Here is a 57671-nt window from a genome sequence, read left to right as displayed (position 1 = left end):
CGGTCACCGCCGCCGAGTGGATATCGGCAAAGGCCTTCTCCGACTCGTCGAGCAGGATCAGCAGCAGCGGAATACCCAGGCCGGCGCCGGCCAGCGCCAGCAGCAGGCTGTTGGCTTCATCCGGGCTGGCGAACGCCAGGGTGTAGGCCACGCCCAGCCCCATCAGCCACACACAGCCGAGCAGGAAGCCCAGCGCCGAACCGACGAAGACACTGCCGGCACGCTGGCCGAAGCGCGAGTAGTCGGCGATCAGCGGCAGCCAGGACAACGGCATGGCGATGGCCAGGTCGAAGCCCAGGGCGAACGACATCGAGCCATCGCCGCGGGTCGCCAGCAGTGCAGTCAGGTCGGCGCGACTGAACAGGTTCCAGCTTAGCCAGGCGCAGGCGCCGAGCAGCAGCCAGATACCCCAGCGGCGCAGCACGCGCCGCACGAAGGCCAGCGGCCCGGCCACCGCCAGCAGGGTGGCCAGGGCGCCGAACACCAGGGTCCACAGGCCCGGGTTGCTCCAGCCGCTGGCCGCGCCGAAGGCCTTGCCGGCCAGCAGGCTGGCGGCATCGCGCATGACCATGATTTCGAAGGCGCCCCAGCCGACCAGCTGCAGCAGGTTGAGCAGCGCCGGCAAGGCGGCGCCGTGATGCCCCAGGCTGAGCCGGAGTGCGGCCATCGAGGCCAGGCCGGTGTCGCTGCCGATCACCCCGACCGCGCCGAGCAACAGCGCGCCCACCGCCACGCCAAGCAGGATCGCCAGCAACGCGCTGGCAAAGCCCAGGCCCGGCGCCAGCAGCGCACCAGCCTGCAATACCATCAGCCCCATGCCCAGCGAGAACCACAGGGCGAGCAGGTCACGGGCACCGAATACGCGCTGGGTCAGCGGCACGGCAAGGCTGGGAGAGTAATCGGGTTTGTTCACGGGCATGGCCTCAGAGAAATAGAAAAGCCCTTCCGCGCAATGAAGGGCTGGAGTCAGCGCAGGTTTTATACCTGCTTGTAGATCACCGCGCCCTCCTCCCTGAAGCGCTCGGCTTGCTCCTTGAAGCCGGCCTCGACGGCCTTGCTCTCATCGCTCAAGCCTTTGTCCCTGGCATAGTCGCGCACTTCCTGGGTGATCTTCATCGAGCAGAACTTCGGCCCGCACATGGAGCAGAAGTGCGCGACCTTGCCCGAGTCCTTGGGCAGGGTCTCGTCGTGATAGCTGCGCGCGGTATCCGGGTCCAGGCCGAGGTTGAACTGGTCATTCCAGCGAAACTCGAAGCGCGCCTTGCTCAGGGCATTGTCGCGGATCTGCGCGCCCGGATGGCCTTTGGCCAGGTCGGCGGCATGCGCGGCGATCTTGTAGGTGATGATGCCGGTCTTCACGTCATCCTTGTTCGGCAAGCCCAGGTGCTCCTTGGGCGTGACGTAGCAGAGCATGGCGCAGCCGAACCAGCCGATCATCGCCGCGCCGATGCCACTGGTGATGTGGTCGTAGCCCGGCGCGATGTCGGTGGTCAGCGGGCCGAGGGTGTAGAACGGTGCCTCGTCGCAGCACGCCAGCTGCTTGTCCATGTTCTCCTTGATCAGCTGCATCGGCACGTGCCCGGGGCCTTCGATCATGGTCTGCACATCGTGCTGCCAGGCGATTTTGGTCAGCTCACCGAGGGTTTCCAGTTCGCCGAACTGGGCGGCGTCGTTGGCGTCGGCAATCGAGCCCGGACGCAGGCCGTCGCCCAGCGAGAAGCTGACGTCGTAGGCCTTCATGATCTGGCAGATTTCCTCGAAGTTCGTATAGAGGAAGTTCTCCTTGTGGTGCGCCAGGCACCACTTGGCCATGATCGAGCCGCCACGGGAAACGATGCCGGTGACGCGCTTGGCGGTCAGCGGCACATAGCGCAGCAGTACACCGGCATGGATGGTGAAGTAGTCCACACCCTGCTCGGCCTGCTCGATCAGGGTGTCGCGGAACAGCTCCCAGGTCAGGTCTTCAGCCACGCCGTTGACCTTCTCCAGCGCCTGATAGATCGGCACGGTGCCGATTGGTACCGGAGAGTTGCGGATGATCCACTCGCGGGTCTCGTGGATGTGCTTGCCGGTGGACAGGTCCATCACCGTGTCCGAACCCCAGCGGATACCCCAGGTCAGCTTGGCCACTTCCTCCTCGATGGAGGAACCCAGCGCCGAGTTGCCGATATTGCCGTTGATCTTCACCAGGAAGTTGCGGCCGATGATCATCGGCTCCAGCTCGGTGTGGTTGATGTTGGCCGGAATGATGGCGCGGCCGCGGGCGATTTCCTCGCGAACGAATTCGGCAGTGATCTCTTTCGGGATGCTGGCGCCGAAACTTTGCCCCGCATGCTGGGCCTCCAGTAAGCCGGTGGCGCGGGCTTCCTGCAGCTTCATGTTTTCACGGATGGCCACGTATTCCATCTCTGCGGTAATGATGCCTTTGCGCGCGTAATGCATCTGGCTGACATTGGCTCCGGCCTTGGCCCGGCGCGGGTTGCGCACATGGGCGAAACGCATGGCGGTCAGCTCGGCGTCGTGCAGGCGGCGCTGACCGAACTCGGAGCTCAGCCCCGGCAGCTTCTCGGTGTCGCCACGATCGTCGATCCAAGCACTGCGCACATCGGCCAGACCCTGGCGCACGTCGATCTGCACGGCCGGATCGGTGTAGGGGCCGGAAGTGTCGTACACGGTGACCGGCGCGTTGATCTCGCCAAGCCCATTTCCAGAAAAGCCGGTCGGCGTCACGTCCAGGCTGATCTCGCGCATCGGCACGCGGATATCCGGGCGCGAACCCTGCACATAGATTTTCTGCGAGCGCGGAAACGGTTGTACGGATTGCTGGTCAACCCGCGCGCTCTCGCTGAGGTGCTTGGGGCTGAGATTGTTTTCGTGTGCACTCATCGGATGACTCTCCATCATTGCGGCCAGGGCAAGAATTGTCGGAGTCAACCTGAGGGCGGGGGGGGGGGGCGCCGGAGCCGGCGCGAGAGGTCTCGGTACTGCTGCGTCGCAAAAACCGAGAAATCTTGTTCCCTACGCAGGCGTTAACCTGATCAGGTTCAACGGGATCCGAAACATTTCGATCTCAGCCTCGACACAAGGCACCCCGACAAGAACCTGCACAGTCTAATCAAGCACAGCGGCTTAAGCCATGCCGGTGGACACCGGCAGGCCATTATCTGTAAAAACAGACAAATCCAGGCCGGCAGCCGATGATTGTTGCGCTCAGGCAACATAGCTTGTTGCAAACCAGTCACCCATCCTTGGCCGCCCGGCTTGACCCCCGCAGCCGGCGCCCGTAGCCTTGCGCATAACCTCGAATATCAGGAATTCCGCATGTTGCGCAGACTTTCACTGGCCATGGCCATTGCCTCCATTGTTTCCACGCCAAGCTGGGCAGAACCAACACCGGCCGCCCAAACCAGCCTGATGGGTGTTTACAAGGCCGCGGTGAAAAACAACTCCGACCTCGCTGCAGCCGGCGCCGAACTGGCCGCCCGCCAGGAGTCGGTACCGCAAGCCATGTCGGCCTTGCTGCCGCAACTCAATGGCGCGCTGATCAACCAGAACAACCGCACCAGCCTCGACCAGCCGGCACTCACCCTCGAGCGCAGCGGCAACAGCTACCAGGCCAACCTCAGCCAGCCACTGTTCAACGCGGCCGCGTGGTTCCAGCTCAAGGCTGCCAACGCCACCAGCGAACAGGCTGCCGTGGAGTTTTCCGCCGTCCAGCAGAACCTGATCCTGCAAACTGCCGAAGCCTATTACAACGTGCTGGAGCGGCAGGACAACCTGGCCGCCAGCAAGGCCGAGGAGGCTGCGTTCAAGCGCCAGCTCGACCAGGCCACCGAGCGCTTTGACGTGGGGCTGTCCGACAAGACCGACGTGCTCGAGGCGCAAGCCAGCCATGACACGGCGAAGGCCAACCGGTTGCTCTCCGAACGCTTCGTCGAAGATGCCTTCCAGGCACTCACCACCCTGACCAACCAGACCTATCCGGGTATCTCCGGCCTGATGCACACGCTGCCAATCCTGCCGCCAGCCCCCCTCGATGCGCAGGCCTGGGTCGACACCTCGACCCGCCAGAACCTGCAACTGCAAGCCAGCAATTTCGCCCTCGAAGCCGCCCAGCAGAGCCTCAACAAGAGCAAGTCCGGCCACGCACCAACGGTCAACGCCGTGGCCAGCTATGCCAAGGGCGACAATGACAGCCTGGGCTTTGTGAATTCCGGCATGTCGCCCCTCACCACCATTGCCCCCTATGGCAGCGATGCCGAGCAAAGCTCGATCGGCGTGCAACTGAACGTGCCGCTCTACAGCGGCGGGCTGACCAGTTCGCAGGTTCGTCAGTCCTATGACGTCCTGCAACAGACCGAATTCCAGCAGGAAAGCCTGCGCCGCCAGGTGGTGCAGAATGCCCGCGACCTGTTCCGCGCGGTCAACAGCAACGTCGAACAGGTCGGCGCACGCAAGCAGACCATCGTTTCCAACAAGAGCGCCCTGGAAGCCACCCAGATCGGCTATGAAGTCGGTACCCGCGACATCGTCGACGTGCTCGATGCCCAGCGCCAGCTGTTCGCCTCGGTGCGCAACTACAACACCGCGCGCTACGCCTACATCCTCTCCAACCTGCGCCTGAAGCTGACCGCCGGCACGCTCAGCCCGTCCGACCTGCAGGAACTGGACAAGTACCTCAGCGCGACCTACGACCCGGACAAGGACTTCCTGCCGCCAGACGTGGACAAGGACGCCAAACTGCAGCTGCAGGCCGATCCAGGGATCTGAGCCTTGCCCATAAAAAACGCCGGCGCTGCCGGCGTTTTTTATTGCTATGTCGCGGTTACCTGTTGGGCACAGAACGCAGGCTGGGCGTAGGGTGGGCGTAGGGTGGGTTAGGCCAGAGGCCGTAACCCACCAACCGGCCGCAAGGCCGGCCACGGTGATGCCGTTGGCAGCGATGGTGGGTTACGCCGCTGCGCGGCTAACCCACCCTACAAACGCACGTTCAACGGCTAACGCGGACAGAGCCTGGCCAGCCCATCCAGCAGGCGCTGCAAGGCGCCCTGGTTGCGCTGCAGCACCTCCCGGCCGGCATCGCGCATCTGCTGCGCCACTGCCGGCTGCTGCCAGACCCGCGCCACCGCGCCCGCCAGCTCCCCGGCGTCGCGCACTTCCAGCAGCGCGCCAGCCGCACGCAACTGCGCGGCAATCTCGAGAAAGTTGAACAGGTGCGGCCCCGCCAGCACCGGCAGTCCCAGCGCCGCCGGTTCCAGCAGGTTGTGCCCGCCATTCGGCACCAGGCTGCCGCCGACAAAGGCGCTATCGGCCAGCGCATAGAGGAACAGCAGCTCGCCCATGGTGTCGCCGAGCAGCACCTGGGTATCGGCGTCTGGCGCCTCGCCGCGGGAGCGCCGGCGCGTGGCAAAACCTTCGCGCTGGCACAGCTCGAGGACGCCGTTGAAGCGCTCCGGGTGGCGCGGCACCAGGATCAGCAGGGCATCCGCCTGCTGCGCCAGCAACTGCCGGTGGGCGGCCAGGACGATTTCATCCTCGCCGGCGTGGGTGCTGGCGGCGATCCACAGCGGCCGTTGCGCGGCACCCCACTGCTGGCGCAGCGCCGCCGCCCGCTGCGGCAGTTCCGCCGCAATACTCAGGTCGTACTTGATCGAGCCGGTCACCTGCACGCAGTCGGCGCGCGCGCCGAGGCTGCGAAAGCGCTGTGCTTCGGCCTCGGTCTGCACCGCAATCAGGCTCAGCTCAGCCAGCATCGGCGCGGTCAGTTTGGCAAAGCGCGCATAGCCTCGCGCCGACCGCTCAGACAGCCGCGCATTCGCCAGCGCCAGCGGAATGCTCCGCAGCGCGCACTGGTGCACGTGATTGGGCCACAGCTCGGTTTCCATGATGATCGCCAGGCGCGGCTGCAGCCGGCGCAGAAAACGCCGGGCCGCCCACGGCAGGTCGTAGGGCAGATAGCAGTGCTGCACGCTGTCGCCGAACAGCGCGCGGATGCGCTCGGAGCCGGTCGCGGTCATGCAGGTGACGGTGACCGGCAGGTCCGGGTAGCGCGCCTGCAGCTGGCGTACCAGCGGCGCGGCGGCAATGCTTTCGCCCACCGACACCGCATGCACCCAGATGCCGCCGGGGCGCAGTGGTGGCAAGCCGCAGGCGAAACGCTCGGCGATCCGCCGCGCATACGCCGGCGCGCGCCAGGCACGCCAGAGCAGGCGCAGGACGATCAGCGGCAGGGCCAGGTGCAACAGCAGGCTGTAGAGAAATCTGTTCATGGGCCGCAAGCTTAACAGGCGCCGCAACAACGGCCTACGCCGCCACCAGCCTCGCGGCAGCCGTCAACTGCCTGCTACCATGCCCGCCCTGTGCAACCCGCAACGGAGCAGTCAATGCCCGGCTACCTCTACCTGACCATCGCCATCGTCCTCGAAGTCATCGCCACCAGTTCGATGAAGGCCCTCGACGGCTTCAACAAGCCGCTGCCCCTGTTGCTGGTGGTGGTCGGCTATCCGGTGTCGCTGTTCCTGCTCAGCCTGGTGGTGAAAACCGTGCCGGTGGGAGTCGCCTATGCCATCTGGTCGGGCATGGGCATTGTCCTGGTGAGCATTGCCGCGGTCGTGCTGTACCAGCAGAAGCTCGACCTGCCAGCGCTGATCGGCATGGGCATGATCGTTGGCGGCGTCACCGTCATGCAGCTGTTCTCCAGCACCACCGTGCACTGAGCACGCCATCGGCGCAGCGATCAAGCCGCGCAGTGCGGTTATACTGCCGGCCTGTCAGTTCCAAGTAAGGCGGCGCACGGCATCATGCCCCAGACCCATTCCACCGATATCCTCATCGTCGGCGGCGGCATCGCCGGCCTCTGGCTGAATGCGCGCCTGCGCCGGCTGGGCTACAGCACCCTGCTGGTCGAGCGCGACAGCCTCGGTGGCGGGCAGAGCGTGAAGTCGCAGGGGATCATCCATGGCGGCGCCAAGTACGCCCTGCACGGCGCCCTCACCGGCGCCTCCGAGGCGATCGCCGACATGCCCCGGCGCTGGCGCGAAGCGCTGGCTGGCAGCGGTGAACTGGACCTCTGCGGCGTGCGCATCCTCTCCGAATCGCACTATCTATGGTCGCCGGGCACCCTCGCCGGCAACCTCACCAGCTTCTTCGCCAGCAAGGCCGTGCGCGGCCGCGTCGACCAGGTCAAGGGCAGCGACCTGCCGCCCGCGCTGCAGCACCCGAAGTTCAAGGGCAAGGTCTACCGGCTCGCCGAGCTGGTGCTGGATGTGCCCAGCCTGATCGCCCGGCTGGCCGAGCTGGCCGGCGACAGCCTGGTCGCGGCCAGCCTCATCGAGCCGCTGCGGGACAACGGCGAACTGTGCGGACTGCTGATCGACGGCATGCCGGTACGTGCCCAACGCATCGTGCTCAGCGCCGGCGCCGGCACTGCCGAGCTACTGGCTTCGCTCGGCGTCAATCAGCCAGCCCAGCAACTGCGCCCGCTGCACATGGTGCTGGCCAAGGGGCCGGCACTGAAGCCGCTGTACGCGCACTGCCTGGGCGGTGGCCCGAAGCCGCGCGTCACCGTGACTACCCATCCGGCCGCCGACGGCCAGTGGGTCTGGTACCTCGGCGGCGACCTGGCCGAAGCCGACGGTGTCGCCCGCGACGCAGCCAGTCAGATCAAGGCCGCACAACAGGAAATGGCCGAACTGCTGCCCTGGGTAGACCAAGCGCAAACCCGCTGGGCCACCCTGCGCGTCGACCGCGCCGAGCCGGCGCAATCCGGGCTGGTGCGGCCGGACAATGCCTTCCTCGCCGACCAGGGCCGCTTGCTGGTCGGCTGGCCGACCAAGCTGGCACTCGCCCCGGATCTCAGCGAGCGCGTCTGCGCGGCGCTGCAGCGCGACGGCATCCGCCCCGGCCAGCACCCGGCCGCTCCGCCGCTGCCCAGGCCACCACTGGCGCGGCCGGCTTGGGAAGAGCTGCTGCCATGAGCCTGCACGACCTGCACCGCCCGCTCGGCGCCAGCGGCCTGCGGGTTTCTCCGCTGGGCCTGGGCACCGTCAAGCTGGGCCGCGACCAGGGGGTCAAATACCCCGGCAGTTTCCGCATTCCCGATGACCGCGAGGCGCGTGCCCTGCTGCAACAGGCCCGCGAGCTGGGCATCAACCTGATCGACACCGCCCCCGCCTACGGCAACAGCGAGGAACGCCTCGGTCCGCTGCTGCGCGGCCAGCGCCAGGACTGGGTGATCGTCAGCAAGGTCGGCGAAGAGTTCGACAACGGCCAGTCGCGCTTCGACTTCTCGCCGGCGCATGCGCGCTTCTCGCTGGAGCGCAGCCTGCGCCGCCTGCACACCGAGCACATTGACCTGCTGCTGGTGCACTCCGACGGGCATGACGTGGAGATCCTGCGCAACAGCGGCATCTACGAGACCCTCGCGGCGCTCAAGCAGGAAGGCAAGATCGGCGGCTACGGGCTGTCCGGCAAAACCGTCGCCGGCGGGCTGCTGGCGCTGGAACAGGGCGACTGCGCGATGGTCACCTACAACCTCGTCGAGCAGACGGAAAAACCCGTGCTGGATTACGCCGCCGCCCACGGCAAGGCGATCCTGATCAAGAAGGCCCTGGCCAGCGGCCATGCCTGCCTGGCCGAGGGTGGCGACCCGTTGCGCGCCAGCTTCGAACTGATCTTCGGCCACCCCGGCACCAGCAGCGCGATCATCGGCACCATCAACCCGCAGCATCTGGCGCACAATGTGGCGACCGCCGCCGCCGTGATCCGCGCGCGCGGCTGAGCACCCACTACCGAGGAACTGCGCGCATGCCCAGAACCCTGGCCCGCAAGGACCCCGCCGCCTTCAAGACCCTGCCGCTGCGGGTCGAGGCGCGTGCCGGCAGGCTGAGCTACCAGGGCCACGGACTACCCCTGAACTTCGCGCAGATGCTCGAGCGCCGCTGCCCGCTGGAAGTGGCCGATGCCCGCCAGTTCAGCGTGCAGCTGGCCAACCTTGGCGTCTCGGTGCGCCTGACCCTGCACTGGCGCGGCCGCGACCACTGGGTGCTGGTACGCCAGCGTCGGCCGGATCGCGGCGACACCGTGCTCAAGCTGATTTCCGGCTACGTGCCGGCCCACGAACTCAACCTGCCCCTGCTCACCGCCCTGCAGGAAGTCGCCGAGGAATGCCTGGTCGAGACGTCGCAGGGCTGGCTGGACGGCCGCTTCGCCGAGACCTGGCTGCCGACCCCCTACCGTGGCCACCTGCATCACCGCGACGACTGTCACTACCGGGTGGTACCGCTGTCTGGCGCCGCGCATGCGGTGCATGCCGGCAGCCTGCCGCTGCTCGAGCGCCCGCGGGCCTATGTGCACCTGCCCACCGCGTCCCTGCAGCTGGTCTACGACATGCGCCTGGAGCTGCCGGGCAAGGCCCACCTGCCGAGCCTGTATCACGTCGACGAGCAGCTGGAGAATGGCCAGTTGCTGGCCCGCCTGGATCGCCGCCGCGGCGACCTGTTCCTGCTGCCGCTGCAGCAGGATCACCCCGGGGGCGAGCTGTTCCGCCTGGCCAAGGGTCAGCTGCAAGCGGTCTCCTGCCGCGGCCTGTGGCTGTCGGAAAGCTTTGCCGAGCAGGACGGCTGGTTGGTCCGCGCGCAACGCATCGCCTGGAAGGACTGGCTCGCCCGCCAGCGCGGCTGACCGGGCAGCCGCTTCAGTAACGGTACAGCGCCAGCGCCGCCGGCAAGCCCCACAGGCTGTAGACCGCCAGCAACAGCGCGACCGGCAGCAACCCGTACCAGACCCGCGCCGGCAACGCCGGCAACGGCGAATGGCGCTGCACCAGCCACAGGCTGCCGGCACACAGGCCGCCAGCGAGCAGCGCGCCGGCCAGGATATCGGTCGGCCAGTGCACCCCCAGATAGACCCGCGACAGCGCCACCAGCAGCGCCGGCATGCCCGCCAGCAGCAGCCAGGTCACCCGCCAGCGCCCGGGCTGTCCGCGCCCGGCCAGCACCCCGAGCACCAGGAACAAGGCAAAGGCCGCCGCACTGTGCCCGCTGGGCAGGCTGAAACTGCCCAGCGACTCGAGCAGCACTGCCGGCCGTGGCCGTTCCAGCAGGCGCTTGAGCAGGCTCACCGCCAGTGCGCTCGACAGCAGGCTGGTGGCGGCGAACAGCGCCGCGCGACGCTGCCTGCCGAGCAGCAGCAACAGCACCAGCAGCAATCCCGCCAGCGTCTGCACCTGGCGATCGCCAATGGCGGTCAGCAGTACCATCCACTGATCGAGGCGCGCACTGCGCGCCGTCTGCAACAGGTCGAACAGCCCCTGATCGAGGGCGCCCAGCTGCCGCCAGCCAAGCAACAGGCCCAGCACCAGCAGCAGGCTCAGCCCCGCCGCCAGCCGGGTAACCTGGCGCTGCTCGCGCAGGCTGCCGTGCACCGCCAGCGCGATGAGCAGCCCGAGCCCGGCCGCCACGCCGGCCAGCTGCGGCCAGAAACCCTCCGGCAAGGGCAGGCGCAAGGCGGCACCGGTCGCCCAGCCAGGCAGCAGGTAGGCCACCGACCAGCCCGCCGCAGCCAGCAGGCTGACCAGCAGAAAGCGCAGGAACGGCATGTCGAACATCCCCGCCACCATCGGCAGCAGTGGCCGCAGCGGGCCGATGAAGCGGCCGATCAGCAAGCTCAGCACGCCATAGCGCTGGAAGTATTGCTCGGCCGCGCGCAACCATTGCGGATGCTCGCGCAGGTACGGCAGGTTGCGGATCTGCTGGTGCTGCCGGCGGCCAAGCAGGTACGACAGCAGATCACCGCACAGACCGCCCAGCCAGGCCAGCAGCAGGGTCTGCCAGAGTTCCAGCACGCCGCTGCCAGCGAGCACGGCAAGGGCAAACAGCAGCACGGTACCGGGCACCAGCAAGCCGGCAATCGCCAGGCACTCGGTCAGCGCCGCGAGGAAAATTGCCAGGCCCAGCCAGTGTGGCTGCCCTTGCAGCGACAGCATCCAGCCGCTCAGCCACTCACTCATCGGCCGGCTCCTGCCACCACCAGTAGTCGCGCCCGGCTTGCTGGCCGCGGCGCAGCGGATTGCGCGTACAGCAGTGCGCATAGCCGGCATCGACGAAGCGGTAGGCCAGGTGTTCGTCGCGGCCCTGCGGAATGCCCAGCCGGCGCGCCTGGATGATCGCCTGCGGGCGCTCGCCGACATCCTCCACAATCAGCCGCGCCGGATCGAGTGCGCGGGCGTTCCATTCCGGCACTTTCAGCCCGAGCGCACGACACAGCAGGGTCTGCCCGGCGCACAGCTTTGCCAGTGGGCGCGGCCGGCCGCCGGCATCCGGATTGTTGCGCAGCATCTGCTGCAGCGCGGCCGGGCCGGACAGCGCATCCTGCCAGGGATGCGCCGACTTGATCAGCACCGCGTTGCCCGCCCCCAGCGCGCTGAAGTTCAGCGAATCGCCGCCACGCGCGTAATACATGTAGATGGTGCCCCCCTCGAGAAACAGCGCCCGCCGCTTCTCGGTATAGCCGAGCGAAGCGTGGCTGCCCTTCTCCGCCGCATAGTAGGCCTCGGTCTCGATGATCCGCGCAGCCAGCCAGAGATCACCCAGGCGATGGCGAATCACCTTGCCCAGCAACTGTCGCGCCAGCAGTTGCGCATCGCGGGCAAAGAAACGGCTATCAAGCAGTGCGCCAGACGGGCGCAGGGGCGACAGGGAAGCGGACATGCACTCATCCAGCAGCTGCAAAAGAGCAAGCTTAACAGCCCACGCGCGCCGGCCGAATCCCCGCCAGCCACCAGGCAAGCGTGCCGCCCGCCGGACAATGCTGGGCGCATAGCCCCGCTACGGCTATAATCGGCGCCTTTTTCCCATTAGCCAGACAGCCAAGACCATGACCGAGTCCGTACTCGACTACATGACCCGCCTGGGCCGCGCCGCCCGCGAGGCTTCGCGGGTGCTCGCGCGCGCCAGCACGGCGCAGAAGAATCGCGCCCTGCAGGCCGCCGCCACGGCGCTGGATGCTGCTCGCTCCGAGCTGGCGCAAGCCAATCAACTCGATCTTGCCGCCGGCCGCGCCAACGGCCTGGACGAAGCCATGCTTGACCGTCTGGCACTCACCCCAAAAGTCATCGACGGCATGATCGAAGGCCTGCGTCAGGTCGCCGCCCTGCCCGACCCGATCGGCGAAATCCGCGACATGCGCTACATGCCTTCCGGAATTCAGGTCGGCAAGATGCGCGTACCGCTGGGTGTGATCGGCATCATCTACGAGTCGCGCCCCAATGTGACCATCGATGCGGCCAGCCTGTGCCTGAAATCCGGCAACGCCACCATCCTGCGCGGCGGCTCCGAAGCCATTCACTCGAACCAGGCGATTGCCCGCTGCGTGGCCCTCGGTCTGGCCGAGGCCGGCCTGCCAGAGGCGGCGGTACAGGTGGTGCAGACCACCGACCGCGCCGCCGTGGGCGCGCTGATCAGCATGCCGGAGTTTGTCGACGTGATCGTGCCGCGCGGCGGCAAGGGCCTGATCGAGCGCATCAGCCGCGAGGCCAAGGTGCCGGTGATCAAGCATCTGGACGGCGTCTGCCATGTGTATATCGACGTGGCCGCCAACCTCGACAAGGCCATTCGCGTGGCGGACAACTCCAAGACCCAGCGCTTCTCGCCCTGCAATACCATGGAGACCCTGCTGGTGCATGCCGCGGTCGCCGCCCAGGTATTGCCGCCACTGGCGGCGATTTATCGCGCCAAGCAGGTAGAGCTGCGTGGCTGTGAACGCACCCGCAGCCTGCTCGGCAGTGACGTGCTGGAAGCCACCGAAGATGACTGGCATGCCGAGTACAACGACGCCATTCTGGCCATCCGCATCGTCGACTCACTGGATGCGGCCATCGCGCACATCAACCACTACGGCTCGCAGCACACCGACGCGATCATCACCGAGAACTTCAGCGACGCCCGGCGCTTCCTCACCGAAGTGGATTCCAGCTCGGTAATGGTCAACGCCTCGACGCGCTTTGCCGACGGCTTCGAGTACGGTCTGGGCGCGGAGATCGGCATTTCCACCGACAAGCTGCACGCCCGCGGCCCGGTCGGCCTGGATGGCCTGACCAGCGAGAAATACGTGGTGTTCGGCGACGGACATATCCGTACCTGATGGGCAGGAAAATCGGCATTCTCGGTGGCACCTTCGATCCGATTCATATCGGGCATCTGCGTGCCGCGCTGGAAGTCGCCGAAAGCCTGCAGCTGGACGAGCTGAAGCTGGTACCCAGCGCCCGTCCGCCGCATCGCGACGCGCCGCAGGCAAGCGCGGCGGACCGCCTGGCGATGGTCAGGCTGGCGATCGCCGGGGTCGCCCCGCTGACGCTGGATGACCGCGAACTGCAGCGCGCCAGCCCGTCCTGGACCATCGACACGCTGGAGGCACTGCGCGCTGAACTGCAGGCCGATGACCAGCTGTTGCTGCTGCTCGGCTGGGATGCCTTCTGCGGCCTGCCCGGCTGGCACCGCTGGGAAGAACTGCTCACCCATTGCCACCTCCTGGTCCTGCAACGGCCGGACGCCGATGCCGAAGCCCCCGAAGCGCTGCGCGACCTGATCGCCGCCCGCAGCATCAGCGACCCGCTGGCGCTTACCGGCCCCGGCGGCAAGATCGCCTTTGTCTGGCAGACGCCCCTGGCGATCTCGGCGACCCAGATCCGTCAACTGCTGGCCACCGGCCGCTCGGCGCGCTTCCTGCTGCCGGACGCGGTACTCACTTATATCCATGCGCACCGGCTGTACCGGGCGTCACACTGATTCACGAGGGCTCCTCATGCAAAGCAAGCAACCCATGCAAAATGAACAACTGGTGCAGATCGCCATCGCCGCCCTGGAAGACCTCAAGGCCCAGGACATCACCACCATCGATGTGCGCGGCAAGACCAGCATCACCGACTTCATGGTGATCGCCAGCGGCACCTCCAGCCGGCATGTGAAGTCGCTGGCCGACAATGTGCTGGAAAAGGTCAAGCAACAGGGCGTGCGCCCGCTCGGCAGTGAAGGTCTGGACGGTGGCGAATGGGCCCTGCTCGACCTCGGCGACGTGGTGGTGCACGTGATGCAGGTCGCCACCCGCCAGTTCTACGACCTCGAGCGGCTGTGGCAGGGCGCCGAGCAGAGCCGCGCGCAGCACAGCCCCGAGCAGGAATAAGTTCCTCAAGTGCGTATCCGGCTGATCGCCGTCGGCTCGAAGATGCCGCGCTGGGTGGAGGATGGCTGGCAGGAATATGCCAGGCGCCTGCCGCCCGAGCTGCCGCTCGAACTGGTGGAAATCCCGCTGCATACCCGCGGCAAGAATGCCGACGTGGCACGGCTGATCCGCCAGGAAGGCGAAGCCATGCTGGCCAGGGTGCAGCCGGGGGAACGCATCGTCACCCTGGAGGTCGAAGGCCGTGCCTGGAGCACCGAGCAGCTGGCCGGCGAACTGCAGCGCTGGCGCCTCGAGGCGCGCAACGTCAACCTGCTGGTCGGCGGCCCCGAAGGGCTGGCCGCGGAAGTCTGCGCGCGCAGCGAGCAACGCTGGTCGCTGTCGGCCCTGACCCTGCCACACCCGCTGGTGCGCATCCTGGTGGGCGAGCAGCTGTACCGCGCCTGGACCCTGCTGTCCGGGCACCCCTATCACAAGTGAAGCCAACCGGTTCCGTTGACCCATGCCGCAGATACAGCTGAAGGACCACGAGAAGGACGACCGCCTGGTACGGCGGCGCGTGCTCGCCGGTGCTGTATTCGTCCTGCTGCTGAGCGTTGCGCTGGTCGCGCGCATGTATTTCCTGCAGGTGGTGCAATACCAGCAGCATGTCACTCTGTCGGAAAACAACCGGGTGCATGTGCAGCCGATCCCGCCGACCCGCGGCCTGATCTATGACCGCAACGGCGTGATCATCGCCGACAACCGGCCCAGCTTCAGCCTCACGGTGACCCGCGAGCGGGCCAAGGACTGGCCGGCGATTCTCGACACCCTGAGCGAAGTGCTGGAGCTGACCGCCGAGGAACGCGCGCTCTACGACAAGCGCATGAAGCAGGGCCGCCGCCCCTTCGAGCCGGTGCCCATCCAGTTCGAGCTGAGCGAGGAGCAGATCGCGCGGATCTCGGTCAACCAGTTCCGCCTGCCCGGCGTGGAAATCAGCGCGCGGCTGGTGCGGCATTACCCGCGGGGCGCCAGCTACGCGCACTCGGTGGGCTATGTCGGCCGGATCAACGAGCAGGAACTGCAGAAACTCGACCCGGTCAACTACAGTGGCACCCACCACATCGGCAAGACCGGCATCGAGCGCTTCTATGAAGCCGACCTGCACGGCTCGGTGGGTTACGAGGAAGTCGAAACCAATGCCCGCGGCCGGGTGCTGCGCGTGCTCAAGCGGACCGACCCGATCAACGGCAAGGACCTGCACCTGACCATCGACTCGCGCCTGCAGGCCGCGGGGGAAGCGGCACTCAGCGGCCGGCGCGGGGCACTGGTGGCGATCCAGCCGGCGACCGGCGACATCCTCGCCATGGTCAGCGTGCCCGCCTTCGACCCCAACCCGTTCGTCACCGGCATCGGTTTCAATGCCTACAAGGAACTGCGCGACTCGATCGATCGCCCGCTGTTCAACCGCGTGCTGCGCGGCCTGTATCCGCCCGGCTCGACGATCAAGCCGATGGTCGCCGTCGCCGGCCTGGATGCCGGCGTGATCACCCCGTCGAGCCGGGTCTACGACCCCGGCTTCTACCAGCTACCCGGCCACAGTCACAAATACCGCAACTGGAACCGCGACGGTGACGGCTCGGTCAACCTGGAGTGGGCCATCATGCGCTCCAACGACACCTACTTTTACGATGTGGCGCACAAGCTCGGCGTCGACCGCCTGCACGACTACCTGAGCCGCTTCGGCATCGGCCAGAAGGTCTCGCTGGACCTGTTCGAGGAATCCGCCGGGCTGATGCCCTCGCGCGAGTGGAAACGCGCGCGCTACCGGCAACCCTGGTACCCGGGGGAGACCCTGATCCTCGGCATCGGCCAGGGCTACATGCAAACCACCCCGCTGCAATTGGCGCAGGCCGCCAGCCTGATGGCCACCCGCGGCAAGTGGGTGCGCCCGCACCTGGCGAAAATGGTGGGCGAGCAGGCCCCGGTTGACCCCAACCCCATGCCGGACATCGAATTGCGCGATCCGAAACTCTGGGATTACTCGCGTTTCGGCATGGAGCAGGTGATGCACGGCCCGCGCGGCACGGCGGCCAAGGTCGGCGCCACGGCGGCCTACCGGATCGCCGGCAAGAGCGGCACCGCCCAGGTGGTGGCGATCAAGCAGGGCGAGAAATATGACCGCTCCAAGCTCAACGAACGGCATCGCGACCACGCCCTGTTCGTTGCCTTTGCCCCAGCGGAAAGCCCACAAATCGCCGTGGCGGTGATGGTCGAGAACGGCGAGTCCGGTTCCGGCGTGGCCGCCCCGATCGTCAAACAGGTGCTGGATACCTGGCTGCTCGACGAGCAGGGCCAGCTGAAAGCCGAGTACCGCAGCATGCCAGACCTGGCAGCCGGGAGCAGCGCGCCATGAATGGCAATTTTGACCGCACCCTGTCCACTGAAGACGTGCTGCGCCGGCGCGCCAGCCTGCTGCAGAAGCTGCATATCGACGGCTGGCTGCTGCTGATCCTGCTGGCACTCGCCAGCAGCAGCCTGTTCATCCTCTACTCGGCCAGCGGCAAGAACCTCGATCTGCTGCTGAAACAGGCCGGCTCCTTCGGCATCGGCCTGCTCGGCATGTGCATCATTGCGCAGATCGAGCCACGCTTCATGGCACGCTGGGTGCCGCTGGCCTATCTGGCCGGCGTCGGCCTGCTGCTGGCGGTGGAACTGGCCGGCCACACCGCCATGGGCGCCACGCGCTGGATCAACATCGGCGGGGTGATGCGCTTCCAGCCCTCGGAATTCATGAAGATCATCATGCCGGCCAGCATCGCCTGGTACCTGGCCTCGCGCAGCCTGCCGCCCAACCTGAAACACATCGTGGTGACGCTGCTGCTGATCGGCATCCCCTTCGTGCTGATCCTGCTGCAACCGGACCTGGGCACGGCCCTGCTGATCCTCGCCTCGGGCGGTTTCGTGCTGTTCATGGCCGGCCTGCAATGGCGCTGGATCATCGGTGCCATCGCCGCGGTGGTGCCCGTCGCGATCGGCATGTGGTTCTTCGTCCTGCGCGAATACCAGAAGCAGCGCATCACCACCTTCCTCGACCCGGAGAGCGACCCGCTGGGCACCGGCTGGAACATCATCCAGTCGAAAGCCGCGATCGGCTCCGGCGGCGTCTGGGGCAAGGGCTGGCTGCTCGGCACCCAGTCCCACCTGGACTTTTTGCCGGAAAGCCATACCGACTTTATCATTGCCGTACTCGGCGAAGAGTTCGGCATGGTCGGCGTCTGCCTGCTGCTGCTGGTCTACCTGCTGCTGATCGCGCGCGGCCTGTACATCACCGCGCAGGCACAGACGCTGTTTGGTAAGCTGCTGGCCGGTGGCCTGACCATGACCTTCTTTGTCTACGTGTTTGTTAACATCGGCATGGTCAGCGGACTGCTTCCGGTGGTCGGCGTGCCGCTGCCCTTCATCAGCTATGGCGGCACCTCGCTGGTGACCCTGCTGAGCAGTTTCGGGATACTGATGTCGATTCACACCCACCGCAAATGGATTGCCCAGGTCTAACGAGAATGCCTTCAATGCCAGAACCCGCGCGCCAAATCCTCTGCAAGCTCCTGCTCGGCACGCTGACCCTGCTGCCGGGCAGCGCGGTGCTGGCCGGGAACTACCAGGACTCGCCGCAAGCCGCGGCACTGGTCAGCGAGATGACCCGCGAGCATGGCTTTGCCGAAGAACAGCTGGTTGCCGTGTTCAGCGCCGCCGAGCGCAAGCAGGCGATTCTCGACGCCATCTCGCGTCCGGCCGAGAAGGTCAAGCCGTGGAAGGAGTATCGGCCGATCTTCATCACCGATGCGCGGATCAGCAAGGGCGTGACCTTCTGGCAGCAGCACGCCACCGCCCTAGCGCGGGCCGAAGCGGAATATGGCGTACCGGCCCAGGCGATTGTCGCGATCATCGGCGTGGAAACCTTTTACGGCGGCAACACCGGCAGCTGGCGGGTGGTGGATGCGCTGGCCACCCTGTGCTTCGACTACCCGCCGCGTTCGGCGTTCTTCTGCCAGCAGCTCAAGGAGTTCCTCCTGCTGGCCCGCCAGGAACAGGTCGATCCGCTCTCGGTCAAGGGCTCCTACGCCGGCGCCATGGGCCTGCCGCAATTCATGCCGAGCAGCTTCCGCGCCTATGCCGTGGACTTTGACGGCGATGGCCATATCGACATCTGGAACAATCCGGTCGATGCCATCGGCAGCGTCGCCAACTACTTCAAGCAGCACGGCTGGACCCAGGGCGACGCCGTGGTCAGCCGTGCCAGCGTCAGCGGCGCGCAGGCCGCCGAAGGCCTGACGGTCGGTATCGAGCCGCAGCTGACCATGCGCCAGTTGCGCGAACTGGGCTGGACCAGCAGCACGCCGGTTGCCGACGACCTGAAAGTCACCGCCTTCCGCTTCGAGGGTGCCGAGGGCGAGGAATACTGGCTCGGCCTGCCAAACTTCTACACAATCACCCGCTACAACCGCAGCCCGATGTATGCCATGGCGGTTTACCAACTGTCCCAGGCCCTGCTGCAAGCCAAAGGAACGCCTTGATGAGCGGAGCCGCCCGCCTTGCCGCACTGGGCCTGCTCGGCCTGCTGCTGGCCAGCTGTACCAGCAGCCGCGCACCGGAGCCGGTTCAACCGGGATCTGGCGGCCTGTCGGGGCCTGCCGATTATTCGCAGCCGCACCGCGATGGCGCGCCCTGGTGGGACGTCGACGTGTCGCGCATCCCCGACGCCGTGCCGATGCCGCATTACGGCAAGTACAAGGCCAGCCCGTACAGTGTCATGGGCAAGACCTACTACCCGATGAATGATGCGCGGCGCTACCGGGCCACCGGTACCGCGTCCTGGTATGGCACCAAGTTCCATGGCCAGGCCACCGCCAACGGCGAGGCCTATGACCTGTACGGCATGACCGCGGCGCACAAGACCCTGCCCCTGCCCAGCTATGTGCGGGTCACCAACCTGGACAACGGCAAGAGCGTGGTGCTGCGGGTGAATGACCGCGGCCCGTTCTATTCCGACCGCATCATCGACCTGTCCTTCGCCGCGGCGAAGAAGCTCGGCTATGCCGAAGTCGGCACGGCGCGCGTGCAGGTCGAGGGCATCGACCCCGAGCAGTGGTGGGCGCAGCAGGGCCGCCCGGTGCCGCTGATGATGGCCCCGCCGAAGCTGGCGGCGGCCCCGGCCGCGCAACCCGCCGCGCCCGCGCAGCCCATGCAGATCGAGCAGTACACGCCGCCGCCGGAGCAGCATGCCGCCGCCGTGCTGCCGGCGCAGATCGACTCAAAAAAAAACGCTTCAGCCGCAGTGTCTGGCCTGTTTCTCCAGGTTGGAGCCTTCGCCAACCCCGACGCTGCGGAACTCCTCAAGGACAAGCTGAGTCAGATGGCCGCTGCCCCGGTTTTTATCAGCTCGGTGACGCTCAACCAGCAAATCCTGCACCGGGTACGCCTGGGGCCGATCAGCACGCCGGATGAAGCACAGCAACTGCAGAACAGCATTCGCCTGGCCAACCTCGGCCAGCCGACCCTGGTGCGCCCCTGAGCACCAGCCACTTCACACCATCAGCCACCTCAGAGAACCGGATGAACATCACCAGCTTTGCGCAACGCCTGACCCTGCTTGCTTCGCTCTTCCTCGCCACCAGCCAGGTGCAAGCCGCCATCGCCATCCCGGCGCCGCCACAACTGGCGGCCAAGTCCTACGTGCTGATGGACGCCGCCAGCGGCCAGGTGCTGGTGGAAAACAACGGTGACCAGCGCCTGCCGCCGGCCAGCCTGACCAAGCTGATGACCGCCTACATCGGCACCCTGAAGATCCGCTCCGGCGAGATCGGCGAACAGGATCCGGTACCGATCAGCGAGCACGCCTGGCGCAACGGCGGTGCCGCCTCCGGCGGCTCGACCATGTTCCTGCCGCTGAACAGCCAGGTGCCGGTGGACGCCCTGCTGCACGGCATCATCATCCAGTCCGGCAATGACGCCAGCATCGCCCTCGGCGAATACATCGCCGGCAGCGAGGAAGCCTTCGCCGACCTGATGAACAAGACCGCGCAACAGCTCGACCTGCAGAATTCGCACTTCATGAATGCCACCGGCCTGCCGGACCCCGAGCATTACTCCAGCGCCCATGACATGGCCAAGCTGGCGCGCGCGATCATCACCGTGGACCCGGCGCACTACGCCATCTACGCGCAGAAAGACTACACCTGGAACAACATCAAGCAGGGCAACCGCAACCTGCTGCTGTACCGCGACAAGACCGTCGACGGCCTGAAGACCGGGCACACCGCCGAGGCCGGCTACTGCCTGGTAGCTTCGGCGGTACGCGATGGCACCCGCCTGATCGCCGCCGTGTTCGGTACCGCCAGCGAGTCCGCCCGCGCCGCCGAGACGCAGAAGCTGCTGACCTACGGCTTCCGCTTCTTCGAGAGCAAGACCTTCTACCAGAAGAACCAGGAACTGGCCCAGGCCAAGGTCTGGAAAGGCGCCAGCGAGCAGGTCAAGATCGGGCTGGCGCAGGACCTGACCCTGACCCTGCCCAAAGGCCAGCTGGAAAAACTCCAGGCCGGCCTGGTCATCGACCCGCTGCTGGTGGCCCCGCTGGCCCAGGGCGCAACCGTCGGCAAGGTTGAACTCAAGCTCGACGGGCAGGTCGTACACACGGCCAACCTGGTTGCGCTGGAAGCCGTGGCGGAAGGCAGCCTGTTCCACCGCCTGTGGGATGCCATCCGCCTGTTCTTCTTCGAACTGTTCAACTGAAACCGGCGCGGATCGCCCGCCCGGGCGATCCCGCGGCCATCGTCAAACTGGAAAGCGCATGACTGACTCCGACGTGCAGGCACCGAAAATCGAGTTCCCCTGCGAACGCTACCCGATCAAGATCATCGGCGAGGCGGGTGACGGCTTCACCGACATCGTGGTGGAAGTGATCCAGCGCCATGCGGCGGATTTCGACTCGACCACGCTGAGCATCCGCGACAGCAAGAACGGCCGCTACCTCTCGGTGCAGGTGCTGATCACCGCCACCGGCATCGACCAGCTGCAGGCCATCCACAGCGACCTGCGTGCCACCGGGCGCGTGCACATGGTGCTGTAATGAGCGAGCTGCCGGCACCCGCCCTCGGCTTGCGCACCCTCGGTTTCCGCGAGCTTGGCCGGGTCGATTACGAGCCGGTGTGGCGAGCCATGCAGCGCTTCACCGATACCCGCGACGCGCACACGACCGACGAAATCTGGCTGCTCGAGCATCCGCCGGTGTTCACCCAGGGCCAGGCCGGCAAGGCCGAACACGTGCTGTTCCCCGGCGCCATCCCGGTGGTGCAGGTCGACCGCGGCGGCCAGGTCACCTACCACGGCCCCGGCCAGCTGGTCGGCTACCTGCTGCTCGATGTGCGCCGTGCCGGGATGGGTGTGCGCGAGCTGGTCACGCGCATCGAACAAAGCCTGATCGACCTGCTCGCCAGCTACGGGGTCAGCGCCTGCGCGCGCAGCGATGCGCCAGGCGTGTATGTCGACGGCGCGAAGATCGCCTCGCTCGGCCTGCGCATCCGCCGTGGCTGCTCGTTTCATGGCCTGGCGCTGAATGTCGACATGGACCTGCAACCGTTCCAGCGCATCAATCCCTGCGGCATGGCCAATCTGCCAATGACCCAGTTGTGTGATCTGCTCGGTCCGGTGAGCATCGCAGAGGTGCAGGCGCGGCTGCGCCAACAACTGGTTAACTCGCTCGGCTACGCCGACCACATGACCCTCACGGGAGGGCTGGAACTGACATGAGCACTGCAGAACCCACGGGCAAAGGCCCGGCCAAGGTGGAAACCGGCGTGAAACTGCGCGGCGCGGAGAAAGTCGCGCGGATTCCGGTGAAGATCATTCCGACCGAAGAACTGCCGCGCAAGCCGGACTGGATCCGCGTGCGCATGCCGATCTCGCCGGAAGTCGACCGGATCAAGCAGTTGCTGCGCAAGCACAAGCTGCACAGCGTGTGCGAGGAAGCGGCCTGCCCGAACCTGGGTGAATGCTTCTCCGGTGGTACCGCCACCTTCATGATCATGGGCGACATCTGCACCCGCCGCTGTCCGTTCTGCGACGTCGGCCATGGCCGGCCCAAGCCGCTGGATGCCGACGAACCGCACAACCTGGCCACCGCCATCGCCGACCTGCGCCTGAAGTACGTGGTGATCACCTCGGTGGACCGCGACGACCTGCGCGACGGCGGCGCCCAGCACTTCGCCGATTGCCTGCGCGAGATCCGCCGGATGGCCCCCGGTACTCAGCTGGAAACCCTGGTACCGGACTACCGTGGACGCATGGACATCGCCCTCGACATCACCGCCACGGAACCACCGGATGTGTTCAACCACAACCTGGAGACCGTGCCACGCCTGTACAAGGCCGCGCGTCCCGGTTCAGATTTCGAGTGGTCGCTGGATCTGCTGGAGAAGTTCAAGCAGCGCGTCCCCGGCGTGCCGACCAAGTCCGGGCTGATGCTCGGGCTGGGCGAAACCGACGCGGAAGTCATCGAGGTGATGCAGCGCATGCGCGAGCACCAGATCGACATGCTCACCCTCGGCCAATACCTGCAGCCTTCGCGCAGCCACCTCGCCGTAGAGCGTTTTGTACACCCGGACACCTTCGCCTGGTTTGCCGAGGAAGGCGCGAAGATGGGCTTCAAGAATGTCGCCTCGGGGCCGCTGGTGCGCTCGTCCTACCATGCCGACCAGCAGGCCAAGGCGAAGAGCTGACGGGCATCAACGCTTGAGTAGATGGCTTCATCCATAATTATTTTTTTGTCCGGGCACCGAGGAATCACCATGAAAAAACGTGACTACAAGATCGAAGTTACTGCTCCCGAAGACAAGCCCGCCGGCAAGCTCAGCGGCAAGGAATACGACAAGCAACTGCGCGCGCTGCATGTCGAACTGGTCAAGTTGCAGCAATGGGTAGTGGCAACCGGCGCCAAGGTCATCGTGGTATTCGAAGGGCGCGACGGCGCCGGCAAGGGCGGCACCATCAAGGCGTTGACTGAAAGAGTCAGCCCACGGGTGTTCCGCGTGGTCGCACTGCCAACTCCGACCGAGCGGGAAAAGAGCCAGATGTATGTGCAACGCTACATCAAGCACTTTCCCGCTGCTGGCGAGATCGTCATCTTCGACCGCAGCTGGTACAACCGCGCCGGCGTTGAGCGGGTCATGGGCTTCTGCAGCGAAGAGGAGGCCAAGGGCTTCCTTGATCAGGTCTCGGGCTTTGAGAAAAACATGATCAAGTCGGGCATCATCCTGCTCAAGTACTGGCTGGAAGTCAGCCCTGAAGAGCAGGCCAGACGCCTGGAAGACCGCATCGATGACGGTCGCAAGACTTGGAAACTGTCGCCCATGGACGTCAAATCGTTCACCCGCTGGGACGACTACACCCGAGTCCGCGACGAGATGTTTGCCGCCAGCGATACCTCCTGGGCACCCTGGTTTGTTGCGCGTTCCGAAGACAAGAAGCGCGTACGGCTGAATCTGATCACCCACCTGCTCGGGCAGATTCCTTATGTGGAAATTGAACAGCCCAAGGTCAAGCTACCCAAGCGGACGATCGGCAAGTACAAGCCCAGCAACTACCCGTTCCATTACATCGCCGAACCTTTCTGAGTGCCTCCGCTGCGGCAGCCGGGTCGCTCCGGCGGCCGCAGCGGCCTGACTACAGCAGCTTCTGCGGTGGCAGCGGCAGGTTGAGCTCGTCAACCTCGCGTACCGCGCGACTGAGCAGCTGGTCGGCCTGCACCGGCCCGAACAGCTCGCACAGGCCGCCGTAGATCAGGCTCAGCAACGTGCGCAACTGCTCCAACTGCAGCACGATGCGTTCCAGTTTGCCGCCCTGCTCCAGCCAGGTGCGCAGGCGCAGGCGCAGCTCGGCATCCACGTTCAGCCGCGACAGGTCGCCCGCCGCCAGGCGCCGCAAGTCTTTCTGCCGGGCGTCCGGAAGTGCCGCAAACAGCCGGCTGCTGAGCTCGACAAAGGTCTGCCGGGCCTGCGCGTCCGGGCCGCTGACCTCCGCGGCAACCGACCCGGCACCGCTGCGCCAGACCTGCAGCTGCACCAGCGGATCCGGCAACAGCGCCGTGCTCGGTCCGTTCATGATGCCCAGCAGTTCACGGTACAGGCTGGCGCGCTCGAGCTTCTGGCTGCAGCGCCTGGCCACCTCGGCGAGAAACTCATTGAGGGCGAAGGCCGGCTTTTCCGCGTAATGCGCTTCCCAGTAGGACAGCATCGGCAGCAGCTCGTCTTCCGGCAGATGCCTGGCCAGGCCGGTATAGATGGCCCGCCGTCGGTTCACCAGACTCATCTCAGACCCTCCTGCCCAGTTCACTGGTGTCGAAAGTCACCGCCTGGCCAAACTCCGGATAACCACTCTCGGCATGCTCGGAGAAATCCAGGCCACGCTGCTCGTGCTGCACCGGCACGCGCAGGCCGAGGGTTTTCGACAGCAGGAAATACATCACCAGCGCCAGCGGGAACGCCCAGACGAAGGCGGCGCCGATCCCCAGCAGTTGCACCTGGATGCGCTCGGGGTTGAACAGGTCGCCGTTGAAGAACAGCCCGGCCGCCAGGGTGCCCCAGATGCCGCAGATGCCATGCACCGGTACCGCGCCAACCACGTCATCCAGGCACAGCTTGTCCATCAGCGCCATGCCGTAGACCACCAGGAAGCCGGCCAGCAGCCCGGTCAGCAGGGCAAAGCCGGGGGCCATGCTGGCGCAACCGGCGGTAACCCCGACCAGGCCGCCCAGCGCGCCATTGACCGTGGTGGTCAGCAGGATCGGGCTGGACGAGGTGCGCAGCGCCAGTATCGCGCCCAGCGCACCGGCAGCGGCGGCCAGGTGGGTATTCAGGGCGATCAGGCCCAGGTTGACGTCGACCTTGAGCGTGCTGCCGGCGTTGAAGCCGAACCAGCCGACCCACAGGATGAAGGCGCCCAGCGTTACCAGGCTGAGGTTGTGCCCGGGGATCAGGCGCGGCGTGCCATCGGCGGCAAAGCGGCCGAGACGCGGGCCGAGCACCATGATCCCGGCCAGCGCGCACCAGGCGCCGACACTGTGCACCACCGTCGAGCCGGCGAAGTCGATGAAGCCCAGCTTGGCCAGCCAGCCCTGACCGCCATAGGCACCACCCCAGGCCCAGCTGCCGAACACCGGATAGATCAACCCGCAGATCACCACCGCCCCCACCAGGTAGGCGCCATAGCGGGTGCGCTCGGCCATCGCGCCGCTGGCAATGGTTGCCGAGGTAGCGGCGAACATCATCTGGAACAGCAGGAAGGTGAAATCCCAGGGTTCGCCGGTATGCGGGGCGAAATGGCTGGTGCCGAACCAGCCGCTGAGGTTGGCGCCGAACATCAGGCCGAAACCGACCAGCCAGAACACGATGCTGCCGACCGCGCCGTCCATGAAGTTCTTCATCATCACGTTGACCGCGTTCTTGGCCCGCGACATGCCGCTCTCGAGCAAGGCGAAACCGGCCTGCATGAAGAACACCAGGGCACTGGCCAGCACCACCCAGGCCGTGTTGATCGCTTCATCACTGGCGGCCTGCGCCAGCGGTGCGAAGGCCAGCAGGCCGATTAACAGCAGATGTCGTTTCATGACGCGCCCCTTCCTTTCAAAGATGCAGGACACTTTGCAACTCTTGCGCCAACTCCATGCAGGCCTTGCCGATCAAGCCGGGGCCACACGCCAGCGGCGCGGTCGCCGACACGCCGGGAGGCAAAACGCTGCAGGTGTGCGTCAACACGGGGCAAGGAATTGGCGCCAGCGCCGTGGCGCAATGCCGCGGGCGGCCACCGGAGTGCCGCTAGCCGGCTGCCGGGCTGCGCTGGGACTGGGACTGGGACTGGGACTGGGACTGGGATTGCGCCTGGAGCAGCGGCAGCTCGTCCAGCGGGATCACCGTCACCCGCACCTCGGGATCATGGCTGCCACCACCAAGGATCACCCCGCGCAGCGGCGAGACATCGGCGAAGTCGCGGCCCCAGGCCAGGGTGATGTACTCCAGGTCCGGCAACAGGTTGTTGGTCGGGTCGAAATCCACCCAGCCGAGCACCGGGCAATACACCGAGACCCAGGCATGCGAGGCATCGGCCCCGAGCATGCGCGGCTGCCCCGCCGGCGGATGGGTCAGCAGGTAGCCGCTGACGTAGCGCGCGGCGAACCCGCGCGCGCGCAGGCAGGCGAGCATCAGGTGGGCGAAGTCCTGGCACACCCCGCGACGCTGCTCCAGCACTTCCAGCAGCGGCGTGGCCACCAGGGTGGCTTCGCCATCGTAGGTGAACTCGCGGAAGATCTTGTCCATCAGCCTGGCCACCACTTGCAGGTAGGGCCGCTGCGGCACAAAACAGTCCGCGGCGTAATCGGCGAAGGCCTGCTTGAGCCGCACAAACGGCGACTCGACCCGATAGCGCGCCGCTTCCAGCGCCTCCTCATCCAGCGCGCCGCCGTGATAGGCCAGCTGTTCGCGCACCTGCTCCCAGGGCGGCGAGGCGCCGAGGTCGACCGCAGCGCGAGCCAGCACTTCCACCTGCAACCGGGCATTGACCCGCAGTTCGCCATGCGGTCGCTCGAAGGCCAGACGGCTCATGGGATTGCCGAACACATCCAGGCCATCGCGGCGCTGACTGGGCGCGGGCAGAACCTCGAGTTCGTGAAACAGGCAACGCTGCCGGGCACAGTCACGCGGCCACAGATGTGCCAGTTGCTGCGCCAGCGACACCGGTGCGGCATAGCGGTAATGGGTGTCGTGGAGAATCTGGTAGCGGCGACTGTTGGTCATGGGCATCTCAGGAAGAAAGCGTTTGCTGGCTGACATCGTCAACATGGGCGAAATGCCGCAGCGCCAGCCGATCGGACAACAGCCCGGCAGCTGCCGAGATCGCCTGCAGCAGATCCGCCAATCCTGCCAGCACGGCGCGCACGCCGACATCGCCAAACAACGCCTGTTCATCCAGGCTGCCCAGATCGACAGCCTTCAATTGCACACTCAGCGCCTGCAACGGATTGTCATGCGCTACGGCAAAGCGCTCGTCGAGCAGGGCCAGCGAGCGCTCCAGCTCGACCAACTGGAAAGCCAGTGAGTGCGGGTTCTGACTATCCAGCAGGAGCAGGTCGAGCACCGCAATCAGCTGCGGCGCCGCCAGATAACGTGAGCGGTAGGTGATGATGCTGTTGCCCAGTTCCAGCATCCACTCCAGCGCCGCCTGATCGCGCACGGCAGCACCGCGCAGAAACACCGCCAGGCTGTCGGCGAGAAACTGCAGACGCTCGATGCGCCGCCCGAGCATGAGAAAGCGCCAGCCGTCATCGCGGGTCATGTCATCCAGGGCAAAGCCCGAAAGCGCGGCCAGTGACATCAACAGGCGGTTGAGGAAATCCAGCAACTCACCCAGATCGGCCTGCTCGAATTCGAGCATGTGCGCTTCGCGCTGCAGCTCGACCAGCGCCTGCCAGTTTTCCTGCGAAAGCTTGCCGCGCACCTGACTGGCCGCCCATTGCAGATGCTGCAAATTGGCTTTCAGGCTATACGGCCAGTCCTCGCCCAGCAGGCCGCGGCGCAAGCGCTGCTCCAGATCCTTGCCCGGTGGCAGCCAGCCAGTTTTGTCGCCCAGCTCCACTGCGGCGCGCAAGGCCTGCGGATCATCACCATCATCCACATAGCGGCTGAGCAGCACACGCAGCAGGCGCGCGCCGTCATCACAGCGCTCGCTGTAGCGGCCGAACCAGAACAGGTTCTCCACCACCCGCGACGGCAGATAGGGGTCGCTGCGGATCAGGTCATGTACGCCCAGCGGCTTGGTCCAGTTCCACGGCTCACTGCCCGGCGCGCGCTCACCCAGCACCCAGGTGTCCTTGCTGCCACCACCACGCTGCATGGAGACCACTTCAGCTCCCGGCTGCCCGGCCACCCGGGTCAAGCCACCCGGCAATACGCGATAGCCCTCGGCGCTGGCCACCGCATACACGCGCATGCCAATCGCGCGCGGCTGCACGGTCAGACCATCCCAAACCCCGGCCTGCGACAGCTGCGCCAGTTCCTGCGCCACATAGGCATAGGGCCGGGCCTGCAGACGCTCAGCCAGTTCGTGCAGACCATCCTCGTCCAGATCACGACCAAACACCGGCTCGAAACTTTGCGAAGGAAACGCCGGCTTGATCACCAGCTCAGCCAGTTTTTCCAGTGCCTCCTCAAGCACCGGTGGCTCGCCGCACCACCAGGTGGCGATGGAGGGCAGCAGCAATTCTTCACCCAGCCACTGTTTGCTGATCGCCGGCAGGAAACCCAGCAAACCAGGCGACTCCAGCACCCCGCTGCCGAGCGCATTGGCCACCAGCACGCGGCCCTGACGCACCACCTCAAGCAGACCGGCGACACCCAGCGCGGAGTCCGTGCGCAGCTCCAATGGGTCGCAGAAGTCATCGTCCAGCCGCCGCAGCAATGCATGCACGCGCTTGAGACCATCAAGGGTCTTCAGGTACAGAGTGTTGTCGCGCACCGTCAGATCGCTGCCCTCGACCAGCGGAAAACCCAGCTGACGGGCGAGGTACAAATGCTCGAAATAGGTTTCGTTGAAGCGCCCCGGCGTCAGCAATACCACCAGCGGCGTTTCGCCTTCGGCCGGCGCCTGCTGGCGCAGAAATTCCTGCAGGCTGCGGAAGAAGCCGGCCAGGTACTGCACCCGCAGGTCCCGGTACAACTCCGGAAAAGCACGCGAGACGATCTGCCGGTTCTCCAGCGCATAACCGGCGCCGGAGGGTGCCTGGGTACGATCGGCCAGTACCCACCAGCGCCCGTCAGGCGCCCGCGCCAGATCCACCGCGTACAGGTGCAGCCAGGTATCGCCGGGCACCTGCATGCCCTGACAGGGCCAGAGAAAGTTGTTGTGGCCGAACACCAGCTCGGCCGGCAGCAGGCCTTCACGCAACAGTTGCTGCGGGCCATACAGATCGGCCAGCACGCGATTGAGCAGGTCAGCACGCTGCGCCACCCCGGCCGCAATCGCCTGCCACTCATCGGCGGGAATCAGGTTCGGCAACAGGTCCAGCGCCCACGGGCGGTCGGTACCCTTGGGGTCGGCGTAGACGTTGTAGGTCACGCCGTTTTCCTGGATCTGCCGCTCGACCAGCGCCTGGCGCTGGTTCAGCTGCGCCGCACTGCTGCGCTCCAGCGCCCGGAACAGGCGCTGCCAGTGCGGGCGTACCGCACCCGTGGCGTCGAGCAGTTCGTGGTACACCGTGTCAGCAAACGGGTAATTGGCAAGCAGGTCAGGCATGGAAGTCTCGGCAAGTACGGGTTGCTCCCCGCTCCCACGGGTGGGAGCGGGGCTGGGGCAGAGGGTGCAGCGGCCGGTCCTCTCCCCAACCCTCGCCCGCAAACGGGCGGAGGAGCTAGCAGCGCCGCAGGTCCAGCGTCATCGGCAGTTCGTCATTGTGCATGCTCGCACGCGGCGCCAACACCCCCGGGCTGTGGCCATGGCGGAAGAAACGCGCCAGCCGCCGGCTTTCCGCCTCATAGGCATTCACCGGCAGGGTCTCGTAATTGCGCCCGCCCGGATGCGCGACATGATACTGGCAACCACCCAGCGAACGCTGCATCCAGGTATCCAGCAGATCGAACACCAGTGGCGCATGCACACCGATGGTCGGCTGCAGGCAATTGGCCGGCTGCCAGGCGCGATAACGCACGCCGCCGACGAACTCGCCGACCTTGCCGCTCGGCCGCAGAGGCACCGGCACCCCGTTGCAGGTCAGCACATAGCGGTCCGGCGCCATGCCTTCGAGTTTGACCTGTACCCGCTCCAGCGAGGAATCCACATAGCGCACGGTGCCGCCACCGCCGCCCTCCTCGCCCAGCACATGCCAGGGCTCCAGCGCCTGGCGCAGTTCCAGGCTGATGCCCTTGACCTGAAAATCACCGATCTTGGGAAAGCGGAATTCGACATGCGGGGCAAACCACTCCGGCCGCAGGCGATAACCGTCGGCAGTCAGCTCCTGCAGCACGTCAGAGAAGTCCTGTTCGATAAAGTGCGGCAACAGGAAGCGGTCATGCAGTTCGGTACCCCAACGGGTCAACTTGACCGGCGCATAGGGCTTTTTCCAGAACCGCGCGACCAGTGCGCGCAACAGCACTTGCTGCGCCAGGCTCATCTGCGCATGCGGCGGCATCTCGAAGGCGCGCAACTCCAGCAAGCCCAGACGACCGCTGGCCGAGTCCGGTGAATACAGCTTGTCGATGCAGAACTCCGCACGGTGGGTGTTGCCGGTGACATCGATCAGCAGGTTGCGCAGCAGACGATCAACCAGCCACGGCGGGCAATCCTTGCCGGGTTCGGGCATCTGCGCAAAAGCGACTTCCAGCTCATACAACGCATCGTTGCGCGCCTCATCCACCCGTGGCGCCTGCGAGGTCGGGCCGATAAACAGGCCGGAAAACAGGTAGGACAACGATGGATGGTTGTGCCAGTAGCTGATCAGGCTGCGCAGCAGATCCGGCCGCCGCAGGAACGGCGAGTCGGCCGGCGTGGCTCCCCCGAGCACGAAGTGATTACCGCCACCGGTGCCGGTATGTCGGCCATCGATCATGAACTTCTCGCTGGACAAGCGCGTCTGCCGCGCGGCCGCGTAGAGAAACTCGGTGCGCTCGACCAGATCGTCCCAGCTGGCCGCCGGGTGGATATTCACCTCGATCACCCCCGGATCCGGGGTCACGCGGAAATGCCGCAAGCGCGGATCGCTGGGCGGCTCGTAGCCTTCCAGCAACACCGGACACTTCAGCTCGGCAGCGGTGGCCTCGATGGCCGCGACCAGCTGCAGGTAATCCTCCAGCCGTTCCAGCGGCGGCATGAACAGGTACAGCCGGCCATCACGCGGCTCAGCGCACATCGCGGTACGGGTGATCTCGCTGGCCGAACGCCCGGCTTGCGGACGGCTGTTGGCCGCCGACGGTATGCCGCTGACCGGGCTTGGCGAGCAGACGCCACGCACCTGCTGCTGGATGGTTGCCGCTGCCGGCAACTCGGGCAGTGCCACCGACGGGTCGACCGGGTTGATATAGGGGTAATCGCTTTTCTTCACCCACGGCTGCGAATCCAGCGGTAGCCGATAACCCAGCGGCGAATCGCCCGGCAGCAGCCGGCAATGCTCTTCGCGCAGGTACCAGGAGCCGGTCTGCCAGGCGGTTTGCCCGGCGTTACGGGCCAGCGGCAGGACATGCCCGACCACCTTCTGCAGCCCTTGGCCGAACACCTTGCGCAGGCGCTCGCGCTCCAGCGGGTCACCCAGGCGGGCATCTTCCGGCGTCACGTTGACCGGCAGGCTGCTCTCGCGCCACAGGTAATACAGCCAGTCTTCATAGGCCGGGAATACATGCTCGCCGGTCAGCCCCAAGCGGCTGGCAATCCCCGCGAGAAATGCCGCAGCCATGTCGGCATCGGCACCGTAGTCGGCCTGCTCATCGGCCAGCAGCTGCGGATCGTGCCAGATCGGCTCGCCATCGCGACGCCAGAAACAGTTCAGTGACCAGCGCGGCAGCTGCTCGCCGGGATACCACTTGCCCTGGCCGAAATGCACCAGCGCCTGCGGCGCATACTCGGCACGCATGCGCTGGAACAGCTCAGTGGCCAGCCGCCTTTTGTTCGGCCCGAGCGCGGCGATATTCCACTCCGCATCATCCGGGTAATCCAGCGCCACAAAGGTCGGTTCGCCGCCCATGGTCAGGCGTACATCGCCCTGCTTGAGCTCGTCATCGATCTGCCGGCCAAGGGTCACGATGGCTTGCCACTGGGCCTCGCTGTAGGGCTTGGTGACGCGCGGTGCCTCCCAGACCCGTTCGACCTGCATCAGGTGGTCGAACTCGCATTCGCATTTATCCATCATGCCGCTGATCGGTGCTGCGGAGGATGGCTCCGGGCTGCACGCCAGCGGGATATGGCCTTCGCCGGCAAACAACCCGCTGGTTGGGTCCAGACCGACCCAGCCGGCACCGGGCAGATAGACCTCGCACCAGGCGTGCAGGTCAGTGAAATCAACCTCTGTACCGGACGGGCCATCCAGCGATTTCACATCCGCCTTGAGCTGGATCAGGTAGCCGGAGACAAAGCGCGCAGCCAGCCCCAGATGGCGCAGCAGCTGCACCAGCAACCAGGCCGTGTCGCGGCAGGAACCGGAGCGCTTGGCTAGGGTCATCTCCGGCGTCTGCACACCCGGCTCCATGCGGATCAGGTACTTGATGTCATGCGCCAGCCGCTGATTCAGCGCGACCAGGAAGTCATTGGCGGGCAGCGGCTCGCGGGAAATACTCGCCAGATAGCGGTTGAATTTTGGCGGCGCCGGCAGCTTGACCAGATACGGCGCCAGCTCGACGGCTTCGCCTTCGGTGTAATTGAACGGGATCTTTTCCGCGTACGGCTCCAGGAAATAGTCGAACGGGTTGAACACCGCCATCTCGGCGACCAGATCAACCTCGACCTTGAACTCGCGGGTCTTCTGCGGAAACACCAGACGCGCCAGGTAATTGCCCTGCGGGTCCTGCTGCCAGTTGATGAAGTGGTCAGCCGGAGTGACCTTCAATCCGTAAGACAAGATCCGCGTACGGCTGTGCGGTGCCGGACGCAGGCGCACGATTTGCGGTCCGAGCTGGACCAGTCGGTCATAGCGGTAGTGGGTAACGTGGTGCAACGCGACATGGATCGACACGGCAGGCCTCCTGCAGGCCAGGGCAATAGCCTGACACCGCAAGACTTATGCCAGCCTGCAGACCGCCGCTTTCAAGGGCTGCAGCGCACCCCCGGCACCACAACAGGGCCGCGGCAGCGGCCCCGGGCGGGCCGCGCACCAAAAGCGCCCACCCGCCCGCGACTGCGGCTTAGCGCGGTACCGCCGGCCGCTTGAACGGCTTCTTCTTGCCACTCTTCTCGTCAGCACGGGCCCGTGCTTCGGCCTTGCTGCGGGCCTCGGCCGCGGCCTTGGCCTGCTCGCGCTTGTCCCATGCATTGCCAGCACCGCTGTCGCGCGGCGGCAAGCCGGTGTGCTGGGTCAGCAGGGTCTGGGTTTTACCCACCTTGTGGCTACCCGCCGGCGTGGAATTCTTGCGGCGCGCACTCTGGTAGCTGTCCGTCGCCGGCTGGTGCAGCGGAATCAACTGATTCTTGCCCGGCCCGATCAGGTCGGCACGCCCCATGCGGATCAGCGCCTCACGCAGCAGCGGCCAGCCCTTGGGATCGTGATAGCGCAAAAAGGCCTTGTGCAGGCGGCGCTGGGCATCGCTCTTGACGATGGCCACGCTGTCGGATTTGTAGGTGACCTTGCGCAGCGGGTTCTTGCCCGAGTGGTACATCGCCGTAGCCGTGGCCATCGGCGAGGGGTAAAACGCCTGCACCTGATCGGCACGGAAACCGCTGCGCTTGAGCCACAAGGCCAGATTGAGCATGTCTTCATCACTGGTGCCGGGGTGGGCGGCGATGAAGTACGGGATCAGGTACTGCTCCTTGCCCGCCTCCTTGCTGTACTGCTCGAACATGCGCTTGAACTTGTCGTAGCTGCCGATACCCGGCTTCATCATCTTGTTCAGCGGGCCTTCTTCGGTATGCTCCGGGGCGATCTTCAGGTAGCCACCCACGTGGTGGGTGACCAGTTCCCTGACGTACTCCGGCGATTGCACCGCCAGGTCATAGCGCAGGCCGGAAGCGATCAGTACCTTCTTCACCCCGGGCAGGGCCCGTGCCTTGCGGTACAGCTCGATCAGCGAACTGTGGTCGGTGTTCAGGTTTTCGCAGATACCCGGGAAGACGCAGGACGGCTTGCGGCACGCGGCCTCGATTTCCGGCGTCTTGCAGGCCAGCCGGTACATGTTGGCCGTCGGCCCGCCGAGGTCGGAGACCACCCCGGTGAAGCCCGGCACCTTGTCGCGCATTTCCTCGATCTCGTGGAGGATCGACTCCTGGGAACGGTTCTGGATGATCCGTCCTTCATGCTCGGTGATCGAGCAGAAGGTGCAGCCGCCGAAACAGCCACGCATGATGTTGACCGAGAAGCGGATCATCTCGTAGGCCGGGATTTTCTGTTTGCCATATGCCGGGTGCGGCACCCGGGCGAAGGGCATGCCGAACACGTAATCCATTTCCTCGGTGGTCAGCGGAATCGGCGGCGGGTTGAACCAGACATCCACCTCGCCGTGCTTTTGCACCAGCGCACGGGCGTTGCCCGGATTGGTTTCCAGGTGCAGCACGCGGTTGGCGTGGGCGTACAACACCGGATCGGACTTGACCTTGTCGAACGACGGCAGGCGAATCACCGTCTTGTCGCGGGTCAGCCGCGGGTGCGGCAGCAGTTGCACCACCCGGGCTTCGTTCGGGTCTTCGCCTGCTCCCGAGACAGTCGCGCCTTTTTCCTGCTCGATGGCGCAGGCTTGAGTGTCCTGGGTATTCACATAGGGGTTGATGATCTTGTCGATCTTGCCCGGCCGGTCAATCCGCGTCGAATCGATCTCGAACCAGCCCTCGGGGGTGTCCTTGCGCACAAAGGCGGTGCCGCGAATATCCGTGATCGCTTCGATCTTCTCGCCGTAGGACAGGCGTTGGGCGACTTCGACAATCGCCCGCTCGGCATTGCCGAACAGCAGGATGTCGGCGCAGGCGTCGATCAGGATCGAATGGCGCACCTTGTCCTGCCAGTAGTCGTAGTGGGCAATGCGCCGCAATGACGCCTCGATGCCGCCGAGCACAATCGGCACGTGCTTGTAGGCTTCCTTGCAGCGCTGGCTGTACACCAGGCTGGCCCGATCCGGGCGCTTGCCGGCCAGACCGCCCGGGGTGTAGGCGTCGTCGGAGCGGATCTTCTTGTCGGCGGTGTAGCGGTTGATCATCGAATCCATGTTGCCGGCCGCCACACCGAAGAACAGGTTCGGCTCGCCGAGCTGCATGAAGTCGTCTTTCGACTGCCAGTTGGGCTGGGCAATGATGCCGACACGAAAACCCTGGGCTTCCAGCAGACGGCCGATGATCGCCATGCCGAACGACGGATGATCGACATAGGCATCGCCGGTGACGATGATGATGTCGCAGCTGTCCCAGCCGAGCAGCTCCATCTCCTGCCGGCTCATCGGCAGGAACGGCGCCGGGCCGAAACACTCGGCCCAGTACTTGGGGTAGTCGAACAGGGGCTTGGCAGCGTGCATGGCGGTGACCGGAGGTGGCGGACAGGGATGGAAAATCGCGGGCGCGGAATATAGCACAAAAAGTGATCAATTCCGACTGGCATGCTCGGCCTTGCCGCCTGCCTCCGGCGGCACTCCGGCCAGCCGGCCAGGATCGTCGAAGTGCTTTTGCCTGCTGGCCAATTGTTATACTCGCCGCCTGCTCGCCCCCTTGCGATTGGTTTCCCCGAAGGAGTCCCGCCCCGTGCGCCGGCCGCTTTCCCATCTCCTGCTGACTGCCTGCCTGCTGGCTGGCTTCGCCCCGGCACAGGCAGAACTGCTGACGCTCGGCGCCGCCAGCAGTGGCCAGCAAATCAACGACAGCGTCGCGCTGTTCGAGGACACCGGCGGGCAGCTGACCATCGAAGATATCCTGCAGCCGGACGTACAGCAGCGCTTTCAGCCCGCCAATGGCCGCGCCAGTGTCGGCCAGAGCCGCAATCCCTGGTGGATCAGGCTGCAGCTGCAGGCCGGCAGCCAGGCGCCGCAAGACTGGTGGCTGGAAGCCGGCGGCGCCAATCTGCTGGATCTGCGCCTCTACCTGGCGGACGGCAACGGCGGCTGGCGCGAGCGCCGCAGCGCCGAGGCGGCGCCCTTTGCCGAAGGCCGCGACTACCCGTATCGCCGCAGCGTGTTTCACCTGCCCCCGCTGCAAGAGGCCACGACCCTGTATCTGCGCAGCTACGACCCGGCCGGCAATGCGTTCCCCCTGCACCTCTGGCAACTGGCTGACCTGCAGCAACAGCAGGTCGAAGAAAACCTGGTCTTCGGCCTGATCTTCGGCGTGATCCTCGCCCTGCTGCTGTACAACCTGTTCATCTTTGTCAGCCTGCGCGACAGCACCTACTTCCTCTACGTGCTGACCACCGCCTGCGCCCTGCTGTTTATCCTCAGCGCCACCGGCTATGGCTTTCAATACCTGTGGCCGCAGCAGGCGGTACCGGCCTGGCTCGACCGCATCACCATTCCCTCGCTGTGGAGCCTGTTTGTCAGCCTGTTCACCATGGCCCTGCTGCAGACGCGCCGCTACGTCCCGCGCCTGCATTACGTGCTGGTGGCCGGGGCGGCACTCTATGCGCTCGCCGTGGGCTGCGGCCTGCTCGGCTATCGCGAGACTGGCGCCATGCTGCTCAACATACTGACCTTCAGCAGCATTCCAGCGGCGTTCATTGCCGCGCTGATCCGCAGCCGCCAGGGCTTTTTCCCGGCGCGCCTGTACCTGCTCGGTTATGGGCTGGTACTGGCCAGCATCGTCCTGCTGACCTTGCGTGCCATGGGTCTGGTGCAGCCAACCCAGCTCAACTCGATGCTGTTCCCGCTGGCAGTGGCCGCCGAAACCATCCTGTTCTCGTTTGCGCTGGCCTACCGCATTCAGCTGCTCAAACAACAACGCGCCGACGCACTGGAAAAGGCCGACCAGGAAAAGAGCGCCCGCCTGGCCCAGATAGAACTCAACGCGAGCAACCTGCAGAGTGCGGTTGACCAGCGTACGGCGGAGCTGGCGGCGACCAACCTGCGCCTGTGCGAGCGTGAACGTGAACTGCAGCATGCCGCTTTCCATGACCCGCTGACCAACCTGCCGAACCGTCGCTACCTGATCGAGCGCGCCGAAGCCACCCTGGCAGAAGCGCAGCGGCGCCATGAAACCCTGGCCTTGTTGCTGATCGACCTCGATCACTTCAAGCCGGTCAATGACCAGCATGGGCACCAGGCCGGCGATCATTTGCTCTGTGAAATCGGCCGGCGCCTGCAACAGCACATCCGCCGCAACGATATGCCGGCACGCCTCGGCGGTGATGAGTTCGCCATCCTGATCGGTGGCCCGGATGCCCAGCAGCAGGCCAACGAAGTCGCCGCCCGCCTGCTCCAGGCGCTGGCCGAGCCGGTGCCCTATCACGGCATCGCCCTGCAGGTCAGCATCAGCATCGGCGGCGCACTCTATCCGGCCCACGGCCAGCACTTCAGCGACCTCTACAAATCGGCCGACCATGCCTTGTATCAGGTGAAGAATCAGGGGCGTTCCGGCTTCAGCCTGTCGCCCTGCCCGGCCCCGCCGTAAGTCCTGCGCTGCGTTCAACCACCAGCGGCAAAACCCAAGCCCGGCCCGCTTACGCTTGCGCGGCCGGCAACAGGCGCGCCCGCAGCAGCCCCCAGGGCATCAGCGCGGCAACAAACAGGCCCATCAGCAGGCCGCGAAGGCCCTGCCAGACCACCGGCTCGAGGCCCAGCGCCAGGTCAATCCGCTTGAGCAGCGCCTGGAACAGCAGGAAAGCCACACAGCCGATCAGCGCTACCAGAGCCCGGCGCCAGAGCACTGCCGGGGTACGGAAGCCCAGCCAGCGCTCCTCCTGCCAATAGCCGGCCACTACCCCGAGCAGCAACCCGGCCAGCAATGGCACGTAGGTTGGCGCGGTGCCCGGCCAGGCGAGTTGTGCCAGCAGGGTGACCGCCACGATCAACGCCAGATGCCAGGGTGCGTTGTCCCGGCTCCAGAACTGCCAGTCCCTGACCAGGGCAAACACCAGCAGTGTTGCGCCACCCAGCGCGGCCCCCGCCAGCACGTCTTCCAGGTCGTGCACCCCCAGGTACATGCGGCTGAACATCACGCCCACGGCGATCAGCCCGCACAGCAGCCACAACCAGCCACGGCGCATTTCATAGGCCAGCCACAGCCAGAGCACCACGGCCACCTGCGAATGCCCGCTGGGCGCGCCAAAGCTGTCGCCGACCTCGCCGTCCAGGCGCAGTGCCAGGTCGGGCCGCGGGTTTTGCCAGAGGTCCTTGAGGTAGGCATTCAGCAGGGCGGTGAAGGCCACCAGCACGAACAGGCGGAGAAACACCGGCTTGTTCCAGGCCCAGTAGCCCAGCGGCAGAAACAGCAGGATGAACTTCTCGTAGCCGAGCAGGGTGAAGCCGTACATCAGCGGCGTCAGCAGGTCGCTGCGCAGCGGCAGCACCCATGACAGGTCGTGGAGAAGTTCGGACATGGGGGGTACTCCGGCAGGCAAACGGGGTACCAGTGTGCCAACTGCCGCGCAGCCGACGCAACCGCACCAGCCGTCATTGCCCGGGGTTATGCCGCGGCATGCGCCAGCCGCATGCGCTGGCGCCGGGCAAACAGCTCAGGGCAGACTGCGGGGATCCCCCGCCTGCCCTGGAGAATCCGTCGTGCAACCGCCCTTTTCTGCCGTGCTGATCGCCAACCGTGGCGAGATCGCCATCCGCATTGCGCGCGCCTGCGCCGACCTCGGCTGCCGCACGGTGGCGGTGTTTGCCGAAGACGACAGCGCCAGCCTGCACACACGCAAGGCCGACGTTGCCGTGCCTCTGCGTGGCAGAGGAGTAGCCGCCTACCTGGACATGGATCAGCTGATCGCCCTGGCGCTTGAGCAGCAGTGCGAAGCCATCCACCCTGGTTACGGCTTTCTCGCCGAAAGCGCCGAGTTCGCCCGCCGCTGCGCGGCCAGCGGACTGTGCTTTATCGGTCCGTCGCCGGAGGTGCTGCAGCTGTTCGGCGACAAGGCGGCGGCGCGCGCACTGGCCGAACGTTGCGCGGTGCCGCTGGTACGCGGGATCAACCAGGCCGTCACGCTGGAACAGGCGTGGGCATTCATGCAGTCACTTGGCAGTGGCGCTGCGGTGATGCTCAAGGCCTTGGCCGGCGGTGGTGGCCGCGGCATGCGCGCGGTACACGGGCTCGACGAGCTGGAAGCCGCCTACGCGCGCTGCCAGTCGGAAGCCCTCGGCGCTTTCGGTAACGGTGCGCTGTATATCGAACAGCTGGTCAGCCGGGCGCGGCATATTGAAGTACAGATCATTGGTGACCGTGAAGGTCAGCTCAGCCACCTGTGGGAGCGCGACTGCAGCCTGCAGCGGCGCAACCAGAAGCTGGTGGAAATCGCCCCCAGTCCCGACCTGCCGGCCGACACCCGTAACGCGATCATCACTGCGGCGCTGCAATTGGCCGGTGCAACGCGCTATCAGGGCATCGGTACTTTCGAGTTTCTCCTCGATCTCGATCAGCCCGGGCAGTTTTATTTCATGGAGGCCAACCCGCGGATTCAGGTCGAGCACACGGTTACCGAGATGGTGACCGCCGTCGACCTGCTGCACACCCAGTTGCAGCTGAGCGCCGGGCGCACCCTCGCTGAGCTGGACCTGCAGCAGCCGCCGGCCCTGCACGGCTGCGCCATCCAGCTGCGGATCAATCTGGAAAGCCAGCACGCCGACAGCAGCATCCGCCCGGCCGCCGGCATGCTGACCGCCTACGAACCACCCAGCGGCCCCGGGCTGCGGGTGGACGGCTATGGTTACACCGGTTACCCGGTGAGCCCCAGCTACGACTCCCTGCTGGCCAAGCTGATCGCCCACGGCAACAGCTATCCGGCGGCGCTGCAGCGGGTTTACCGCGCGCTCTGCGAGTTCCGCCTGGAGGGCGTGGCAAACAACCTGCACCTGCTGCAGAACCTGCTGCTGCGCCCGGAAGTGGCGGCCAACCGGGTCAGCACCGGGTTTGTCGAGCAACACCTGAACGAGCTGCTGGCGGCACAGCCACAGGCGCATCCACACCTGTTTTTCCAGACGCCCGGGCCGGCTTCGGGTCTGCGCAATCAAGGCCCGGCAGCACCACCCGGCAGCCTGCCGCTGAGCACGCCGAGTGCCGGCGTGGTGGTCAGCCTGGAAGTGGCCGAAGGTGACGCCGTAGCCAGTGGCCAGCCGATTGCCGTGCTCGAAGCGATGAAGATGGAGTTCGTGGTCAAGGCCAGCCAGAGCGGCATCGTCCGCCTGCTGGTGGCCCAGCCCGGCGCCAGTCTGGCTGAAGGCCAGACTCTGCTGTTCCTCGAACCGGCGGAAGTCGAGGGCAGCTCGGCGCTCAGCGAAGAAAGCCTCGACCTCGAGCATATCCGCGCCGATCTGGCGGAAGTCCTGCTGCGCCATGAGCAACTCAGCGATGCCCAGCGTCCGGCAGCGCTGGCCAAACGGCGCAAGACCGGCCAGCGCAGCGCGCGGGAGAACCTCGCCGACCTGCTCGACACGGACAGCTTCATCGAATACGGCGCCATGGCCCTGGCCGCACAGCGCCGGCGGCGCAGCGAAGAGGAGCTGCGCGAACTGAGCCCGGCCGACGGGCTGGTCAGCGGCATCGGCACGGTGAATGCCGCACAGTTCGGCCAACAGGCCTCGCGCTGCATGGCCATCGCCTACGACTACACGGTGTTCGCCGGCACCCAGGGCATGATGAATCACAAGAAGACCGACCGCATGCTCGGGCTGGCCGAACAGTGGCGTCTGCCGCTGGTGCTGTTCGCCGAAGGTGGCGGCGGGCGTCCCGGCGACAGCGATTTTGTCGGCGTCGCCGGCCTCGACTGCCACACCTTTGTCGGCATGGCGCGCCTGTCCGGGCTGGTGCCGCTGGTCGGGGTGGTCTCCGGGCGCTGCTTTGCCGGCAATGCCGCGCTGCTCGGCTGCTGCGACGTGATCATCGCCGCCAAAGACGCCAGCATCGGCATGGCCGGCCCGGCGATGATCGAAGGTGGCGGCCTGGGCCGCTTCACGGCAGAACAGGTCGGCCCGGTCAGCGTGCAGGGACCGAACGGGGTGATCGACATCCTGGTCGAGGACGAAGCCGCGGCCGTGCAGGCCGCCAGGCAGTACCTGAGCTACTTCCAGGGGCCCTTGCGCGACTGGCAGTGCGCCGACCAGCGCTGGCTGCGCCAGCTGATCCCGGAGAATCGCCTGCGCGTCTATGACATCCGCCAGGTCATCGACACCCTCGCCGACAGCGGCAGCGTGCTGGAACTGCGCCGCCAGTTCGCGCCGGGGCTGATCACTGCGTTCATCCGCATCGAAGGCCGGCCCTTCGGCCTGCTGGCGAACAACCCGGCGGTGCTCGGTGGAGCAATCGATGCCAGTGCCGGCGACAAGGCCGCGCGCTTCATGCAGCTGTGCGACGCCTTCGATATCCCGCTGCTGTCGCTGTGCGACACCCCCGGCTTCATGGTCGGCCCGGAGGCGGAACAGCAGGCCACGGTACGCCATGTGTCGCGCATGTTCGTCACCGCCGCCAGCCTCAGCGTGCCGTTCTTCACTGTGGTGCTACGCAAGGGCTATGGCCTGGGCGCGCAGGCCATGGCCGCCGGCAGCTTCCATTCGCCGCTGTTCACCATCGCCTGGCCCAGCGCCGAATTCGGCGCCATGGGCCTGGAGGGCGCGGTGCGCCTGGGCTTTGCCAAGGAACTGGCGGCCCAGCCGGACGAGGCGACACGCCAGGCACTGTTCGACAAGCTGGTGGCCAGGGCCTACCAGCAGGGCAAGGCGCTGAACATGGCCAGCTTTCTGGAAATCGATGCGGTGATCGACCCGCAGGAAACCCGCAGCTGGCTGCTGCGCGGGCTGGCAGCGACACCCCCGCCAGCACCGCGTACGGGCAAGAAGCGCGCCGTGGACACCTGGTAGGCGCAGCCCGGAGGCAATCGGGGGCTTGGCTATCTTGTGTCCCGGATTGCATCCGGGCTACATGAGCCGAACCTTGTTTGGGCAGTTTCCGGCGCTTCGGGTAAACTGCCGCATCTTTTACGCCTGAACGATCCGCCCGATGCCGACGACTTTCCACGAGATTCCCCGCGAGCGCCCCGCCACGCCCCTGCTCGACCGCGCCGAAACGCCGGTGGGCCTGCGCCGCCTGGCTGAAACCGAGCTGGAAACCCTCGCCGACGAATTGCGCCAGGAACTGCTCTATTGCGTCGGCCAGAGCGGCGGGCATTTTGGTGCCGGGCTCGGTGTGATCGAGCTGACCATCGCCCTGCATTACGTCTTCGACACCCCGGACGACCGCCTGGTGTGGGACGTCGGCCACCAGGCCTACCCGCACAAGATCCTCACCGGACGCCGTGAGCGCATGTCCACCCTGCGCCAGAAAGACGGCCTGGCCGCGTTTCCGCGGCGCAGCGAGAGCGAATACGACACCTTTGGCGTCGGCCACTCCAGCACCAGCATCAGCGCGGCGCTGGGCATGGCCATCGCCGCGCAGATGCAGGGCAGCAGGCGCAAGAGCGTGGCGGTGATCGGCGACGGCGCACTGACTGCCGGCATGGCCTTCGAGGCGCTCAATCACGCCTCCCACCTCAAAGCCAACATGCTGGTGATCCTCAACGACAACGACATGTCGATCTCGAAGAACGTCGGCGGGCTGTCCAATCACCTGGCCAAGATCTTTTCCAGCCACACCTACGCGAACATGCGCGAGGGTAGCAAGAAGGTTCTCTCGCGCCTGCCGGGCGCCTGGGAGCTGGCGCGCAAGACCGAAGAACACGCCAAGGGCATGCTGGTCCCCGGCACCCTGTTCGAGGAACTCGGCTGGAACTACATCGGCCCGATCGACGGCCACGACCTGCCCACCCTGCTGGCCACCCTGCGTAATATGCGCGAGCTGGAAGGCCCGCAGTTCCTGCATGTGATCACCACCAAGGGCAAGGGCTTCGCTCCGGCCGAGGCCGACCCGATCGGTTACCACGCGATCACCAAGCTGGAACCGCTGACGCCCAACCCGGAACCGAAGAAAGCCTCCGGCCCCAAATACTCCAGCGTGTTCGGCCAGTGGCTGTGTGACATGGCGGCCGATGACCCGCGCCTGGTCGGCATCACCCCGGCGATGAAGGAAGGCTCCGACCTGGTGGCCTTCAGCGAACGTTTCCCCGAGCGCTACTTCGACGTGGCGATCGCCGAGCAGCACGCGGTGACCCTGGCCGCCGGCCTGGCCTGCGACGGCATCAAGCCGGTAGTAGCGATCTACTCGACCTTCCTGCAACGCGCCTATGACCAGCTGATTCATGACGTCGCCGTGCAGAACCTCGACGTGCTGTTCGCCATCGACCGCGCCGGACTGGTTGGCGAAGACGGCCCGACCCACGCCGGCAGCTTCGACCTGACCTACCTGCGCTGCATCCCCGGCATGCTGATCATGGCGCCGAGCGACGAAAACGAACTGCGCCGCATGCTCACCACCGGCTACCTGTTCAAGGGCCCGGCGGCGGTGCGTTACCCGCGCGGCAGCGGGCCGAATGCACCGATCGAAACCGCGCTCGAGCCGCTGGAAATCGGTGTCGGCGTGGTCCGCCGGCAAGGCCGCAAAGTCGCCCTGCTGGTGTTCGGTGTGCAGCTGCAGGAAGCACTCAAGGTCGGCGAAACGCTGGACGCCACAGTGGTCGACATGCGCTTCGTCAAGCCGCTGGACCAGCCGCTGCTGCGCCAGCTGGCCGACAGCCACGAGCTACTGGTGACCATCGAGGAAAACAGCATCATGGGCGGTGCCGGCAGTGCCGTCAGCGAGTTCCTCGCCGCCGAGAACCGCGTGCAGCCGCTCCTGCACCTGGGCTTGCCGGACCGCTACGTCGAACACGCCAAACCGGCGCAGATGCTCGCCGAGTGCGGCCTCGATGCGGCAGGTATCGAAGCCGCGGTGCGCGCCCGCCTAGCCCGGCTGCAGGGCTAGTACCGCTCATCCGCTGCCGGGCAGGCCCCGGCAGAGCGGCTAATCTTCATCTATCCAGTGCGCTTGGCGCCCCGCTCGGGGCCACAGTGCCGCCTGGAGGTCTTCCGCCCCCGCGGCACTGGCCGTCGTCCCGGTCTGCTGCATTGTTCAATCAGCCTTGCCCGAGGTGAAAGTCATGCCCAAATACGTGATCGAACGCGACATTCCCGGTGCCGGCCAGCTCGACAGCGCCGCCCTGCACGGCATCTCCGCCAAGTCCTGTGGCGTCCTGCGCGAGCTGGGCTCGTCGATCCAATGGGTCGAAAGCTACGTCACCGACGACAAGATCTACTGCGTGTACATCGCGCCCAATGAGGAGCTGGTGCGCGAGCATGCGCGCCTGGGCGGCTTTCCGGCCAACCGGGTCAGCGCCGTGCGGCGGATGATCGACCCGACAACCGCCGAGTAGCCCTGCCAACCTGCCGCGCCCGTGCATGAATAGCCGGCATGGGCGCCTGAAGGATTTTCGCTTGCCTTTGCCCTGGGCCGGACTTAAGGTGCGCGTCGTTTTGCTTCCACCCCGGTGCAGCTGCAGCCATGCAGGTGTTAAACGGGAAGCCGGTGCGCCCCTCGGGGCCATTCCGGCGCTGCCCCCGCAACGGTAATCGACCGCAGCCCCATGGCTGCACGTCCGCTCACAGGCCACTGGGTTCGCCCGGGAAGGCGAGCTGACGGGGATATTTCCAGTCGAGAGCCCGGAGACCGGCCAGGGTGGATACGACAGGTATTGCGGAGGGCAATCACCGTCAAGTGCTGACGGCTGCCCGGCCATTTCACCTCCGCGGCATCCTTTCGTGCTTGTTGCGGCCCTCCTCAAAGGAATTCATCACTTTGAGGATTGTTCATGAAACGTCTTTCCCTGGCAGCGGCGCTCGCCCTGCTGCCACTCGCGGCCCCGGCCGACTCGTCCAGCGACCCGCGTGACGCCATGACGGCGCCGGCGCTGGTGATCACCTCCGGACGCCAGGCCGAACCCAGACTGACCGCCGTGTCTGCCACCAGCGTGTTCACCCGCGCCGACATCGAGCGCCTGCAGGCGCGCAACGTGCCCGACCTGCTGGCCCGCGTGCCTGGCGTGGTCACCCGCAACAGCGGCGGCCTGCTCAGCTATTCGGTGCGCGGCACGCGCAGCTCGCAGACCCTGGTGCTGGTCGACGGCCAGCGCATCGCCTCGGCAGCCAGCGGCATCGCCCGCCTCGACTACCTGAGCATCGACAACATCGAACGGGTCGAGGTCAGCCGCGGCGCGCGCTCTTCGCTGTACGGCGCCGACGCCATCGGCGGGGTGATCCAGATCTTCACCCGCCGTGGCGGCCAGGGCCTGCAACCTTCCGTGCGGCTGGCCGCCGGCAGCGCGCAGACCTGGCAGCGCAGCGCCAGCCTGTCCGCGGGCGACGCGCGCAGCCAGCTCAGCCTGGGCGCCAGCCTCGACGAGAGCAATGGCCACGACAGCACGCGCGACAACCTCGGCGCCGACAGCGATGCCGACGGCACACGCAACCAGGCGCAATACCTCAACCTCGACCACTGGTTCAACGCCGACTGGCAGGCCGGGCTAAGCTACAACGAGCAGTTCGGCAAGAACGAATATGACGATGCCTACGAGCAGGCCCCGGCCACGCCGAGTGACCAGTTTCGCGTCGGCAGCGCCAGCAGCTACCTGCAGGGGCAGCTCGGCGAAGCCTGGCAGAGCCGCCTGGAACTGGGCCGCAGCTACGACCGCAACAAGGCGGTCGACGCCGCCTCGCCGTGGAGCAATGGCCTCAACGCCACCACCCGCCATTCCGCCAGCTGGCTCAACCGCCTGGCCCTCGCCCCTGAGCAGCAGTTGACCCTCGGCGGCGACTGGTACGAGGACCGGCTGGACAGCAGCACCGCCTACGCCGAGGACAGCCGCAGCAACCAGGCGGCCCTGTTCCAGCACCGTTTCAGCGGCGAACAACTCAGCAGCGAGATCGGCCTGCGCCACGACGACAACCAGCGCTATGGCAGCGAGAACAGCTGGAACGGCATGCTCGGTCTGCCGGTGAGCGCCGAGCAGCAGTGGCTGCTCAGCTACAGCGAAGGGTTCCGCGCGCCGACCTTCAGCGACCTCTACTATCCCGGCGCCGGCAACCCGCAGCTGCAGGCCGAAACCAGCCAGACCTGGGAACTGCAGTGGCGCGCCGCGCTGGGTGACAGCCAGCTGGAAACCTCGCTGTACCGCAATGACATCGACAACATGATCGTGTTCAGCGGCATGCAGCCGGAAAACGTCGGCCAGGCGCGGATCAACGGTTTCGAAACCGCGCTCAGCCGCGAGCTGTTCGGCTGGCAGGCCAGCCTCGGCCTGAGCCTGCTCGACCCGCGCAACCGCGACAACGGCCAGACCCTGCAACTGACCCCCAGGCGCAGCCTGAGCCTGGACCTCGACCGCCGCTTCGGCGCGCTGGCGGCTGGCGCCAGCTGGCGCGCGGTCAGCCAGAGCTACGACTACAGCATCATCGACGCCAGCTACGCCAGCGACCGGCAAAGCGTGCCGGGTTACGGCCTGGTTGACCTGCGCGGCAGCTGGCAGGCCGCCAGCAGCCTGCGCTTCGACCTGCAGCTGAACAACCTGCTGGACAAGGACTACTACACCGCGCTGTACCAGCGCTTCGACGCCAGCTACATCCAGCCGCCGGGGGCGCCGCTGGGCTATCAGGAGCCCGGACGGACGGCGCTGCTGGCGCTCACCTGGACGCCATGAGGCGCCAGCCTGGGCCGGTGCGCGGTCGGCTCAACCGCGGCCGGTACGGGCACAGCCGCGGCCCGGTCGCGCGGGGTGGCATGCCGCGGTTGGCCCGCGCTCAGCGCCCGAGCTGACGCAGCTCATCCGACTCGACGATGCGCACGCCCTTGCCCTCTTCCAGCGCCAGGCGCCAGAGGGCCCGCGCCAGCACGGCGGCTTCGATACTGCGCAACTTGCCGGGGATCAGGCGCATGAGGGGTGCCGCCAGGCGCTCGCCGAGACGAAACTCGCGGCGCGCGCCATCCAGCAGGGAGGGCCGCACGATGGTCAGCTGGGGCCAGCCCTGCGCCTGCAAGGCCTGCTCCATCTCGCCCTTGACCCGGTTGTAGAACACCCGCGAGCGGGCGTCGGCGCCCAGCGCACTGATCACCAGAAAATGCCGCGCGCCCAGTTCCCGGGCCCGCCGGGCAACCGCCAGGACCAGGTCGTGGTCGACCGCACGGAAGGCCCCCTGGGAGCCGGCGGCGCGGATCGTGGTGCCCAGGCAGCAGAACGCCGTATCAACCTTGCCACTCAGGGTCGGCAGCAGCGCGGCCAGCTCGCCCACCGGATTGACCAGATGCGCGTGTTCCGCCAGTGCCCGGCGGCTGGGTGCAATCACCTGGGACACCGCCGGGACGCTGAGGATGCGATCCAGCAAGTGCTCGCCAGTCAGGCCGGTGGCACCGGCGAGGAGGACGTGCTTGGGCGTGTGGGACATTCGGGGGACTCCGCATTGACTGCGCACAGACTAATGAATCGGCACCAATCTGTCTTGCTTTCTTGCTGCGCCGGAAGCGTCTGCCGGCGGGCTCCCGGCCGCCGCCAGGGCCGGCTTGGCCGACTGCCCGGCGCGCAGTTTGCGCCACTGTGCCAGCACTGCCGGCGCAGCCGATAGCTGCGGCTCGGACGGCTCGAAGCCGGCGTCCTGCTCGCGCGCGGCAACTGCCGCGAGCGCCAGCCGGAAAGCCTGCTCCAGGTCGTCGGTCTGCTGCAGTGCCTCGGCGAACAGGGCGCGGCCGAAGTAGGTGAAGTCCGCTTCTTCGGAACAGCCGAAGGACACCCGGTCGGCCCTGGCCGCAGTCATGATCAGGGTCTTTGCATCTTGCAGCGGGGCGACAAAGCCGCCGGAAAAGCAGGCCGACACCACCAGCACCTTGTAACGCTGCTGCAGCGGCCGCAGCAGCTCGGCCAGCTCGCTGGCCGGCAGGTCGGCCAGCTGCAGGCGCGGTTGCTGCAGGGCCAGTTCGTGCTCGGGCGAGCCGTGGCTGCTCAGGTAGATGAACAGCACATCCTCCGGCCCGCTCTTGCTGGCCAGGGCCTGCACGGCGCGGGCGATGCTTTCCCGGGTAGCCAGGGGGCGATCCGCCAGATGCTCGCGGTGGTTGACCAGGCTGATCTGCCCATGGGCAGCGAAGCGCCCGGCCAGCAGCCGGTTGACATAGTCCACCTCGCGCAGAAACACGCTCTGGTTGCCGTCGCCGGCCACGGTCAGGCTGTACAGCTCGATGGCCGGCGTCGACGCCGGCACTGCGGCGAGCGCCCGCTCGAGCAGCGCGCCCTGATCCAGCAGGGCCAGTTCGAGCGGATCCGCCAGCCACGCACCCGACTCATCCCGCACGCGCCGGCCCTGACGCCACTCGCCGCCGGCCGAACGGCCATCGGCCGTGCTCAGCACCCCTTGGCCGTCGTACTCCCAGTTCTTGAAATGCCCGCGATAGACGCTGCCGTCGCTGTCATGCAGCTCGCCAGGACCCTCCAGCGCGTCCTCGCGGAAGGTGCCCGACCACACCGCACCATCGGCACTGGTATAGCGACCCTGGCCGTGGAACTGGTCGGCACGAAAGTCTCCGCTGTAGTGTTCGCCATCGGCGCCCAGGTAACTGCCGTGGCCGTTCAGCTGGCCGCCACTGAACCGGCCGCTGAGCCGGGCCCCATCGGCATCCACGCGCAGCCCTTCACCCTCCGGCTGGCCACGCGCAAAGCGGCCCTGGAAACTGCTGCCATCGACCCGCTGCAGGCGGCCCTGGCCGTCGAACAGGCCCTGGTGGAACCCGCCCACGTAGTGTTCGCCGGCCGCCCCGTGCCACTCGCCGGGACCCTCCGCCTGGCCATCCTGGAAGTGCCCGGCCAACCAGCTGCCATTGGCATAGTCCAGGCGGCCGGTCCCGTGCAGCAGGCCACCGACCAGCTCGCCCTGGTACAGCGCACCGTCGGCCAAGCGCAGATTGGCCGGGGTCGGTGGCGCCCCCTCGCCGCAGGCGCTGGTCAACAGCAACAGGGCAAGCGGCAGGAGGGTTTTCAGACGAAACACAGCGAGAGCATTTCCGCGATATAGGCCGGCTTTTCCTGCCCTTCGATCTCCATCACCGCCCGGGCCTTGAGCAGCCACTGGCCAGGATTCTTCTCGTGCGCGTCGATCAGGCTGAGCACCAGGCGCACCCGCGAACCGACTTTCACCGGCTGGATGAAGCGCAGGCTGTCCAGGCCGTAGTTGACCGCCATCTTCAGTCCCTGCGGCATGATCATGATGTTTTCCATCAGCATCGGCAGCAGCGACAGGGAGAGAAAGCCGTGGGCAATGGTCGAGCCAAAGGGTGTCTGGCTGGCCTTTTGCGGATCGACATGAATGAACTGGTGATCACCCGTGCATTCGGCAAACTGGTCGATGCGCTGCTGATCGATCACCAGCCAGTCGGAGCAACCCAACTGCTGGCCGATGAAGTCCTTGAGCTCGGTAACCGGTACAAATGGCATGGCAACTCCTGTGTGCAGAATCCAGCCGGCGGGAATGCCTGCTGGGTCCGTGTAGATCAGCATGCGGGCGGGTACCGGTCAAGCCTGCTGCCTGGCTGCGAATGACGGTATATAGGCAGGCGGATGCCAGCCTATAATGCCCGCAACCCGACCCCGGAGATCCCCATGCTGCTGCGCGGCCTGACCCTGCTGGTGCTGATGCAATTGCTTGGCACGGCCATCAACATGCTGTTGCTGCCGATGATTCCGGGGCAGGTGCTCGGCATGCTGCTGCTGTTCGCCCTGCTGGTGCTGCGCGGCGAGGTCAGCCCGCCACTCGCCGAGGCCGCCGGCAGCCTGCTGCGCTACCTGCCGCTGCTGCTGATTCCCACCGCGGTCGGCTCGATCCTGTTCATCGACACCATGGCCGGCCAGCTGCTCGCGGTCAGCGCCGCCATGCTGCTGTCGCTGGTGCTGTCGCTGCTGTTCTGCGGCTGGCTGATGCAGAAACTGATCGTGCGCCAGCAGCGCCGCCAGGACCGGCCATGAACCTGGCGCTGCAGGCGGCCTGGCAGGCGGTGATTCATCACCCGCTGTTTGGCATCGGCATTACCCTGGCCACCTACCAGCTTGCGCTGGCCGCCTACCAGCGCCTGCGCTGGCCGCTGCTGCAGCCGGTGCTGGTCGCCATGCTGCTGGTGATCGGCATCCTCTACCTGGTCGAGGTCGATGTGCGCGAGTACCTGCAGGCCACCGCCATCTTCAGCCTGCTGCTGGGCCCGGTGATCGTGGCCCTGGCCGTGCCGCTGTACAGCAACCTGCGGCATATTCGCCAGCTGTGGCGACCGGTGCTGCACACGCTGCTGCTCGCCGGCCTGCTGGCCACCCTGATGGGCTCCGCCCTGGCCTGGCTGTTCGGCGCCAGCGAAGAGATGCAGCGGACCTTGCTGACCAAGTCCGTCACCTCGCCCTTCGCCATCCTGCTGGCCGGCGAAGTCGGCGGCATCCCGGCACTGGCGGCGATCTTTGCCATCCTCACCGGGGTGATCGGCGCCATTCTCGGGCCAAGCCTGCTGCGCCTGATCGGCGTCGGGCATCCCGCCGCCATTGGCTTGGCCATGGGCGTTACCGCGCATGCCGTCGGTACGGCCAGGGCACTGGAGGATGGCGAGCAGTGCGGCGGCTTTGCCGCGCTGGGCATGAGCCTGATGGGCGTATGCACCGCGGTGCTGTTGCCGCTGGTTGTCAGTCTTGTCACATGAAGGTGCGCCGCCCATGAGTCTGCCGCTGTTTCCGCTTTCGACGGTACTCTTCCCCGGCTGCCAGCTGGACTTGCAGCTGTTCGAGGCGCGCTATCTGGACATGCTTGGACGCTGCATGAAGCAAGGCAGCGGCTTCGGCATCGTGGGCATTCTCGAAGGCCAGGAAGTGGGCATGCCGGCCAGCCAGATTGCCCTGGTCGGCTGCGAGGCACTGATCCGTGACTGGCAGCAGCGGCCGAATGGGTTGCTCGGCATCCGGGTCGAGGGCGGACGGCGCTTCCGGGTCAACTCCAGCTGGGTGCAGCCGGATCAGCTGACCTGCGCCGACGTGGAATGGCTCGACGAGGCCCCGGACCTGCCCCTGCTCGGCGAGCATGCGGATCTCGCCGCCCTGCTGCAGGTGCTGGCCGAGCACCCGCTGGTCGATAACCTCGGCATGTCCGGCAACGCCAGCAGCCAGCAGGCGCTGGCCAACCAGCTGGCGTATCTGCTGCCGTTCAGCATCGAGGAAAAAACCGCGCTGCTGGAACTGCGCAGCCCGGCGCAGCGACTTGCGCAGATTCAGCTATTGCTCGAGCAACTGCAGGGCACGCTCAGCGCCTGAGCGGCTGGCGTCCGCCCGACTCGCCGATCCTGCGACCCCGAGCAGTGCCGGAAACTCAGCTCGCTGCGGGAAACACCAAGCCGCCATCACAGACCAGGAAGTCGATGCGGTTGTCCGCCAGGGCTTGCAGCGCTTCCTCCGGGGTATTGATGATCGGCTCTTCATGGGCATTGAAACTGGTGTTGACCAGGGTCGGCAAGCCGGTGATGCCTTTGAACGCGGCGAGGATGTCGTAGTACAGCGGGTTCATCGCGCGCTCGATGATCTGCGGCCGGGCCGTGCCGTCGACATGTACCACCGCGGCAATCTTGTCCGCCCACTCCGGCTTGACCCTGGTGGTGATGGTCATGAAGCGGCAGGCGTAACGGTTGCGTGCATCGACGTCGTAGACCGTTTCGGCATCCACATCCAGCACATAGGGTGCGAACGGCATGAACTCGGTACGCTGCAGGCGCTTGTTGATACTGTCGTTGACTTCACGCTTGGCCGGGCTGGCCAGGATGGTGCGCGCCCCCAGGGCGCGCGGGCCCATCTCCATGGCGCCGTAGAAGATTGCGCCGACCCGGTTGTCGGCCAGCAGCTGCGCGGTCTGCTGCACATGTTCGGGGCTGCGCTCGACACGGAAGCCCAGGCGCTCGCCGGCGCTCAGCAGGTCCTCGCCGCTGTAGGGCCAGCCGTAGTACAGGTGGGTCAGGCGATCGCGGGTCAGCCTGGCCAGGCCCTGGCTGGCAATCCAGTAGTCGACGCAGGCGCCGACCGGCAGGCCCTCATCGCCCATGGCCGGGAAGATGAACACTTCCTCGATACCCGGCAATGCCGCCACCAGCTGGTTGAGGCGCACGTTGGAGAATACCCCGCCGCTCATGGCGATGTACCTGGCCGGGTATTTCTTCAGCAGGGCCTGCAGCCAGTTGACGATGACCTGCTCGGTCGCCACCTGGATCGAGGCGGCGATATCCTCGTTCGACAGGCCCTCGAACAGTTGCGCCAAAGCATCGTGCAGCGCGCGGTGGTTGGCCAGCTCGCTGTGGATATGGCCATTGTCGTCGACCGGGAACAGCGCAACGATCTGCGCCGCCACCAAGGGCTGACCAAAGGCTGCCAGGCCGGTCAGCTTGCCCTCATGCCGATTGGGCTTGAAGCCGCACGCCGAGGTGGCATAGGCGTAGGCCAGACCGATGGACGCCGCAGAATTCTGTGGCTGCTCGAGCAGGGTTTCTTCACCGCCCCAGATCTGCTCGAGCTGCTGATTGGCCAGGCGGCAGGCCGAATACTCCGCCGCATCGCCGCCACCGTCGCAACTGACCAGCAGCACGTCGTCGTTCCAGTCGCAGTAACGCAGCGACGACAGCACGTGGGCGCGGTGGTGGTTGCTGAAATGCAGGGCCACATCGGCGCGCAGGCCCATGTAGCGGCGCAGCTTGTCGAAGTCGAGGAAGACACTGGCATCCAGGTTCTTCTGCTTGATCATCAGGCTCGCCAGGGAGCGCTCGCGCCGCTGGCCGAGCACCTTGCGGCGGATATCCTGAAAACCCAGCACCGCGTTCCTGAAGCACGACACCGGGAACTTCATCCGGGTGAAGGCCACCGCATCGACCTGCTGACGCGTGATACCGGCGATGCGCAGCACCTCATCCACCGACTGCAGGTCGAAGAAGCCGCCATCGTTCTTGATCCGGTTGAGCCGCTCTTCCTTGCAGAAGGCCAGCAGCTTGTCATCGGCAAACAGGCAGGCGCCGGCATCGTGGCCGGTGTGAATTCCCAGGATATACATAAAATGTGACTTCCTTGATTCTCGGAGCGGACCCAGCCGCCCAGATCGATCTCTTAGTTGTTGAACCGTTGAAAAGGGCTGCCGAACGCAAGACTCAGGAGCGCTCGCGAATCTTCTCGACGATGGCCGTGGTCGAGCTGTTTTCCACCAGCCCCAGCACCCGCACTTCACCACCATAGGCACGCACGATGTCGGCGCCGACCACCTGGTCGATGCCGTAGTCGCCGCCCTTGACCAGCACGTCGGGCTGCACCGCGCGCAGCAGGTTTTCCGGGGTGTCTTCACTGAAGCTGACCACCCAGTCCACCGCGCCGAGACCAGCGAGCACCGCCATGCGCCGATCCACCGAATTGATCGGCCGGCCCGGGCCTTTCAGGCGGCTGACCGAGGCGTCGTCGTTGACCGCCAGCACCAGCCGGTCGCCCTGGGCGCGCGCCTGTTCCAGGTAGGTCACATGGCCGGCATGCAGGATGTCGAAGCAGCCATTGGTGAAGACGATCTTCTCGCCATGCGCCCGCGCATCCTCGACGGCCAGCCGCAACTGCTCGAGGCTGACCACGCCGCGCTCGGAGCCTTGCTCGCGCTGCACGGCGCGGCGCAGCTCGGGGGCACTGATCGCCGCCGTGCCCAGCTTGCCGACCACGATGCCGGCCGCCAGGTTGGCCAGGCCGACCGCGTGCGGCAACTCTTCGCCCGCGGCGAGACTGGCGGCCAGGGTGGAAATAACGGTATCGCCGGCACCAGTTACATCGAACACTTCGCGCGCCCGTGCCGGCAGGTGCAGGGCCGGATGCTCCGGACGCAGCAGGGTCATGCCGTGCTCGCCGCGGGTCACCAGCAAGGCGCCCAGGTCCAGCTCGCGCATCAGTTGCGCGCCCTTGCTGACCAGCTCCGCTTCGTCCGCGCAGGGGCCGACCACCACTTCGAACTCGTGCAGGTTGGGGGTGATCAGGCTGGCGCCGCGGTAGATCGAGAAGTCCTTGCCTTTCGGATCGGCCAGTACCGGGATACCGCGCGCCCGCGCGGCCTGGACCAGCAGCTGATGGTTCTGCAGCGCACCCTTGCCGTAATCGGACAGGACCAGCACCCTGACCCCGCTCAGCAGTCCCTCGACCTCGGCGGCCAGCGCGGCCGCATCGGTGTTGAACATTTCCTCGAAATCCATGCGCAGCAATTGCTGGTGACGGCTGAGGACGCGCAACTTGACGATGGTCGGCTGGCTGGCGATCTCCTGGAAATGCGCCTTGACCCCGGCCGCAGTCAGGCTGTTGCGCAGGCTCTGCGCCGCCTCATCGACCCCGGTAACCCCGACCAGAATGGCCTGCGCCCCCAGCGCCGCGATGTTCAGGGCGACGTTGGCCGCGCCCCCCGGACGATCCTCGATGTGCTCGACCTTGACCACCGGCACCGGCGCTTCCGGCGAGATTCGCGAAGTGCCGCCGTGCCAGTAGCGGTCAAGCATGACATCACCGACCACCAGCACGGCAGCCTGATCGAAACGGGGCATGGACAGCTTCATGAGCACTCCGGCAGCGGGAAAAACGCCGCGAATCATAACATGGTCGACCTGGCCGGGCTGCTACAGCAGCGCTACCGCCACCACTGCACGGCACCGGCGGGTTACGGCCTACAAATGGCGCACCCAGAACAGTTCATGGCGGCGCACTGCCTTGCGAAAGAACTCGTCTTCCCCGGTCGGCGGCCAGCGGCGGCCGGCGAGTACGCGCTGGATCAAGCGGCGCCAGCGCTTCTTGGCCGGCAGCGGGCCCTGCAGGTCATGCTGCATGGCCAGCACCATGGCCTTGTCCAGTTGCTGTTGCGCAGTCAGGCACGGGCTCCACAGCCCATCAGTGGGCAGCGTGCCGAAGGCTGGCGGCAGGGCGATGCCGTTGCCTGCCGGCCCCATCGGCCAGCGATCATTGTCATGCAGGTGGTTGGCATACAGCAGCAGCGCCTGCGGCTGCCAGCTGCCGGCCTGAATCGCCTCCAGCAGCGCATTGGTAGCCGCGACATGGTCACTGTGCGGGTCGAGCTGCGGGTGTGGCGTGACCACCACTTCCGGGCGGAAGTGTTCCAGCAGGGCGGCCAAGTCCGCGCACAGATTATTCCAGGTCGGCAGGCCGTCTGCGTCGCCGGGCAGGCGCAGTGAATTATGCTGGCGGGCCACCCGGATATCCGTTTCACCCGACTCCAGCGAAGGGCACGGCAATGCTGGCGCCGCCGCCATCGTCTGCAGCTGCAGGCAGTAGTAGCCCAGCTGTACACAGCGTTGCTGCGGCACGCCGCCCCACAGCGGAATGGCCAGACTGTCCCAGGCGCGCAAGCGGCCTTTGAGCTGCGCCGCCGCGGCCATTTCCAACCCCAGGGCCTGGTAATTTTCCGCCTCGATCTCGCCCTGGGTCAGGGTGACAATGCTGGCGTCGGCAGCCTGGGCATACAGGCCGAAGGCAGCCAGCTCGGCATCGTCGGCATGCGGCGCAATCACCATCACCCGCCGCTGGCGGAAGTCCGGATTAGCGAAGGCATACAGCGTGGCGTTCTCCGCCAGCCGGCAGAAGCGGCCGCGCAGGCGCAGCTGCCCGCCCCTGAGTGCATCGAGCTGGCCCGACAGATTGAGATAGCGTTGGCCACGCACCCCGCGCTCGAAATCCTGGCGATCATTGCCGACCAGCACGGCCGGATCGAGCCAGCGCCCCAGCCAGGTGCTGCGCAACTGCAGCTGCAGAATCAGGGTATCGGCAGCGGGCAACTCGCCCTCAACCTGCAACAGGCCATCCTGCAGGCGCACCGGCACAGCCGGCGTGCCCGACGCAAAGGCGTACTGATAATCCTCACCCGGCGCATAGAACAGATGGTCGGCGAACCAGGCTTCATGGGCTATCCAGGCCAGCAGCAACAGCGCGGGCGGCAGCCACCAGGCCACGCACGCACCGAGCAGCAACAGCACTACAGCACCAGCCAGCATGGCCAGGCGCTTGTGCCGGCGATGACGTCTCAACAGCTGCTGCTTGCGCCCTTCCATGCCGTGCCCTCCGTCAGGACTGATAGACCGCCACGCGATTGCACCAACGGTCCTTGTATTCACGGTCGGCTCGTCCGAACGAGTAGCGCAGCGGCTTGCCCAGGGCACGCGCCTCACTCCAGGCCTGCTGCGTATTGATGTAGCTCAGCACGCTACCGGGGCTGAACTCGCGATTCTGCGGGTCGACTCCGCCATTTATGTACTCGACACTGATCCACTTGGGTGATTCGACGCGGTAGAGAATCTGGATCGCTACCGGCTCTTCATTCAGGTAAATCAGCGATCCGGTCATGAACTCGCGCAGCAGCGCAAACACCTCCTGCAGATGCTCGTTGCCGGTCGCCTCGAAACCCCAGCGCCGCTTGAACAAATCGGCATAAATGCGGGCCTGCTCGGCGGCCGTCAACTCCAGCATCGGCCGGACAATGCCCCCCGCCTCTTCCAGCAGGCGCTGCTCGCGACGCTGGTTGTAGCGGAACTTCTTGCTGTACTCCTCCGGCTCGCGGGCCAGCGCCAGGCCTTCAGGCTGCTCGCGCAAGGTACTGAACTGTGCAGCATTCAGAACCGAGACATAGCGCGCCTTGTGGCGCAATGGAACACAGACCCCGGAGGCTGCCGGCAAGATAATTTCGGCATTGCCCAGATCGAACAGCCCGCGCTGGCCATATGGCTTGAGCACATCCTTGGACAGGGCCAGAAACCGCCCCCAGGTTGGCAGCGCCGCCTGCAACTCGGCGCCCGCGAACCATCCCAGATAACGCACCGGGATGTTCGCCAGACTGGCCAGTCGCTCGATCACCAGCGGATGCGTTGCCACGCTGCCGCCAAACCGCTGCCAGGCAGCGCTGTAGGTCGCCGCATCGATCGGCGTCCAGCCCTTCTCGCGAAACCAGCGCAGGCGATTAAGCATCGACTACGGACTCGACAACCGGTTCTTCGCCGCCCTCTTCAAACTGGCGGGCGTGCAGGCGGGTGTAATAGCCATTCTGCGCCAGCAACTCGGCGTGGGTGCCGCGCTCGACGATCCGCCCCTGGTCCATCACCAGGATCAGGTCGGCTTTCTCGATGGTGGTCAGGCGGTGCGCGATGACCAGCGTGGTCCGCCCGCTTACCACCTTGTCCAGCGCCGCCTGGATGTGCCGCTCGGACTCGGTATCCAGCGCCGAGGTGGCTTCGTCGAGAATCAGCAGCGGCGCATCCTTCAGCAGCGCGCGCGCAATCGCCAGACGCTGGCGCTGGCCCCCGGAGAGCAGCACGCCGTTTTCGCCGACCAGGGTCTCGTAGCCCTTTGGCATGTTCGCGATGAACTCGTCGGCATAGGCATCCTCGGCAGCCTTGCGCACGGCCTCGGCAGGCGCGCCAGCCAGGTCGCCGTAGGCGATGTTGTTGCTCACCGTGTCGTTGAACAGGGTGACGTGCTGGGTCACCAGGGCAATGTGCCGGCGCAGGTTGCGCAGGGTGTATTCCTCTATGTCCAGGCCATCCAGCAGGATCTGCCCTTGTTCATGGTGATAGAAACGCGGCACCAGGCTGGCCAGGGTCGACTTGCCGCTGCCCGAGCGGCCGACCAGGGCGACCATCTG

General features: G+C 66.2%; 45 protein-coding genes, 1 pseudogene and 2 riboswitches (1 of these 48 running past the window's edge). Of the genes and pseudogenes, 26 read left to right on the top strand and 20 right to left on the bottom strand.

The features are described 5' to 3' along the window. Together cytX and thiC are read right to left on the bottom strand one after the other, a co-directional pair. Positions 1 to 913, bottom strand: the 5' portion of a protein-coding gene (gene cytX, locus ISX93_RS08890; RefSeq protein WP_308705311.1) for a putative hydroxymethylpyrimidine transporter CytX. The gene continues 362 nt to the left of window position 1, outside the view; only the first 913 of its 1275 coding nucleotides appear in the window; its start codon is at positions 911 to 913; its stop codon lies off the left edge, out of view. Positions 914 to 978: 65 nt separating this feature from the next. Then, on the bottom strand, positions 979 to 2886 hold the full coding sequence (gene thiC / locus ISX93_RS08885; protein ID WP_195778373.1) for a phosphomethylpyrimidine synthase ThiC: 1908 nt from the start codon (positions 2884 to 2886) through the stop codon (positions 979 to 981). Positions 2887 to 2998: 112 nt separating this feature from the next. After that, positions 2999 to 3104, bottom strand: a riboswitch (TPP riboswitch). A 217-nt stretch (positions 3105 to 3321) separates the two neighbouring features. On the opposite strand from thiC, the gene ISX93_RS08880 reads away from it, so the two are divergent. Further along, a complete protein-coding gene (locus ISX93_RS08880; protein ID WP_195778372.1) occupies positions 3322 to 4770 on the top strand; it encodes a TolC family outer membrane protein in 1449 nt (482 codons plus the stop codon). 227 nt (positions 4771 to 4997) lie between these two features. Here ISX93_RS08880 and waaA read toward each other — a convergent pair whose 3' ends face one another. Beyond that, a complete protein-coding gene (gene waaA / locus ISX93_RS08875) occupies positions 4998 to 6269 on the bottom strand; it encodes a lipid IV(A) 3-deoxy-D-manno-octulosonic acid transferase (RefSeq protein WP_195778371.1) in 1272 nt (423 codons plus the stop codon). Positions 6270 to 6383: 114 nt separating this feature from the next. Here waaA and ISX93_RS08870 point away from each other — a divergent pair, with 114 nt between their 5' ends. The 4 genes from ISX93_RS08870 to ISX93_RS08855 all read left to right on the top strand — a co-directional run bounded on the left by ISX93_RS08870 (position 6384) and on the right by ISX93_RS08855 (position 9681). Continuing rightward, positions 6384 to 6716, top strand: coding sequence for a DMT family transporter (locus ISX93_RS08870; RefSeq protein WP_195778370.1), 333 nt, complete (start codon positions 6384 to 6386; stop codon positions 6714 to 6716). 84 nt (positions 6717 to 6800) lie between these two features. Further along, positions 6801 to 7976: an NAD(P)/FAD-dependent oxidoreductase gene (locus ISX93_RS08865; RefSeq protein WP_195778369.1), complete on the top strand. Its 1176-nt coding sequence runs from the start codon at positions 6801 to 6803 to the stop codon at positions 7974 to 7976. Beyond that, complete coding sequence (locus ISX93_RS08860; protein WP_195778368.1) at positions 7973 to 8779, top strand: aldo/keto reductase; 807 nt, start codon at positions 7973 to 7975, stop codon at positions 8777 to 8779. Before ISX93_RS08865 ends, ISX93_RS08860 begins: the two co-directional genes overlap by 4 nt. A 26-nt stretch (positions 8780 to 8805) precedes the next feature. Beyond that, a complete protein-coding gene (locus ISX93_RS08855) occupies positions 8806 to 9681 on the top strand; it encodes a metal ABC transporter ATPase (RefSeq protein ID WP_195778367.1) in 876 nt (291 codons plus the stop codon). Positions 9682 to 9694: 13 nt separating this feature from the next. Here ISX93_RS08855 and ISX93_RS08850 read toward each other — a convergent pair whose 3' ends face one another. Beyond that, positions 9695 to 11008, bottom strand: coding sequence for a bifunctional DedA family/phosphatase PAP2 family protein (locus ISX93_RS08850; RefSeq protein WP_195778366.1), 1314 nt, complete (start codon positions 11006 to 11008; stop codon positions 9695 to 9697). Next, entirely contained in the window at positions 11001 to 11708 is a 708-nt protein-coding gene (locus tag ISX93_RS08845) for a DNA-3-methyladenine glycosylase (RefSeq protein ID WP_195778365.1), read from the bottom strand. Before ISX93_RS08845 ends, ISX93_RS08850 begins: the two co-directional genes overlap by 8 nt. 166 nt (positions 11709 to 11874) lie before the next feature. On the opposite strand from ISX93_RS08845, the gene ISX93_RS08840 reads away from it, so the two are divergent. The 13 genes from ISX93_RS08840 (at position 11875) to ppk2 (ending at position 23825) form a co-directional block, all read left to right on the top strand. Beyond that, positions 11875 to 13140 (top strand): glutamate-5-semialdehyde dehydrogenase, encoded by a 1266-nt coding sequence (locus tag ISX93_RS08840; RefSeq protein ID WP_195778364.1) that lies wholly within the window; start codon positions 11875 to 11877, stop codon positions 13138 to 13140. Continuing rightward, complete coding sequence (nadD, locus tag ISX93_RS08835) at positions 13140 to 13784, top strand: nicotinate-nucleotide adenylyltransferase (protein WP_195778363.1); 645 nt, start codon at positions 13140 to 13142, stop codon at positions 13782 to 13784. The genes ISX93_RS08840 and nadD overlap by 1 nt, the downstream gene beginning before the upstream one ends. A 34-nt stretch (positions 13785 to 13818) precedes the next feature. Continuing rightward, complete coding sequence (gene rsfS / locus ISX93_RS08830; RefSeq protein WP_195778362.1) at positions 13819 to 14178, top strand: ribosome silencing factor; 360 nt, start codon at positions 13819 to 13821, stop codon at positions 14176 to 14178. A 9-nt stretch (positions 14179 to 14187) separates the two neighbouring features. Then, entirely contained in the window at positions 14188 to 14655 is a 468-nt protein-coding gene (rlmH, locus tag ISX93_RS08825) for a 23S rRNA (pseudouridine(1915)-N(3))-methyltransferase RlmH (RefSeq protein WP_195778361.1), read from the top strand. Between the two features lie 22 nt (positions 14656 to 14677). Continuing rightward, positions 14678 to 16570, top strand: a complete 1893-nt coding sequence (gene mrdA / locus ISX93_RS08820; RefSeq protein ID WP_195778360.1) for a penicillin-binding protein 2 — start codon at positions 14678 to 14680, stop codon at positions 16568 to 16570. Between the two features lie 38 nt (positions 16571 to 16608). Then, positions 16609 to 17712, top strand: coding sequence for a rod shape-determining protein RodA (gene rodA / locus ISX93_RS08815; RefSeq protein ID WP_195778612.1), 1104 nt, complete (start codon positions 16609 to 16611; stop codon positions 17710 to 17712). Between the two features lie 14 nt (positions 17713 to 17726). Further along, a complete protein-coding gene (gene mltB, locus ISX93_RS08810; protein WP_229732123.1) occupies positions 17727 to 18731 on the top strand; it encodes a lytic murein transglycosylase B in 1005 nt (334 codons plus the stop codon). Further along, on the top strand, positions 18731 to 19729 hold the full coding sequence (locus ISX93_RS08805) for a septal ring lytic transglycosylase RlpA family protein (protein ID WP_195778358.1): 999 nt from the start codon (positions 18731 to 18733) through the stop codon (positions 19727 to 19729). Before mltB ends, ISX93_RS08805 begins: the two co-directional genes overlap by 1 nt. A 41-nt stretch (positions 19730 to 19770) precedes the next feature. Beyond that, positions 19771 to 20946 carry a D-alanyl-D-alanine carboxypeptidase family protein gene (locus tag ISX93_RS08800; protein WP_195778357.1) on the top strand — a complete coding sequence of 392 codons (1176 nt, stop codon included), beginning with the start codon at positions 19771 to 19773 and terminating at the stop codon, positions 20944 to 20946. Between the two features lie 58 nt (positions 20947 to 21004). After that, on the top strand, positions 21005 to 21283 hold the full coding sequence (locus ISX93_RS08795; protein ID WP_195778356.1) for a DUF493 domain-containing protein: 279 nt from the start codon (positions 21005 to 21007) through the stop codon (positions 21281 to 21283). Then, positions 21283 to 21963, top strand: a complete 681-nt coding sequence (lipB, locus tag ISX93_RS08790; RefSeq protein WP_195778355.1) for a lipoyl(octanoyl) transferase LipB — start codon at positions 21283 to 21285, stop codon at positions 21961 to 21963. Before ISX93_RS08795 ends, lipB begins: the two co-directional genes overlap by 1 nt. Beyond that, a complete protein-coding gene (gene lipA, locus ISX93_RS08785; protein WP_195778354.1) occupies positions 21960 to 22931 on the top strand; it encodes a lipoyl synthase in 972 nt (323 codons plus the stop codon). Before lipB ends, lipA begins: the two co-directional genes overlap by 4 nt. Before the next feature lie 69 nt (positions 22932 to 23000). Next, positions 23001 to 23825: a polyphosphate kinase 2 gene (ppk2, locus tag ISX93_RS08780; protein ID WP_195778353.1), complete on the top strand. Its 825-nt coding sequence runs from the start codon at positions 23001 to 23003 to the stop codon at positions 23823 to 23825. A gap of 49 nt (positions 23826 to 23874) precedes the next feature. Here the strand turns inward: ppk2 and ISX93_RS08775 are convergent, their stop codons facing one another. The 6 genes and pseudogenes from ISX93_RS08775 to ISX93_RS08750 all read right to left on the bottom strand — a co-directional run bounded on the left by ISX93_RS08775 (position 23875) and on the right by ISX93_RS08750 (position 35393). Next, the gene (locus ISX93_RS08775; protein WP_195778352.1) at positions 23875 to 24519 is read right to left on the bottom strand and encodes a hypothetical protein; all 645 of its coding nucleotides are present in this window, start codon (positions 24517 to 24519) and stop codon (positions 23875 to 23877) included. A 1-nt stretch (position 24520) separates the two neighbouring features. After that, positions 24521 to 25816 carry an ammonium transporter gene (locus ISX93_RS08770; RefSeq protein ID WP_195778351.1) on the bottom strand — a complete coding sequence of 432 codons (1296 nt, stop codon included), beginning with the start codon at positions 25814 to 25816 and terminating at the stop codon, positions 24521 to 24523. A gap of 286 nt (positions 25817 to 26102) precedes the next feature. Further along, a pseudogene (locus ISX93_RS08765) lies at positions 26103 to 26999 on the bottom strand (transglutaminase family protein); the annotation flags it as partial. A gap of 7 nt (positions 27000 to 27006) precedes the next feature. Continuing rightward, complete coding sequence (locus tag ISX93_RS08760; RefSeq protein ID WP_195778350.1) at positions 27007 to 29493, bottom strand: circularly permuted type 2 ATP-grasp protein; 2487 nt, start codon at positions 29491 to 29493, stop codon at positions 27007 to 27009. Positions 29494 to 29608: 115 nt separating this feature from the next. Then, positions 29609 to 32914: a transglutaminase family protein gene (locus tag ISX93_RS08755; RefSeq protein ID WP_195778349.1), complete on the bottom strand. Its 3306-nt coding sequence runs from the start codon at positions 32912 to 32914 to the stop codon at positions 29609 to 29611. A gap of 169 nt (positions 32915 to 33083) precedes the next feature. Continuing rightward, positions 33084 to 35393: a YgiQ family radical SAM protein gene (locus ISX93_RS08750; RefSeq protein WP_195778348.1), complete on the bottom strand. Its 2310-nt coding sequence runs from the start codon at positions 35391 to 35393 to the stop codon at positions 33084 to 33086. 223 nt (positions 35394 to 35616) lie between these two features. On the opposite strand from ISX93_RS08750, the gene ISX93_RS08745 reads away from it, so the two are divergent. Beyond that, positions 35617 to 37470, top strand: a complete 1854-nt coding sequence (locus ISX93_RS08745) for a diguanylate cyclase domain-containing protein (protein ID WP_374987658.1) — start codon at positions 35617 to 35619, stop codon at positions 37468 to 37470. Positions 37471 to 37519: 49 nt separating this feature from the next. Here the strand turns inward: ISX93_RS08745 and ISX93_RS08740 are convergent, their stop codons facing one another. Beyond that, the gene (locus ISX93_RS08740) at positions 37520 to 38398 is read right to left on the bottom strand and encodes a phosphatase PAP2 family protein (RefSeq protein WP_195778346.1); all 879 of its coding nucleotides are present in this window, start codon (positions 38396 to 38398) and stop codon (positions 37520 to 37522) included. Between the two features lie 181 nt (positions 38399 to 38579). On the opposite strand from ISX93_RS08740, the gene ISX93_RS08735 reads away from it, so the two are divergent. The 4 genes from ISX93_RS08735 (at position 38580) to ISX93_RS08720 (ending at position 46669) form a co-directional block, all read left to right on the top strand. Beyond that, positions 38580 to 41867: a carboxyl transferase domain-containing protein gene (locus tag ISX93_RS08735; RefSeq protein WP_195778345.1), complete on the top strand. Its 3288-nt coding sequence runs from the start codon at positions 38580 to 38582 to the stop codon at positions 41865 to 41867. Positions 41868 to 42006: 139 nt separating this feature from the next. Beyond that, positions 42007 to 43902 carry a 1-deoxy-D-xylulose-5-phosphate synthase gene (gene dxs / locus ISX93_RS08730; RefSeq protein WP_195778344.1) on the top strand — a complete coding sequence of 632 codons (1896 nt, stop codon included), beginning with the start codon at positions 42007 to 42009 and terminating at the stop codon, positions 43900 to 43902. Between the two features lie 175 nt (positions 43903 to 44077). Next, a complete protein-coding gene (locus ISX93_RS08725) occupies positions 44078 to 44350 on the top strand; it encodes a DUF4242 domain-containing protein (RefSeq protein ID WP_195778343.1) in 273 nt (90 codons plus the stop codon). 95 nt (positions 44351 to 44445) lie between these two features. Further along, positions 44446 to 44666: riboswitch (cobalamin riboswitch) on the top strand. Between the two features lie 119 nt (positions 44667 to 44785). Further along, positions 44786 to 46669 carry a TonB-dependent receptor domain-containing protein gene (locus ISX93_RS08720; RefSeq protein ID WP_195778342.1) on the top strand — a complete coding sequence of 628 codons (1884 nt, stop codon included), beginning with the start codon at positions 44786 to 44788 and terminating at the stop codon, positions 46667 to 46669. Between the two features lie 100 nt (positions 46670 to 46769). On the opposite strand, the gene ISX93_RS08715 is transcribed toward ISX93_RS08720, so the two are convergent. The 3 genes from ISX93_RS08715 to ISX93_RS08705 are packed head-to-tail and all read right to left on the bottom strand — an operon-like array spanning position 46770 to position 49447. Next, the gene (locus ISX93_RS08715; protein WP_195778341.1) at positions 46770 to 47411 is read right to left on the bottom strand and encodes an oxidoreductase; all 642 of its coding nucleotides are present in this window, start codon (positions 47409 to 47411) and stop codon (positions 46770 to 46772) included. Between the two features lie 30 nt (positions 47412 to 47441). Beyond that, a complete protein-coding gene (locus ISX93_RS08710) occupies positions 47442 to 49004 on the bottom strand; it encodes a C13 family peptidase (protein WP_442793303.1) in 1563 nt (520 codons plus the stop codon). Continuing rightward, entirely contained in the window at positions 48992 to 49447 is a 456-nt protein-coding gene (locus tag ISX93_RS08705) for a MaoC family dehydratase (RefSeq protein ID WP_195778340.1), read from the bottom strand. Before ISX93_RS08705 ends, ISX93_RS08710 begins: the two co-directional genes overlap by 13 nt. Before the next feature lie 165 nt (positions 49448 to 49612). Between ISX93_RS08705 and ISX93_RS08700 the strand changes: the two genes are divergently transcribed. The 3 genes from ISX93_RS08700 to ISX93_RS08690 are packed head-to-tail and all read left to right on the top strand — an operon-like array spanning position 49613 to position 51292. Further along, on the top strand, positions 49613 to 49975 hold the full coding sequence (locus ISX93_RS08700; protein WP_195778609.1) for a CidA/LrgA family protein: 363 nt from the start codon (positions 49613 to 49615) through the stop codon (positions 49973 to 49975). Beyond that, a complete protein-coding gene (locus ISX93_RS08695; protein WP_195778339.1) occupies positions 49972 to 50688 on the top strand; it encodes an LrgB family protein in 717 nt (238 codons plus the stop codon). Before ISX93_RS08700 ends, ISX93_RS08695 begins: the two co-directional genes overlap by 4 nt. 13 nt (positions 50689 to 50701) lie before the next feature. Continuing rightward, a complete protein-coding gene (locus ISX93_RS08690; RefSeq protein ID WP_195778338.1) occupies positions 50702 to 51292 on the top strand; it encodes an LON peptidase substrate-binding domain-containing protein in 591 nt (196 codons plus the stop codon). 55 nt (positions 51293 to 51347) lie between these two features. Here ISX93_RS08690 and ISX93_RS08685 read toward each other — a convergent pair whose 3' ends face one another. From ISX93_RS08685 to ISX93_RS08665, 5 genes are all read right to left on the bottom strand, one after another. Further along, complete coding sequence (locus ISX93_RS08685; protein WP_195778337.1) at positions 51348 to 53066, bottom strand: carbamoyltransferase C-terminal domain-containing protein; 1719 nt, start codon at positions 53064 to 53066, stop codon at positions 51348 to 51350. Positions 53067 to 53160: 94 nt separating this feature from the next. Continuing rightward, positions 53161 to 54585, bottom strand: coding sequence for a bifunctional D-glycero-beta-D-manno-heptose-7-phosphate kinase/D-glycero-beta-D-manno-heptose 1-phosphate adenylyltransferase HldE (hldE, locus tag ISX93_RS08680; RefSeq protein WP_195778336.1), 1425 nt, complete (start codon positions 54583 to 54585; stop codon positions 53161 to 53163). Between the two features lie 108 nt (positions 54586 to 54693). Continuing rightward, positions 54694 to 56088, bottom strand: coding sequence for a PIG-L deacetylase family protein (locus tag ISX93_RS08675; protein WP_195778335.1), 1395 nt, complete (start codon positions 56086 to 56088; stop codon positions 54694 to 54696). A 13-nt stretch (positions 56089 to 56101) separates the two neighbouring features. Continuing rightward, complete coding sequence (locus tag ISX93_RS08670; RefSeq protein WP_195778334.1) at positions 56102 to 56998, bottom strand: GNAT family N-acetyltransferase; 897 nt, start codon at positions 56996 to 56998, stop codon at positions 56102 to 56104. Then, positions 56991 to 57671, bottom strand: a 681-nt coding sequence (locus ISX93_RS08665) for an ATP-binding cassette domain-containing protein (RefSeq protein WP_195778333.1), incomplete at its 5' end; no start/stop codon positions are given. The genes ISX93_RS08665 and ISX93_RS08670, both read right to left, overlap by 8 nt.

Origin of the sequence: Pseudomonas sp. N040 (genome assembly GCF_015637705.1) — a bacterium.
Lineage (GTDB): Bacteria > Pseudomonadota > Gammaproteobacteria > Pseudomonadales > Pseudomonadaceae > Aquipseudomonas.
The sequence above is the reverse complement of the archived record's forward strand: the minus strand, read 5'-3'. Positions and strand labels throughout refer to the sequence as shown.

Bases quoted from the DNA above. Each gene is read 5' to 3' on its own strand.
- thiC (WP_195778373.1), bottom strand. From the start codon at position 2,886: ATGAGTGCACACGAAAACAATCTCAGCCCCAAGCACCTCAGCGAGAGC.
- ISX93_RS08880 (WP_195778372.1), top strand. From the start codon at position 3,322: ATGTTGCGCAGACTTTCACTGGCCATGGCCATTGCCTCCATTGTTTCC.
- waaA (WP_195778371.1), bottom strand. From the start codon at position 6,269: ATGAACAGATTTCTCTACAGCCTGCTGTTGCACCTGGCCCTGCCGCTG.
- ISX93_RS08870 (WP_195778370.1), top strand. From the start codon at position 6,384: ATGCCCGGCTACCTCTACCTGACCATCGCCATCGTCCTCGAAGTCATC.
- ISX93_RS08865 (WP_195778369.1), top strand. From the start codon at position 6,801: ATGCCCCAGACCCATTCCACCGATATCCTCATCGTCGGCGGCGGCATC.
- ISX93_RS08860 (WP_195778368.1), top strand. From the start codon at position 7,973: ATGAGCCTGCACGACCTGCACCGCCCGCTCGGCGCCAGCGGCCTGCGG.
- ISX93_RS08855 (WP_195778367.1), top strand. From the start codon at position 8,806: ATGCCCAGAACCCTGGCCCGCAAGGACCCCGCCGCCTTCAAGACCCTG.
- ISX93_RS08850 (WP_195778366.1), bottom strand. From the start codon at position 11,008: ATGAGTGAGTGGCTGAGCGGCTGGATGCTGTCGCTGCAAGGGCAGCCA.
- ISX93_RS08845 (WP_195778365.1), bottom strand. From the start codon at position 11,708: ATGTCCGCTTCCCTGTCGCCCCTGCGCCCGTCTGGCGCACTGCTTGAT.
- ISX93_RS08840 (WP_195778364.1), top strand. From the start codon at position 11,875: ATGACCGAGTCCGTACTCGACTACATGACCCGCCTGGGCCGCGCCGCC.
- nadD (WP_195778363.1), top strand. From the start codon at position 13,140: ATGGGCAGGAAAATCGGCATTCTCGGTGGCACCTTCGATCCGATTCAT.
- rsfS (WP_195778362.1), top strand. From the start codon at position 13,819: ATGCAAAATGAACAACTGGTGCAGATCGCCATCGCCGCCCTGGAAGAC.
- mrdA (WP_195778360.1), top strand. From the start codon at position 14,678: ATGCCGCAGATACAGCTGAAGGACCACGAGAAGGACGACCGCCTGGTA.
- mltB (WP_229732123.1), top strand. From the start codon at position 17,727: ATGCCAGAACCCGCGCGCCAAATCCTCTGCAAGCTCCTGCTCGGCACG.
- ISX93_RS08805 (WP_195778358.1), top strand. From the start codon at position 18,731: ATGAGCGGAGCCGCCCGCCTTGCCGCACTGGGCCTGCTCGGCCTGCTG.
- ISX93_RS08800 (WP_195778357.1), top strand. From the start codon at position 19,771: ATGAACATCACCAGCTTTGCGCAACGCCTGACCCTGCTTGCTTCGCTC.
- ISX93_RS08795 (WP_195778356.1), top strand. From the start codon at position 21,005: ATGACTGACTCCGACGTGCAGGCACCGAAAATCGAGTTCCCCTGCGAA.
- lipB (WP_195778355.1), top strand. From the start codon at position 21,283: ATGAGCGAGCTGCCGGCACCCGCCCTCGGCTTGCGCACCCTCGGTTTC.
- lipA (WP_195778354.1), top strand. From the start codon at position 21,960: ATGAGCACTGCAGAACCCACGGGCAAAGGCCCGGCCAAGGTGGAAACC.
- ppk2 (WP_195778353.1), top strand. From the start codon at position 23,001: ATGAAAAAACGTGACTACAAGATCGAAGTTACTGCTCCCGAAGACAAG.
- ISX93_RS08775 (WP_195778352.1), bottom strand. From the start codon at position 24,519: ATGAGTCTGGTGAACCGACGGCGGGCCATCTATACCGGCCTGGCCAGG.
- ISX93_RS08770 (WP_195778351.1), bottom strand. From the start codon at position 25,816: ATGAAACGACATCTGCTGTTAATCGGCCTGCTGGCCTTCGCACCGCTG.
- ISX93_RS08760 (WP_195778350.1), bottom strand. From the start codon at position 29,493: ATGCCTGACCTGCTTGCCAATTACCCGTTTGCTGACACGGTGTACCAC.
- ISX93_RS08750 (WP_195778348.1), bottom strand. From the start codon at position 35,393: ATGCACGCTGCCAAGCCCCTGTTCGACTACCCCAAGTACTGGGCCGAG.
- ISX93_RS08740 (WP_195778346.1), bottom strand. From the start codon at position 38,398: ATGTCCGAACTTCTCCACGACCTGTCATGGGTGCTGCCGCTGCGCAGC.
- dxs (WP_195778344.1), top strand. From the start codon at position 42,007: ATGCCGACGACTTTCCACGAGATTCCCCGCGAGCGCCCCGCCACGCCC.
- ISX93_RS08725 (WP_195778343.1), top strand. From the start codon at position 44,078: ATGCCCAAATACGTGATCGAACGCGACATTCCCGGTGCCGGCCAGCTC.
- ISX93_RS08720 (WP_195778342.1), top strand. From the start codon at position 44,786: ATGAAACGTCTTTCCCTGGCAGCGGCGCTCGCCCTGCTGCCACTCGCG.
- ISX93_RS08715 (WP_195778341.1), bottom strand. From the start codon at position 47,411: ATGTCCCACACGCCCAAGCACGTCCTCCTCGCCGGTGCCACCGGCCTG.
- ISX93_RS08705 (WP_195778340.1), bottom strand. From the start codon at position 49,447: ATGCCATTTGTACCGGTTACCGAGCTCAAGGACTTCATCGGCCAGCAG.
- ISX93_RS08700 (WP_195778609.1), top strand. From the start codon at position 49,613: ATGCTGCTGCGCGGCCTGACCCTGCTGGTGCTGATGCAATTGCTTGGC.
- ISX93_RS08695 (WP_195778339.1), top strand. From the start codon at position 49,972: ATGAACCTGGCGCTGCAGGCGGCCTGGCAGGCGGTGATTCATCACCCG.
- ISX93_RS08690 (WP_195778338.1), top strand. From the start codon at position 50,702: ATGAGTCTGCCGCTGTTTCCGCTTTCGACGGTACTCTTCCCCGGCTGC.
- ISX93_RS08685 (WP_195778337.1), bottom strand. From the start codon at position 53,066: ATGTATATCCTGGGAATTCACACCGGCCACGATGCCGGCGCCTGCCTG.
- hldE (WP_195778336.1), bottom strand. From the start codon at position 54,585: ATGAAGCTGTCCATGCCCCGTTTCGATCAGGCTGCCGTGCTGGTGGTC.
- ISX93_RS08675 (WP_195778335.1), bottom strand. From the start codon at position 56,088: ATGGAAGGGCGCAAGCAGCAGCTGTTGAGACGTCATCGCCGGCACAAG.
- ISX93_RS08670 (WP_195778334.1), bottom strand. From the start codon at position 56,998: ATGCTTAATCGCCTGCGCTGGTTTCGCGAGAAGGGCTGGACGCCGATC.